The following is a 57,569-nucleotide window of genomic DNA, read 5'->3' on the forward strand; positions in this document are numbered from 1 at the left end:
ACCAGCTGCGATTTGGCGAACACCGTGCCGACGGCCTTGCCCACCGGAAAGTTGTCCGGGTGCACGTCATAGCTGGTGGACTTCATCAAGACCTGACGCACCTTTGGCCCGGTCAGTTCAAGGATCGACTGGCCGCCGCTGACGTTGACGATTGCGATGTGCAAACCGGCCAGGGCTTCACGCAGTTTCTGCTCGGCGGCAAGCTCTTCGCCGGTCGGCACGATCAGCAGCCACTCATCCGGCCCCATCCACTGCAGCGAGCTTTCACCTGCGTTGACCAGCATCAGTGCGGCGGGCAATTCCATACCAAGCGCCTTGTGCACACCAGCGGCAAACGCTGGATCGTGGGCATCACCCCGAAGGGTCAGATGGCCCAGCAATTTCTTCTCGCGCAAAAACACACCCGGATTGGCGCGGCCTTTGCCGACAAGGCTTTCCAGACTCGCATGGAACAACGGCGACTCGGCTTTGACGTCGGTGGCCGGGCGTTGTGGGTAAACATTGACTGTGGTCATGGATCACCTGCTTTGAATTCTGTTGTACAGCCCAGCGTGCGGGAACGATCATTTATTCGACGTTCTGATGATCGCCCTTCGGATCGAAGAACACCGACGAAACGATCTCGGCTTCAATCACGCTGCCATCGGCCAGCGGTGCGAACACCCGCTCGCCCATGCGGTTCAGGCCACCCTTGACCACGCCCAGCGCGAACGAATAGCCCAGCGAGTTGTGCGCATAGCTGGAGGTCACGTGACCGACCATGCTCATCGGGATTGTCTGCTTGGTGTCGAACACCAGTTGCGCGCCTTCCGGCAGCCACCGGGTCGGGTCGACAGGCTTGAGCCCGACCAGCTGCTTGCGCTGTTCGCGCACGCAGTCTTCCCGGTTCATGCCGCGCCAGCCGATCCATGAGAACGGCTTGGTACGACCGACACACCAGCCCATGTTCAGGTCGTCCGGCGTCATCGAGCCATCGGTATCCTGACCAACGATGATGAAACCCTTCTCGGCCCGCAGCACGTGCATGGTTTCAGTGCCATACGGCGTCAGGTTGTACTGCTTGCCCGCCTCGATGATCTTTTCCAGTACGCCCATCGCGTAGTCGGCCTGAACGTTGACCTCGTAGGACAGCTCGCCGGTAAAGGAGATGCGGAACACCCGCGCCGGTACGCCTGCGACCAGACCTTCTTTCCAGGTCATGAACGGGAACGCTTCGCGCCCCAGGTCGATATCGGTGACTTCACTGAGCAGCTTGCGGCTGTTGGGGCCGGACAGCGTCAGGGTCGCCCAGTGGTCGGTCACTGAAGTGAAGTACACCTTCAGGTCCGGCCATTCGGTCTGCTGATAGATTTCCAGCCATTGCAGAACGCGTGCAGCGCCACCGGTGGTGGTGGTCATCAGGAAGTGATTGTCGGCGATGCAGGCCGTCACGCCGTCATCGAAGACCATGCCGTCTTCCTTGCACATCAGGCCGTAACGCGCCTTGCCCACGTCCAGTTTGGTCCAGGCGTTGGTGTAAATGCGGTTCAGAAACTCACGGGCATCTGGCCCTTGAATATCGATTTTGCCCAGTGTCGAGGCGTCCAGCAGACCTACACTGGCACGCACGGCCTTGCATTCGCGGGCAACGGCGGCGTGCATGTCTTCGCCATTTTTCGGGAAGTACCAAGGGCGCTTCCACTGACCGACGTCCTCGAACTCGGCACCGTTTCGCACATGCCACGCATGCAGCGCAGTGAAACGCACCGGCTCGAAAACATGCCCACAATGCCGACCGGCAATCGCGCCGAAGGTCACCGGCGTGTAGTTGGGGCGGAACATGGTGGTGCCCATTTCCGGAATCGATACGTTCAGCGAGCGGGCTGCAATGGCCAGACCGTTGACGTTACCCAGCTTGCCCTGATCCGTGCCGAAGCCCAGCGCGGTGTAGCGCTTGACGTGTTCGACGGACTCGAAGCCTTCACGGGTCGCCAGCTCGATAGCGGCAGCGGTCACATCGTTCTGCAGATCGACAAATTGTTTCGGCGCACGGGCGGTGCCTTTTTCGTGCGGTACCTGGAACAGCGCCAGGGTCGGCTCTTCAGTGCGGCTGAGGGCTTTGGGCATGACGCCTTCGACCACCTTGAAGCCCGCTTCGCTGGCAGCGCGCACGCCACCTTCGAAACCATCGGCCAGACTGTCCGCCAGGCTGTAGACACCGTTCACGCCACCGACACAAACGCGTTTCTGTGGCGCTTCGCCCGGCACGAACCCGAGAATGTCTTCACGCCAGACCGGTTTGCCGCCCAGGTGCGATGCCAGGTGAACGATCGGGCTGTAACCGCCAGAGCTGGCCACCAGGTCGCACTCCAGCCATTCACCGGGACTGGTCACGTTATGTGATTTGACGTCGATGGCGGCAACACGTGCAGCCGTCACGCGCTTGGTGCCCCGGGCTTCGATCACTGCGCTGCCGGTCAGGATGCGAATCCCTTTGGCACGCGCCTCTTCCACCAGCGGACCACGCGGGTTGTGACGTGCATCGGCAATCGCCACCACGGGCAGGCTGGCGTCGAGCCAGTCCAGCGCAACGCGATAGGCATGGTCGTTGTTGGTGGACAGCACCAGCTTTTTGCCCGGCGCCACGCCATAGCGGCGCACGTACGTGGAGACCGCCCCGGCCAGCATGTTGCCGGGCACATCGTTGTTGCCGTAGACCAGTGGACGTTCGTGGGTGCCGGTCGCCAGCACCACGCGCCTGGCACGGACGCGGTGCATGCGCTGACGCACCATGCCGATCGGCGCGCGGTCGCCGAGGTGATCGGTCAGACGCTCGTGAATCGTCAGGAAGTTGTGATCGTGATAGCCGTTGACCGTAGCGCGAGGCAGCAGGGTCACGTTACGCAGGGCTTTCAGCTCGGCAACCACAGTGGCGACCCATTCAACCGCCGGTTTGCCATCCAGACTCTCACGGCTGTCGAGCAGGCTGCCGCCGAACTCTTCCTGCTCGTCGGCCAGAATCACACGAGCGCCACTGCGCGCTGCAGCCAATGCTGCGGCGAGGCCGGCAGGGCCTGCGCCGACAATCAGCACGTCGCAGTGCTGGTTCATCGCATCGTAGCTGTCGGGGTCGTTCTCGGTCGGCGAGCGGCCCAGGCCTGCGGCCTTGCGGATGTACTTCTCGTACGTCATCCAGAACGACTGCGGGTACATGAACGTCTTGTAATAGAAGCCCGGCGGCATCAGCTTGCCGCCGACCTTGCCGAGAATGCCCATCACATCGTTGTTCACACTCGGCCAGCCATTGGTGCTGGTCGCGACCAGGCCCGAATAGAGCGCTTGCTGAGTGGCTCGCACGTTGGGGATCTGCGTGGCTTCAGTCGCGCCGATCTGCAACACGGCGTTCGGCTCTTCGGAACCTGCCGCGAAAATGCCGCGTGGTCGCGAATACTTGAAGCTGCGACCGATGATATCAACGCCATTGGCCAGCAACGCGGACGCCAGGGAATCACCCTCAAAGCCCTGATAGGTCTGACCGTTGAAGGTGAAATTCAGCACCTTGCTACGGTTGATACGGCCGCCGTTGGGCAGTCGGTTGTTCTGGCTCATACCTTGTCTCCCTTGTCCGTGAACTGCGGCTTGGCGCCAATCGGATAGGTTTCGAGAATCTCGTAGGTCACGGTGTTTCGCGTGGCGTTGAAGTACTGACGGCATCCGGCTGCGTGAATCCACAGCTCGTGGTGCAGGCCACGCGGGTTATCGCGGAAGAACATGTAATCGCCCCACTGCTCGTCAGTGCAGGCACCCGGATCGAGCGGGCGCGGAATGTGCGCCTGGCCCGATGCGTGAAATTCCTCTTCGGAGCGCAGTTCGCCACAGTGAGGACAGAAGATATGCAACATGGGTATTTCTCCTGTTAGTGGGCGACCGCGGCTGCGCCGTGCTCGTCGATCAAGGCACCGTTGTGGAAACGGTCGATGGAAAAAGGCTTGGCCAGCGGATGCATTTCGCCTTTGGCCAGACTGGCGGCAAATACGTTGCCCGAGCCGGGTGTGGCCTTGAAGCCGCCCGTGCCCCAGCCGCAGTTGAAGAACATGTTCGGGACCGGCGTCTTGGAAATGATCGGGCAGGCATCCGGCGTGGTATCGACGATGCCACCCCACTGACGGTTCATGCGCACGCGCGACAGCACCGGGAACATCTCGACGATGGCCTGGATGGTGTGCTCAATCACAGGGTACGAGCCGCGCTGCCCATAGCCGACCCAGCTGTCGATACCGGCACCGATCACCAGGTCGCCCTTGTCGGACTGGCTAATGTAGCCGTGTACGGCATTGGACATGATGACGCTGTCGATGATGGGTTTGATCGGCTCGGACACCAACGCCTGCAGCGGATGCGACTCGATCGGCAGACGGAAGCCGGCCAGTTTGGCCATGTGGCCCGAGTTGCCGGCGGTCACAACGCCGACGCGCTTGGCCCCGATGAAACCCTTATTGGTTTCGACACCGATGCACACGCCGTTTTCCTTGCGAAAACCAATCACTTCGGTCTGCTGGATCAGGTCCACGCCCAGTGCATCGGCGGCACGGGCAAAGCCCCAGGCCACGGCATCGTGACGGGCGACGCCGCCGCGGCGCTGAACGGTCGCGCCGATGATCGGGTAACGGGTGTTCTTCGAGCAGTCCAGATACGGAATTTCTTCGGCAACCTGCTTGCCGTTGAGCAACTCGCCATCCACGCCGTTGAGGCGGTTGGCGCTGACACGGCGCTCGGAATCACGCATGTCCTGCAGGGTGTGGCAGAGGTTGTACACGCCACGCTGGGAGAACATGACGTTGTAGTTCAGGTCCTGTGACAGGCCTTCCCACAACTTCATCGCGTGCTCATACAAGTGAGCCGATTCGTCCCACAGGTAGTTGGAGCGCACGATGGTGGTGTTGCGCGCAGTGTTGCCACCGCCCAGCCAGCCTTTCTCGACCACAGCAACGTTGGTGATGCCATGCTCCTTGGCCAGATAGTAGGCAGTGGCCAGACCGTGCCCGCCGCCGCCGACGATGACGACGTCGTACACCTTCTTCGGGGTCGGCGTGCGCCACATGCGCTGCCAGTTCTCGTGGTGGCTGAGGGAGTGCTTGAGAAGGCCGAAGCCTGAGTAATGCTGCATGTAGGGCTACTCCTGACTCAGCGATAAACCGGGAAATCGGTACACAGTGCGGCGACCTGACTTGCAACGTTGGCCTCGACGTCGGCATCGCCGAGGTTGTCGAGGATGTCGCAGATCCAGCCCGCCAGTTCGACGCACTGAGTCACCTTGAAACCGCGAGTGGTCACGGCCGGGGTGCCGATGCGCAGACCGGACGTCACGAACGGCGATTGCGGATCGTTGGGCACCGAGTTCTTGTTGACGGTGATGTGGGCACGACCCAGTGCAGCGTCGGCGTCCTTGCCGGTCAGGCCCTGACGGATCAGGCTGACCAGAAACAGGTGGTTGTCGGTGCCGCCGGAAACGACATCGAAGCCGCGATCAATAAAGACCTGTGCCATGGCCTGGGCGTTATCGATCACTTGTTGTTGATAGGCTTTGAAACCTGGCTCCATGGCTTCCTTGAAGCACACCGCCTTGGCGGCAATGACGTGCATCAGCGGTCCGCCCTGACCGCCGGGGAACACAGCGGAGTTGAATTTCTTTTCCAGCTCTTCGTTGGCCCTGGCCAGAATAAGGCCGCCACGCGGACCGCGCAGGGTCTTGTGGGTGGTGGTGGTGACGACGTCGGCATAAGGCAGCGGGTTCGGGTACAGACCCGCGGCCACGAGACCTGCCACGTGAGCCATGTCGACGAACAGGTAGGCACCGACCTTGTCGGCGATTTCACGGAAGCGCGGGAAATCCAGTGTCTTGGAGTAGGCCGAGAAACCGGCAATGATCATCTTCGGTTTGCTTTCCAGCGCGATACGCTCGACTTCGTCGTAGTCGATCAGGCCGGTGTGGGTGTCGATGCCGTATTGCACAGCGTTGTACAGCTTGCCGGAGAAGCTGACTTTTGCGCCGTGCGTCAGGTGACCGCCGTGGGCCAGGCTCATGCCCAGCACGGTGTCGCCGGCCTGCAGCAGCGCCAGATAGACAGCAGCGTTAGCCTGACTGCCGGAGTGCGGCTGGACGTTGGCGTAATCTGCGCCGAACAGTTGTTTGGCGCGCTCGATGGCCAGTTGCTCGACCTTGTCAACATGCTCGCAACCGCCGTAATAGCGCTTGCCGGGATAGCCTTCGGCGTACTTGTTGGTCAGGCCGCTGCCCTGGGCCTGCATGACGCGCTTGCTGGTGTAGTTCTCCGAGGCGATCAGCTCGATATGGTCTTCCTGACGCTGCTCCTCGGCATTCATCGCCGCCAACAGTGCGTCGTCATAACCCTGGATCTGGTCTTGCTTGCTGAACATCGCGGTTCTCCCAGCGGCGGCGCTGCGCCTGTCTTATCGGTGGGGCGTGTGAATGGCCCCTTGGAAGCGATGGTATGGCCGACGCCGCCCGCCCAGATGCCTACGGACGCCACACAAAGGTGCGTTTACGACATTGCCCGAATCGGCCCCACTGGTCGTACCTCATGCTGCGCGCTTCAGCGCGCGCATGATTCGAGACCGAGGGAGCGGACTGGTCCGCAAAAAGCCCCGTGCACACGACGAAAACGTAGCGCATGAGCGCAATCAAGGCAGAGAACCTGCCAGTTCTGACAGTAGACGGGGGCAAACGCAGAAACCTAATCTGGCGGCGTAAAGAGGTCGATGGCGCTGGACCAACAGGGTCTGTAACAACGCGAACACATCACTCTTTTTATTCAACGGACTGGATTTCGCCGACGCCAGGAAGGAGACCATGATGAGCCTGATCGCAAGAACGCATACCTTGACGCCAGCATTATGGAGAGCGCTGAGCGTTCAAAAAAACCACCAGGCACCCGCTCTCGAGCCGCTGCTCCTGCTCTCTCAGGGCGTGCTTCATGATTCGAATCTGCTAGGCCAGGTCAAGCTGAGAACCATCCAGGAACTGCCTACTCTCGAGGCGCTGATAACGGTCTACATCGAGGGCATGGAGCCGACGCTTACCACTACAACGTCGATAACCGACGCCAGGCTTTACGCGACCACTCAAGACATCATTCATCAGAACGATGCCTTTAACTCCGTTATCTTCAAGGTCATTTCCTATTCAGATGGCACCGTCATATCCGACATCTATCTGTGGGAAATACCCGCACCGGTCGCACCCGACGCCATCGAATCGGACCTGCCTCTTTATCTGCCGAAAGGTTCGACGTTTTACGTGAGTGGCGCTGAGCAAGATATTGTGATGGACCGAACCATCAGAATGTCTGAAGACCATCGGGCCTCGGTCAATATCCGTACCGTTGAAGGAAGAAGCTACTCAACAACCGTAACGGAGGCTGAAGCGGTCCGATGTGCAGTGCCGGGCGACTATTACGTGGGGAACGGTCCGGATGAACTGTCGGTCGTGTAGGGCGTTACCACCCGCTCTGAAATTCCGTTCACGCCGGTCATCAAGCACACGCCGTTGCCAGCAGGACCGGCTCCGACCCCGAACTCACCGGCGCAAGCGTGAGAGACGCCAAGGTGTCGCCGCAACCCTGGCGTATACGTGATGGTGGTCAGCTTTTCGGCGCAACCAACGCATCCGCCCGGAACATGCCGCGAATCCCGCGCACGGCCTGACGAATCCGGTCCTGATTCTCGATCAGCGCGAAACGCACGTGATCGTCGCCGTACTCACCAAAACCGACGCCCGGCGAGACGCATACCTTGGCTTCGAGCAGCAGCTTCTTGGCGAACTCCAGCGAGCCCAGATGTGCGTAGGCTTCAGGGATCTTTGCCCAGACGTACATCGACGCCTTGGGGTTTTCGACCATCCAGCCCAGCTCATGCAGGCCCTTGACGAGCACATTGCGACGCTGGCGATACTGCTCGGCGATGTCGAGCACGCACTGCTGATCCCCTTCCAGCGCGGCAATGGCGGCCACCTGCAGCGGCGTGAAGGTGCCGTAGTCGTGATAGCTCTTGATCCGCGCCAGCGCATTGACCAGTTCCGGATTGCCGACCATGAAGCCGATCCGCCAGCCCGCCATGTTGTAGCTCTTGGACAGGGTGAAGAACTCCACGGCAATGTCCTTGGCACCGGGAACCTGCATGATGGACGGTGCTTTCCAGCCGTCGTAGACGATGTCGGCGTAGGCCAGGTCATGAACCACCAGCACGTCGTACTGCTTGGCCAGCGCCACGACGCGCTCGAAGAAGTCCAGTTCTACGCACTGCGCGGTCGGGTTGGAGGGAAAGCCCAGAATCATCATCTTCGGCTTGGGAATCGAGCCACGAATGGCTTTCTCCAGCTCGGCGAAGAAATCCACGCCTGGCACCAACGGCACAGAGCGCACCTGGGCGCCGGCAATCACCGCACCGTAGATGTGGATCGGATAGCTAGGGTTTGGCACCAGCACCGTGTCGCCCTGATCCAGCGTGGCCAGCATCAGATGCGCCAGGCCTTCTTTGGAGCCGATCGTGACAATGGCTTCGCTTTCGGGGTCGATATCGACCTCGTAACGCTTCTTGTACCAGTTGGAAATCGCCCGACGCAGACGCGGAATGCCACGCGAAGTCGAGTAGCCGTGAGTGTCTTCACGTTGGGCAACGGTCACCAGTTTTTCGACAATGTGCGGCGGCGTGGCCCCATCGGGGTTACCCATGCTCAGGTCGATAATGTCCTCACCACGTCGACGGGCAGCCATTTTCAGCTCGGCGGTGATGTTGAACACATAAGGGGGAAGTCGATCAATGCGCGCAAAGCGGCGCGGCGAACCTTGGTCAGCCATGAGAATCTCGCAGACGTAAGCGCCCGGAACCGTCCGAGCGACGTTGGCCACATGAGGCGGCCTGCTGCGGAAGATAAATGCAGTAATGGCGTTTTGTCTATAGCGATACGCTGATCGTACCTACACTCCGTGCTCATTGGACGATCCACGTCCAGACGTCACCACAGCAACACCTCACGCAACCCCAGCAACGCCAGAAAATGCAGCGGGTAGATCGCATACGCCCAGCGCCGCATCGGCAGGACCCTGAAGCGCGGTTTGCTGCGCAACAACGCCAGGCCCAGCACCGGCGCAAGCAGACAGGCGATCAGCGATCCGATGGAAATCGGATCACCCCACGCTGCCCCGGCAAACATCTCGGGCCAGGCATTGCCCGCCACGCAGAACACTGCCGGAAAAATCGCATAACCGAGCGATCTATCAAGCACCAAAAGAAACACCACGGGCAGCAACACGCCAGCCACCCCGAACATCAGGTATTGCTGAAACATCACCCCCAGCAGCAGCGCGACAATCGCCATCACCCGCGTCACGGCCGTGCGGTGCTGCCAACCCTGTGCAATCAGCAAGCCGAGCAGCAGCGTCGGCATGACGTTGAGCACCGTTGCATCGGCCATGAACAGGCGATAGGGAATCTCTGACAACGCAGCAAACGCCAGCAACCACGCGAGATATCGCCATTGCACACGCGGCTCGACCGCTGCCGCGCTGCGCCGTGAAAGATTGACCGCAATGGCCAGACAGAAAAAGGGAAAGGCAAAACGCCCTGGCACATACAGCTCGTTGACCAACCAGCCCACGTAGCGCAGATGATCAAGCACCATGCTCAGCATCGCTAGCCACTTGAGCAGGTCCAGCGCCTTGTTGCGTCCCGGCAGAAAAGGCGGGTTGGAAAGATCCATAGCACTCCTGACGTTATCAGCGCGTCATGTCGTCGAGACATGACCGCAACCCTCATTATTCGGTACAGTGCGCACCATAAGCCCACAAGGAATCGGCCATGACAGACCAAAGCCAACAGTTCGCCAGCGACAACTATTCCGGTATCTGCCCCGAAGCCTGGGCAGCCATGGAACAGGCGAACAAGGGTCATCAACGTGCCTACGGCGACGATCAATGGACTGCACGGGCGTCGGATGATTTCCGCCGCTTGTTCGAAACCGACTGCGAGGTGTTCTTTGCCTTCAACGGTACGGCGGCCAACTCACTGGCGCTGTCGTCGCTGTGCCAGAGTTACCACAGTGTCATCTGTTCGGAAACGGCCCACGTCGAAACCGACGAATGCGGCGCGCCGGAATTTTTCTCCAACGGCTCCAAGCTCCTGACCGCCCGCAGTGCAGGCGGCAAGCTGACCCCGGAATCGATCCGCGAAGTGGCGCTCAAGCGTCAGGACATTCACTACCCCAAACCCCGGGTCGTGACCATCACTCAGGCCACCGAGGTGGGCGGCGTCTATCAGCCGGACGAACTCAAGGCGATCAGCGCCACCTGCAAAGAGCTGGGCCTGCATCTGCATATGGACGGCGCACGTTTCTCCAACGCCTGTGCGTTTCTGGACTGCTCCCCGGCTGAACTGACCTGGAAATCGGGCGTGGATGTGCTGTGTTTTGGCGGCACCAAAAACGGCATGGCAGTGGGCGAGGCGATTCTGTTCTTCAACCATGACCTGGCCGAAGACTTCGACTATCGCTGCAAACAGGCCGGGCAACTGGCCTCGAAGATGCGTTTTCTGTCAGCGCCGTGGGTCGGTCTGCTGGAAAACGACGCGTGGCTCAAGCATGCCCGCCACGCCAACCATTGCGCGCAGTTGCTGGCGGATCTGGTCAAGGATATTCCCGGCGTGGAGCTGATGTTCCCCGTGCAGGCCAACGGTGTGTTTCTGCAACTGTCGGAAGCGGCGATTGCTGCCCTGACGGCCAGAGGCTGGCGTTTCTACACCTTCATCGGCAACGGCGGCGCACGCTTCATGTGCTCGTGGGACACCGAGGAAGATCGCGTCCGGGAGCTGGCAGCCGACATTCGCCGGGTGATGCAGGGCTGACCTGCATCACCCGGGCCGGGCCTCAGTACTCGATACGCACGTCACCTTTGGGCACGCTGCAGCAGGACAGGATGTAGCCTTCTGCAACGTCCTCATCGGTGATGCCGCCGTTGTGCTCCATCTCCACTTCACCGCTGACTTTCATCACCTTGCAGGTCCCGCAGATCCCCATGCCACAGGCTTTGGGGATCATCAGGCCCAGCTTGGCGGCAGCCGCGTGGACGGTTTCGCCCGGGCCCACGCGAATGCTCTTGCCGGTGTCGGTGAACTCGACCTGATGCAGATCGGCAACATCGACATCGGGTGCATCGGCGGCGATTTCGGCTTGCTCCACAGCGTCGGCGCGGGCTTCGGGCGGCGTGGCACCGAAGGATTCCTCATGGTACTGCGCCATGTTGAAGCCGTTTTCCTGCAACAGGCGTTTCACGGCCGCCATGTACGGCGTAGGCCCGCAGCAGAACACCTCACGGTCCATGAAGTCCGGGGCCATGAGTTCGAGCATTTTCTGGTTCAGGTAGCCGCGATACCCCGCCCAGGGCTCGCCGAGGCCGTGTTTTTCACAGACCAGGTGCAGGCTGAAGTTGTCGATTCGCGACGCCATGTGTTCCAGCTCGCGGTGGTAGATGATGTCCTTGGGCGAGCGGGCGCTGTGCACGAACACCATGTCGACATTGGCGTTGGTGTCATAGAACCAGCGCGCCATGGACATCACTGGCGTGATACCGACGCCTCCGCTGAGGTAAAGAATCCTGGGGTTCGGGAAGTCGATGGCGTTGAACAGGCCGACCGGCCCGTGCACCGCCAGTTCCTGGCCTTCGTGCAGCGTGTCATGGAGGTAGTTGGAGACCTTGCCGCCAGGCACGCGCTTGACGGTGATCGAGAAGCTGTAGGGCACGGAAGGCGAACTGGAGATGGTGTAGGAGCGCATGATCGGCACGCCGTCGATTTCCAGCTCCAGGGTCACGAACTGCCCGGGTTTGAAAAAGAACAGGATCGGCTGGTCGGCCATGAAGCAGAACGTGCGTACATCCCAGGTTTCCTGAATGACTTTGACGACTCGTACCAGGTGACGCCCGTTGGCCCATGTCTGGGTGGTGACCGGGCTTAGGAAACTTTGGGACATACATGATCTCCACGGCCGACTGTCGGCCTCTTATGGTGCGGATTCTGCTTAACAGAAGACACCGTCACTTATCCATCAACGACATTCACGTACTTACGGCGACCAGCCCCCAAAGACAAGGTGTTTCGCGTCGGGAACGGATTCGGCCATGTCGCCCATGGATAAGGTTCGCCACGCGCTCGCCGCCACACTCGCCACAAAGGGTAGCCACACATGGACGACCCATCCGGTGCCCTGCGTGCAACGCGACAACAACCGTATCAGCCACATTCGCAGGCCGCCTTCAGACGCGGTCATGAGGGATTTTAACGATGGACGTCACCGCAACCCTGAGCCTGGGCGACCTGCTGGACCCTGCACGCAAGGCCACTGCCGAGATGCTGCAAAATCGCGAACGCACGTATTCGCTGCCGCAGCCTTTCTACAGTGATGATCGGCTGTTTGAAATCGACATGCAGGAGATTTTCCAGAAGGAGTGGCTGATTGCGGGGATGACCTGCGAAATCCCGGCCAAGGGCAACTACCTGACACTGCAGATCGGCAAGAACCCGATCCTGGTAGTGCGAGGGCCGGACGGTGTCGTGAATGCCTTCCACAACGTGTGCCGTCACCGTGGCTCGCGCCTGTGCACCGCCGAGAAAGGCAAAGTGGCCAAGCTGGTCTGCCATTACCACCAGTGGACTTACGAGCTGGATGGCCGCCTGCTCTACGCGGGCAGCGAGATGGGCGAAGACTTCGACATGAAGCAGTTCGGCCTCAAGCCTGTGAATGTAAAAACCGCCGGCGGTTACATTTTCATCAGCCTGGCGGAAAACCCGCCGGCCATCGACGAGTTCCTGGCGACCCTGCGCCATTACATGGAACCCTATGACATGGAGAACACCAAGGTGGCGGTGCAGACCACCTTGATGGAAAAGGCCAACTGGAAGCTGGTGCTCGAAAACAATCGCGAGTGCTACCACTGCAACGCATCGCACCCGGAACTGCTCAAGACCCTGCTGGAATGGGATGACGTGACGGATCCGCGTGCCGATCAGGCGTTCAAGGACCACGTGGCCGCCTCCGCCGCGGCCTGGGATGCGGAGAAGATTCCTTACGCACACGCCAGCTTCGGCTTGCGTAACCGCATCGTGCGCATGCCGCTGCTCAAAGGCACCGTGTCCATGACCATGGACGGCAAGGTCGGCTGCAAGAAGCTGATGGGGCGCATTCAGAACCCGGATCTGGGTTCGATGCGCATCCTGCACCTGCCGCACTCCTGGAACCACTGCATGGGCGATCACATCATCGTGTTCACCGTCTGGCCGATCAGCGCGCAAGAGACCATGGTCACCACCAAATGGATCGTCCACAAGGACGCCGTGGAAGGCGTGGATTACGACGTGGAGCGCATGCGCCAGGTCTGGGACGCCACCAACGATCAGGACCGTCGTCTGGCCGAAGAGAATCAGCGTGGCATCAACTCCACCGCTTATCAGCCCGGACCGTACTCGAAGACCTACGAGTTCGGCGTGGTCAACTTCGTCGACTGGTACAGCTCGCGCATGCTGGAAAATCTCGGAGCGGAGCCTGCGCCTTATCTGAAGGGTGTGGCGGTCAATCACGAGTAAGCCTGAACGTTTCTCCCACCCTGACTCACGCGCACAGCCGAGTCAGGGAAGGGTGCAGCCAATGAAAACAGGGTGTCGGCGCTCAACGTGCCCCTTGAAACGTGGATCGCTCCAGCACTCATCAGTTGATTCAGGCCAGGCCCCTCGCCCGCATGGCATCATCACAAGCGGTATTACAGCCGCCTTGCATGTCCCCCTCCAGGCATCACGTGCTTAAAACGTTTTAGTTCGCCGTCCTGGCACTGTTTCAACGACGTCCACCGCCTGTCGCAAAACGTGCTGAACATCGCGCGAAAAAACGCCCTTTCTTTAAATGAATCTTTTTCTGACTACGCTTGTTGTCAGGACGCCATGGAATGGCTCGCACACGGCACGCACGGCCAGGTGCAGATCAAACGAAGGGACGCTCGAATCATGCTAAAAGCCAAAGTACTAAGACGTTACAAAAACCACGTTGTCGATGCAGCATCGGCCATGCCTGACATGAAGGGCAAAAACATTCTTATGGGATTCTGGCATAACTGGGGCCCTGAACCCGGCCAGGGTTATCAGCAGGGAATGTTCACGGAGATGGACCTGACCGATATCCCGGAAGCTTACAATGTCATCGCCGTCGCCTTCATGAAAGGCAGCGGTATTCCAACGTTCAAGCCCTACACCATCAGCGACGCCGATTTTCGTGCTCAAGTGGGGGATCTCAACGCACAGGGCCGTGCAGTGCTGATCTCTCTCGGTGGCGCGGGAGCGGAAATCCTCCTCCACCAGGGGCAGGAAGAAGCACTGGCGTATGAAATCATTCGTCTGGTTGAAACCTATGGGTTTGACGGGCTGGATATAGACCTGGAGCAAAGTGCAATCTCCGACGGAGACAATAAGACAGTACTGCCTTCGGCGCTGAGGATGGTACGCAATCATTACGCCAGCGAAGGTAAGCACTTTATCATCAGCATGGCGCCCGAATTCCCTTACCTTGTGGCGAATGGTGAGTACCTTGCTTATACCAAAGCGCTGGAAGACTTATATGACTTCATTGCGCCGCAGTATTACAACCAAGGGGGCGATGGCGTCTGGGTCGAAGAACTGCAGCAGTGGATTCCTCAAAACGATGACAGTTACAAGAAAGAGTTTCTTTATTACCTGACCGACAGCCTGGTTCATGGCACACGTGGTTATACGGAAATTCCGGCTGACCGATTTGCTATCGGATTACCCACTAACAATGACGCCGCCGCGACCGGCTATGTCATCGACCCACAGAGCGTGAAGTACGCATTAGATCGCCTGGCAGACGACGGTAATCCGATTCGCGGTCTCATGACATGGTCAGTCAACTGGGATAACGGAAACGATAAAAACGGCGTGCCTTACGATTGGGAGTTTGTGTCGCGTTATGGCTACCTCACCGAAAGCGAGCCGCCTGCCGACAAGCCATCTGTGCCTGCAGGTTTTGCTTCAAGTGATCAAACCACCACGTCAATCACACTGACCTGGCAACTGTCTACAGGGCCGCGTCCAGTCCTTGAATACCGGCTGAGCAGAGGTGACACCTCTATCAAGGTAACCGCCCCTCCCTACACGGACGAAGGGCTTGAGCCTGGCACCCTCTACACCTATCGAATCACCGCCATCGATACGGATGGTGTCAGCTCCGAGCCTTCTAGCGAACTCAGTGTAAGCACGAAGACCGAAAGCGGCGAAGATCAACGGCCAACAGCGCCCAGTGATTTGCACACGACAGAGATCACAACGACCAGCATTTCGATCATGTGGAACGCGTCCTCTCCCGGTACGCACCCGATCGTGGAGTACGCAATCGTTCGCAATAATGGCCAGATCGCAGCGGTGAAGGCGCCTGCGACCACCTTCACCGATACAGGGCTGACTGCCAACACGCCCTATCAATACGCCGTCTTTACGCGCGACAGCGCCAATATGTTCTCCTCTCCCAGCAACATATTGACTACATCAACCAAACCTGAGGGCGGCGGAGGCGAAGCATCAGACTGGGTCGTGGACCACAGCTACAAAATTGACGAGTTGGCCAAGTACGACGGCTTAATTTATATCTGCATCCAGGCTCACATTTCAAATCCGGCCTGGACCCCACCCGAAGCATTCGCCCTGTGGTCCCCTTACGCCCTCAGGACGGATCGCAGCAAGTCTCAGAGACGCTAGCTGAAACGAAATAGCTGACCCGTTAGCGGACGGGCAGCAGGATAGAAACGACTTATCCACAGAGCTGTGTTCTGAGCACTGCGGGCAGGTCGTTTCGCTAACCACAAAAAAGCACGATAAAACCGGCACTTAACCAGCACCCCATTTCGAACCCTGCCTGTACGTTTTTTAACCAGAAGGCCAGATACCACGGTTTTGAAGGGCTGTAGGAGATCGCAAACACGTTATCCACAGAAGCGCCAACAGAGTTTGGGTACAACTTTATCGGCTACGCAACGGGCCTGTGGAAAACTCTCTTTTCCTTGAATTTACGGCGCTGAGAGACTCTGGTTCGCCTGACTGGCTATTTTTTGTACAAAACCACGAAAGGCTTTAGCCTAAAGGCTTGCAGAGGATCACGAACAACTTGTCCACAGAGCCGCTCACAGAGATTGTGGGCAGTTATCACATCAATGACAGACCCGTGGCTTATTTATCCACAAAAGAATGCCTGATAAATCCGGCACTTAGCCTGATCATTAATTGATCAGGCGCTTGCAGGGCACGGTTTTAAAGGGATGTGGCAAGGCGCGAACACCTTATCCACAGGCGCACGCACAGGGAATGTGTGTAAGTCTTGCCGCGGGACTTAGCGGACGACGCCCTCTTCTATCAACAATTTGAGAATCGCGGCTGCGCCTTCTTCAGGGCTCACACCTTTGAGCACCTGCCCACCACCGCCGCTGGCCTTGGCCGTCGCGGCCTTCATGCGATCAGCACCACTTTTGGCCTTGATCACTTTCAAACGTTTGGGCCGAGGCTTGGCCGCTTGCAGCGCCTGACCTGTGAGTAACTCATCGACGACCACGTCGACGTCTTCCACGCCCAACGCGCCGCGCTGTGCAGGTCCATAAGCGCTTTGACGCGGCTTAGGTGCCGCGTTATCCACAGTGGCAAGAAACGGCAGGCGTACTTTCAGACGACGACGCTGCCCGCGTGGCAGCGCCTGCAGGACCAGGGCCGTACCATTGGCCAGCGATTCGACCTCGGCAAGCCCGGTCACCAGCGGCCAGCCGAGCCGCTCGGCAAGCAGGAACGGCAGCATGCCCGAACCTTCACCGGTTTCAGCCTGGCTGCCCGCGAGCACGACCTGAGCCGAGGAATCACGGATGTAATCCGTCAGGCCGATCAGCGCATCCGCACCCTGTGGCTGCTCCAGCACATGCAGTTCGCTCAGCCCCATGCCCAGGTAAGCACGCAATGCTGGCTCCTGCGCATCACCTGCATGCAGCACCTGCAGCTGATTCCCAACCAGTTGCAGTCCCAGTTCAACTGCTCGTGCATCCTGTTCAGCGCGACGTGCCCGACCTGACGTCGGGTGTGCGCCCACAGACACCAGACTGATGATCTGCACGCCCGGGTTATCCACCGCTTGTCTGGCTTGATCAGGCTGCATCACGTTTCTCCCTGTTGCGCCAGGCCTCGACGGCTGCAATCAGCGCATCGAGAATGGCGGCGCTCTCACCAATAACCGACAGATCGGCCCGTTTGACCATGTCACAGCCTGCATCGAGGTTGATCGCCACGACCTTGTCGCAAGCCCCGATCCCTTGAAGATGCTGAATGGCGCCGGAGATCCCCACCGCCACGTAGACACGCGCCGTCACCCAGGTGCCGCTGGCACCCACCTGACGCTCGCGGCCCATGAAACCGTCGTCCACGGCCACGCGCGATGCGCCTTCGGTTGCGCCCAGGGCCGAGGCTGTGCGATGGAACAGCGCCCAGTCCTTGACCCCGTTGCCACCGGATAGAATGAATTCGGCTTCGGCCATGGGGATAACTGCCGGGTCGACCGTCACAGCACCCATGTCTTCAATACGCGACAGACTGCGTGCCACCGTTGTGGATAACTCCACTGCGGACGCTTCATGCCGGGTTTCGCTGACAGGCTCTGCACATTCGGCAGCCGCCAGAATCAATCTGGCGATAGGCCGCACCAGATCTTCACGCCCCGCCCCTGCGCGTCCAATACACTGTTCATCCTTGACCTGCCAGACACGCGTCGCCGGACGTTCACCGATGCTGGCCGCAAACCGGCGGCCCAACTCTCCTCCACCGGTGCGGCTGTCGGGCAGCAACCAGTGGCGTGGACTGAACTGGTTATCCACAGCCCGCAACCCCTGCACGCGCTGTTCAGGGGCATAGCCGCTGAACTGCGAGCCATCCAGAACCAACAGACGATCCACGCCTGCCGTCTCGAACGTGGTTTCCTTGTGCTCGCCGAATACGATGGCCAATACCGCGCCTTCAGCCCCTGACAACTGACGCGCCAGCCCCAGCAGGTCGCGGTCATGACTGCTCAGGCGGCCGCCGACCATGTCCGGCACCACAGCGATGTAGAACACCGGATCAACGACCTGATGCAACGGCAACTGCACCTCGGCTGCAGCCGAACGCCTGGCTGCGCCGCCCTGCTGCGCGCCGCTGCGGTCAATGCGTTTGATGCCGTTGGGACCGATGAAACCCAGGCCATGCACATTCTTGCGAATCAGGCCGTTAGGCCCCATCCAGCGGGTCTGCGCAGGTTGCATCGCCGCATGCAGCGGGTGCAGGCGGTTACGGGCAATCCATTCAGCACGCGGGTCGCGGCGGATAATGTCGCTCATCAGTGCACCTCCGCAGGTTCACGTTTCGCCGGGATGACCTGGCTGGGGATAACGTCATCCTCCAGCAGCGCATCAGCCACCAGTTCGGCAATATCCTTGATCAGCGGTCGTGGTTCGACAACGCCTTCGAGCATCGCTGTGCACTGCGGACACCCTACTGCCACCAGTTCGGCGCCGGTTTCACGTATGTCTTCCATGCGCATGTCGGGAATGCGCTGCTTGCCCGGAATGTCAGTAATCGGCGCGCCACCGCCACCGCCGCAACAACGCGAGCGGAAACCTGAACGCTGCATTTCCTTGATGTCGATACCCAGCGCACGCAGTACTTCGCGTGGCGCTTCGTACTCGCCGTTGTAGCGGCCCAGATAACACGGATCGTGATACGTCACGCGGGTGCCTTTGTGCTGACCCAACCGGATGGATCCGCCCTGGATCAGCTCGGCCATGTACGTGCTGTGATGTTGCACGAGATAGTCACCGCCGAACGCGCCGTATTCGTTTTTCAGCACATGGAAGCTGTGCGGGTCACAGGTCACGATGCGCTTGAAGCTGTACTTGGCCAGGGTCTGGATGTTGCGCCGGGCCAGCATCTGGAACGTGGCTTCATCACCCAGACGACGCGCCACGTCACCGCTGTCGCGCTCCTCCAGACCCAGCACGGCGAAGTCAACGCCAGCCGCTTTCAGGACTTTGACGAACGCCCGCAAGGTCCGCTGGTTGCGCATGTCGAATGCGCCATCGCCGACCCAGAACAGCACGTCTGCGGTCTTTTTCTCGCTGAGTAGATTCAGGTTCAGATCTGCCGCCCAGTTCATCCGCCCGCCCGGTGCAAAACCACCCGGGTTGTCGGTGGCGATGAGGTTATCCAGCACTTCGGCACCCTTGTTCGGCGTTGCGCCTTTCTCCAGGGTCAGGTGACGACGCATGTCGACGATGGCATCGACGTGCTCGATCATCATCGGGCATTCCTCGACACAGGCCCGGCAGGTGGTGCACGACCACAGTGTCTCGGCATCCACCAGACCGTTGACGATTGGCTGATGCGGATGGCCGCCATGCTCGCCGATCGGCTTGCCCTTGCCGTCCAGTGACGGATACGGGCTGCCCGCAAAGTTCGCATCGGTGCCGCCCGCCAAGCCAACGACCATGTCCTGAATCAGCTTCTTGGGATTGAGTGGCTGACCTGCAGCGAACGCCGGACACGCAGCCTCACACTTGCCGCACTGCACGCAGGCATCGAAGCCCAGCAGCTGGTTCCAGGTAAAATCCTTCGGTTTTTCCACGCCCAGCGGTGCGGTCGGGTCAGTCAGATCCAGTGGCTTGAGGCCGGTGGAGCGACCACCCCCGAAGCGCTCGGCGCGGCGGTGCCAGGCCAGGTGCAGCGCACCGGCAAAGGCGTGCTTCATCGGCCCGCCCCAGGTCATGCCGAAGAACAGCTCGCTAACGCCCCACAGCACGCCAACGCCCAGAATCACGACCAGCACCCAGCCGCCGAAATGCTCGGGAAGAATGCCGGCCACCGGCAGCGTGACGATGAAGAAGCTGGCGGAGAACGCCATCAGACTCTTCGGCAGGCGCATCCACGGACCTTTGGACAGGCGCGCAGGCGGGTTCAGGCGACGGCGGTAAACAAAGATTGCGCCGACAAACATGACCGCTGTCATCAACAGCAACGCATAGCCGAGCAGGCGGTTATGCAGCCCGAAACCGTGCACCAGAATCGCCAGAATGATCGATGCCACCGCACCGCCTGCCGTGGCGACGTGGGTGTTGGCGATGTACTTGTCGCGGGCGACCACATGGTGCAGATCGACCATGTAGCGCTTGGGCATCGCCAGTAACCCGCCCAGCCAGTCGACTTTCGAGGCCCGGCCGTTGCGCCACAGGCTGACCCGCCGCAGCGCGCCCAGCACCGCAAGGGCCAGCGCGCTGAACAGCAGGATGGGAAGAATAGTGCTTAGCATGATGGCTCTGCTCCGGTCCGCTTATCAAACAACCTGTAACCCACTCAAGAAACTCAATTCGTGGGAGCGGACTTGTCCGCGAAAAGGCCGGTACATCCGACGCAGGTGCAGTGGCCGAAACTCTGCATTCGCGGACAAGTCCGCTCCCACGGAATTTACTGCGCGACAGCACCATGTCGAAGACGCAGTGGGATCTCCCACTGAAAAGGAGCTCTTAAAAGTCCTTACAAAGGCGCAAGCCGTCGTAGATCGCCGCATGGGTGTTGCGCTGTGCCACACAGTCGCCGATCCGGAACAGCAGGTAGCCGTCGCCCGGTTCGCTCAACGAAGGCTGCGGTTGAATGGCGAACAGGGCGTCGATGTCGATCTGGCCCTTGTTGCGTGAGCCTTCCTTGAGCGCGTAGTAGATCGCCTCGTCCGGACGCACGCCGTTCTCCACCACCACCTGATCGACCACACGCTCTTCCTTGGCTCCGGTGTATTCGTTCTCCAGCACCGCCACCAGCTTGTCGCCCTCGCGATAGACCTTTTCCAGCATCATGTCGCCGGTCATGATTACTTCCTTGGGGTACATGCTGCGGTAGTAAGTCGGGAACGACGTACCGCCAATCGCCACGCCGGGCTTGATGTCGTCGGTGACGATTTCAACCTGGCAGCCTTTGTCAGCCAGGAAGTCGGCGACGGACATGCCGGTGAACTCACAGATGGTGTCGTAGACCAGCACGTTCTTGCCCGGCGCAACCTTGCCGTCGAGCACGTCCCAACTGCTCACAACCAGCCCTTCGGCGGCGCCCCAGTGCTCGTTCTGCTCCACAAACGGATGGCCGCCCACCGCCAGCACCACGATGTCGGGCCGCAGGTCGAGGATGGTGGCCGCGTCGGCTGCCGTCCCCAGACGCAGGTCGACTTTCAGGCGCGCCAGTTCCAGCTGGAACCAGCGGGTGATCCCGGCAATCTGGTCACGCTGTGGTGCTTTCGAGGCCGTCGTGATCTGGCCGCCAATGAATTCCTTTTTCTCGAACAGCGTCACGTCATGCCCGCGCTCGGCAGACACCCGCGCCGCTTCCATGCCCGCAGGCCCGGCGCCCACGACCACGACCTTGCGTTTCGGTCCGGTGGATTTCTCGATGATGTGCGGCACGCCCATGTATTCGCGTGACGTTGCCGCATTCTGGATACACAGCACGTCCAGCCCTTGATACTGGCGGTCGATGCAGTAGTTGGCGCCCACGCACTGCTTGATCTGGTCGATCTGCCCCATCTTGATCTTGGCGATCAGGTGCGGGTCGGCGATGTGCGCGCGGGTCATGCCGACCATGTCGACATAGCCGCCTTCCAGAATCCGCGTGGCCTGGTTCGGGTCCTTGATGTTCTGCGCATGCAGCACAGGGGCCTTGACCACTTCCTTGATCCCGGCCGCCAGATGCAGGAACGGTTCCGGTGGATAACTCATGTTGGGAATCACGTTGGCCAGGGTGTTGTGTGTGTCGCACCCCGAACCCACGACACCGATGAAGTCGATCATGCCGGTGTCGTCGTAATACCTGGCGATCTGTTTCATGTCCTCGTGGCTCAGGCCATCGGGGTGGAACTCGTCGCCGCAGATCCGCAGGCCCACGCAGAAGTCGGGACCGACTTCCTTGCGCACGGCCTTGATCACTTCAAGACCGAAGCGCATGCGGTTCTCGAAGCTGCCGCCCCACTCGTCGGTACGCTTGTTGACCCGCGGGCTCCAGAACTGATCGATCATGTGCTGGTGTACGGCCGACAATTCCACGCCGTCCAGGCCACCGGCCTTGGCACGCGCCGCGGCGCTGGCGTAGTTGCCGATCACGCGCCAGATCTCCTCGGGCTCGATGGTCTTGCAGGTGGCGCGGTGCACGGGCTCACGAATGCCCGACGGCGACAGCAACGTCGGCCAGTGGTCGCCATCCCAACGCGAGCGTCGACCCATGTGGGTAATCTGGATCATGATCTTGGCGCCGTGCTTGTGCATGGCGTCGGCCAGATTCTGGAAGTGTGGAATGATCCGGTCGGTCGCCAGGTTGACCGATTTCCACCAGCCTTGCGGGCTGTCAATCGCGACACTGGACGAGCCGCCGCAGATAGCCAGACCGATACCGCCCTTGGCTTTCTCTTCGTAATACTTCACATAGCGGTCGGTGGTCATGCCGCCATCGGTGGCGTAAACCTCCGCATGCGCGGTGCTGAGCACGCGATTGCGGATGGTGAGCTTGCCGATCTGGATCGGCTGGAACATCGCTTCGAAAGCCATAACGCGATCCTCGATTTACAGCGGCTTGACGACAAAGAGTCCGTCATCATGACCTTCTTCGGAGCCACCGTAGACCTGCTCGGCAACCGTGCGGACCGAGCTGCCGCTGGCAGCCAGAATCTGGTCCATGGCACCCGCGAACCAGCCGGTGAACATGTAATCGACCTTGCGACCGACCTTGCCGTAGACGTACACGAAGCAGGAGTGTTCGAGCTTGACGCTGGCGGTGCCTTTTTCGAGGTCGATGTCCTGAATCTTGAACAGCCCCCAGCCGCGCTGCGACAGACGCTTCATGTAGTGCTCGAATACTGCGACGCCTTCGATACCGTGGCACTCGGCTTCTTTTTCACACCAGTGCCAGGCGGATTTATAGCCGGCCTTGTAGAGGATCTCGGCATAGGCATCAGCCCCCAGGACCTCCTCGATACCCATGTGGTTGTTGACGAAGAAATGGCGAGGCACGTAGAGCATCGGCAATGCGTCGGACGTCCAGATACCGGTTTCGCTGTCGACTTCGATAGGCAGTTGCGGGGCGATTTTGGCCATGGGGAACAAACTCCGGATGATTCGGGTTACACCCACGGCAACAAGGGCCGTGGGCGTGTAATGGGTTCGGGTGTAACGGGCGGCTTATTCGCCCCAGACGTCGGCCAGGACATTGACCCAGTTCTCGCCCATGATCTTGCGCACCACGCGCTCGGGATGGCCGCGCTTGAGCAGGGTTTCGGTCAGGTTGGGGAATTCGCCCACGGTGCGGATGCCCAGCGGGTTGATGATCTTGCCGAAGTTGGTCAGACGCCGGGCATAACCCTTGTCGTGGGTCAGGTATTCGAAGAAATCCTGGCCATGGCCCTGGGTGAAATCGGTGCCGATACCGATCGCGTCTTCGCCGACGATGTTCATCACGTATTCGATGGCTTCGGCGTAGTCGTCGATGGTCGATTCAATACCCTTGGCCAGAAACGGCGCAAACATGGTCACGCCCACGAAGCCGCCATGATCGGCAATGAACTTGAGCTCCGCGTCGGACTTGTTGCGAGGATGCTCTTTCAGGCCGGACGGCAGGCAATGGGAGTAGCAGACGGGCTTTTTCGATTCGAGAATGACTTCTTCGGACGTCTTTGAGCCCACATGGGACAGGTCGCACATGACGCCCACACGGTTCATTTCGGCCACGATCTCGCGACCGAAGCCTGACAGGCCGCCGTCACGCTCATAGCAGCCGGTGCCTACCAGATTCTGGGTGTTGTAGCACATCTGCACGATGCCAACGCCCAGCTTCTTGAAGATCTCGACGTAGCCGATCTGATCCTCGTAGGCGTGGGCGTTCTGGAAGCCGAACAGAATGCCGGTCTTGCCCAGTTCCTTGGCTTTGCGGATGTCGGCCGTGGTATGGACCGGCATGACCAGATCGCTGTTTTCGCGCATCAGTTTCTGGCTGGTGCAAATGCTGTTGATGGTGGCCTGAAAGCCTTCCCATACCGACACCGTGCAGTTGGCCATGGTCAGGCCGCCCTTGCGCATGTCTTCAAACAATTCACGGTTCCACTTGGCGATGATCAGCCCGTCAATAACGATGCTGTCGGCGTGCAGTTCGGCTGGGCTCATCAGGCTGTCCCCTTTTAGGTTCTTGCGCACCGAATCGGCTGTCGGCGCTAATGGGGTCAGCATATGCCGGAGGGTCAGGCGAGCCGGGTGCAAAAACGACAGGGGGTTTGCCGAAAGCGTCAAGAAACGACAAAGGGTGATGGCACGTCGTCACACCCTGTCGTAAACCTGTTCTTTGTCACGCGGTTGAGACAGAATTCATCGAATCAATGGATCGGAGCGACTCGATGAAAACGATTTTCCTGACCCTGGCCCTGATGGCCACGGCCGTGACGGGCGCGCAAGCCGCACAAGACCAGGACAGCACGCCATGCGATGGCGTGGACAGCGACAAACAGACCCTGGAGTGTTCGGTTTACAGCCGGCGTACAGCTGAAGAACTGCTCAAGGAAAATTTCCAGAACCTGCTGCAGCGGGTTCAGTCGCAGTTTGTCGCCAACAAGACGCAATTCAACGACTTCACCAGCAAGCTCAAGACTGCCCAGCAGGCCTGGGAAAAGCTGCGTGATGCCGACTGTGCGGTCGAAGTGTTCCCGTCAGCGGCAGGCAGCAAGACCTTTACCATCAGTGAAAACGACTGCGTGGCACGCATGAGCGATGAACGTTCGGAGTATCTGGAATCGATTGCACAGGAATAATGCCAGCGATGAGATAACCTGTTTCTTTTATGAATCATTTCATCAGGTTTTCTCATGATTATTTGCGGTGTAGAAATCAAAGGCAGTGAAGCCATCTTTGCTCTCGCCACGCGTCAGCAAAACGGCGTTGCTCACCTGCCCCTGGCAACCAAAAAGATTGCGCTGGAGGATGACGACGAGTCTGCCAACGTCAAGGCATTCGCGACCCAGATCGCCAGCTTCGTTCGTGAAAACGGCATCAGCCATGTTGCGATCAAGAAACGCAGCAAGAAAGGCGAATTCGCCGGCGGCCCGACCACGTTCAAGATCGAGACGGTGTTTCAGTTATTGTCCGATTGCGACGTGGTGCTCATCTCGCCGCAGACCATCAACGCCCAGAACAAGAAACACGCGTTTGCTCTGCACGACACACTGAACAAATATCAGCATGAGGCGTACAAGGCCGCGTGTGCGGGGTTGATGAAGTCGGCGTAAAACACCGTCTTCCACGTCGATCATGCGCCTGCTCCGCAATACCAGGTGGGAGCGAGCTTACTCGCGAAGAGGCCCGTACAGCCGCTGACTATCGGGCAACTGAGCCATAGCCTTCGCGAGCAAGCTCGCTCCCACGGGGTTTTGGGTTGCGCCCGATAGTTTGAGCAGGGCATTCATTGTCTTGGTGGGAGCGGACCGGGCGGCGCTCCGCTTGTCCGCGAATACGGTGGTTCAGTCGCTGAATAGTCGTCGGATGGACTGGCCTTTCCGCAGAAGTCCGCTCCTACGGGTTTTGCTCGTGCCCATGTTTCACATTGAAGCACGCATAAAAAAACCCGCATCGCTGCGGGTTTCTTCAAGGCTAAATCAACTCAGTTGATCTTGGCATCCAGCTCGCCACGGGCGTAGCGTTCGAACATGGCGTCCAGGGAGATCGGTTTGATCTTCGAGGCGTTGCCAGCGGTGCCGAAGGCTTCGTAGCGGGCGATGCACACGTCGCGCATGGCAACGACGGTCTTGGCCAGGTACTTGCGCGGGTCAAACTCGCTGCGGTTCTTGGCCATGAATTCGCGGATGGCACCGGTGGAGGCCAGACGCAGGTCGGTGTCGATGTTGACCTTGCGCACGCCGTGCTTGATGCCTTCAACGATTTCCTCGACCGGCACACCGTAAGTCTCTTTGATGTCGCCGCCGTATTCGTTGATGATTTTCAGCCATTCCTGTGGAACGGACGACGAACCGTGCATCACCAGGTGGGTGTTCGGAATACGCTTGTGGATCTCTTTGATGCGCTCGATCGCCAGAATGTCGCCAGTAGGCGGCTTGGTGAACTTGTACGCGCCATGGCTGGTGCCGATGGCGATCGCCAGGGCATCGACCTGAGTCTTCTTCACGAAGTCAGCGGCTTCTTCCGGATCGGTCAGCATCTGGCTGTGGTCCAGAATGCCTTCAGCACCCACGCCGTCTTCTTCACCGGCCATGCCGGTTTCCAGAGAACCCAGAACGCCCAGCTCGCCTTCCACGGAAACGCCACAGGCGTGAGCAAAGGCGACCACGCGACGGGTCACGTCAACGTTGTATTCGTAATCAGCGGGCGACTTGCCGTCTTCTTTCAGCGAGCCGTCCATCATGACCGAGCTGAAGCCCAGCTGGATGGAGCGCTGGCAGATGTCGGGGCTGGTGCCGTGGTCCTGGTGCATGACCACCGGGATGTGCGGGAACTCTTCGATTGCCGCAAGAATAAGGTGACGCAGGAACGGGGCACCGGCGTATTTGCGGGCACCGGCCGAAGCCTGAACGATCACCGGGGAGTCGGTCTTGTCGGCCGCTTCCATAATGGCGCGCATTTGTTCCAGGTTGTTTACGTTGAAAGCAGGAACGCCGTAGCCGAACTCGGCTGCGTGGTCCAACATCTGGCGCATGCTGATAAGTGCCATTGTCTGTGTCTCTCCCGGTAGGGTCGTTAATCGTGCAAGCCTGCCGTAGTGGCGGCTGCTATTCAAGTTATACGCATGGGCCACAAGCCCTGCGGGTGGTGCATCGGCTACGGCTTATCTGGCCTTGCAGCCGCGACCGATCAAGTCGTTGGTAGCGTCCCAGTAGACAAGGCCTTCGCTGCCCTTGTTGTCGAACGCCAGCACATTATTGCTATAAAGCGTGCCACTGGAAGCGCCCGGTTCGGCCTTGAGGCGGAAAACCTGCTCGCTCTGATTCAGGCGCGCATCCACCTCTTTTTTAGCTGAATCGATATAGCGCCAATGAATCTCGGCCTTGCTGTCGCAGACCCAATGGTTCCAAGGGTCATTCTGTTGCGGCGTGCTCATGCTCGAGCAGCCACCAAGCACCGCCAATATTCCGAGGGCAATCAAGCCTTTCATGACTTCTCCTGGCCTGCCCCGCGAAACCCGGCGTGTGCCTGGGGTTTCAATACGTCAGGGGCAGTTCTGTTCCTGTTTACGGTCGTCGGCCGGCTCACCCGTAACCCGCGCCTCGACCCGTTGAGTGTTCTCGGTCGTCGGCACATCCACAGAGGCCGGGCTGAGTACCTTGCAGGCTCCGGCATGGGAACCGGAACCGGCGCAGCCGGCTAATACCACGCAACTTACAAGCGCCAGGGCAGCGATCTTCATGGCAAAACTCCTTCTTGATAAAAAGATGTCCACCCATTAGTGACCGCGCGAGCCCGTCGATGTTGCCGAAACGGGCTCAACCTGACTCAAGGACAGCCTGTCAGCCCTGCCTTGGGCATGAATTCGTACCGATCCCAGACTTCCTGACCGCCGCGTTTGTAGATCACCGGCACAGTCTCTGCCTGCCAGCCCGCCTGGTAACAACTCAAATGAAGCACATCGGTCCGGGAAGCGCTCTCGGCCTCTTCGGCTTCAGGCTTGCCTGCACAACCGCCCAGCAACCCTGCGATGAGGAACCACGGTAACGCCCTGACCATGTACGACTCCTTGTCCAAAAGACTGGATTCAGGCCTTGGCGCGTTGTTCAAGCATTTCAACCGCGGGCAGAACCTTGCCTTCCACGAACTCGAGGAACGCACCACCGCCTGTGGAAATGTAGGAAATCTGTTTGGCCACATCGTACTTGTCGATGGCCGCCAGCGTGTCGCCGCCACCCGCGATGGAAAACGCCGTGCTTTCGGCAATCGCCTTGGCCAGCGTCTTGGTGCCTTCGCCGAACTGATCGAATTCGAACACACCCACCGGACCGTTCCACAGAATAGTCCTGGAAGATTTCAACAAGTCGGCGAAGTGCGCAGCCGTCTGCGGGCCGATATCCAGAATCATGTCGTCATCAGCGACGTCGGCAATCAGCTTGACGGTAGCCGTGGCGCTCTCGGCGAACTCTTTGGCGACCACCACATCGGTCGGCAACGGCACACTGACCTTGGCGGCGATTGCGCGTGCGGTGTCCAGCAGGTCCGGTTCGTACAACGACTTGCCCACCTTGTGACCGGCTGCGGCCAGGAAGGTATTGGCAATGCCGCCGCCGACGATCAACTGGTTGCAGATTGCGCTCAGGCTATTGAGCACGTCCAGTTTGGTGGACACCTTGGAGCCCGCCACGATGGCTGCCATCGGCTGGGCCGGTGCGCCAAGCGCCTTGCCCAGTGCGTCCAGCTCTGCAGCCAGCAGCGGGCCTGCAGCGGCGACCTTGGCGAACTTGGCCACGCCGTGGGTCGAGCCTTCGGCGCGGTGTGCGGTGCCGAAAGCATCCATCACGTACACGTCACACAGGGCAGCGTATTTCTGCGCCAGTTCGTCGGCGTTCTTTTTCTCGCCCTTGTTGAAGCGCACGTTCTCGAACAACACGATATCGCCCGGCTTGACGTCAACGCCATCCAGGTAATCGGCAACCAGCGGAACGTCACGACCCAGCGCCTTGCTCAGGTAGTCGGCAACCGGCTTGAGGCTGTTCTCGGCAGAAAACTCGCCCTCGGTCGGACGGCCCAGGTGCGAGCAGACCATCACGGCCGCCCCCTTTTCCAGCGCCAGCTTGATGGTCGGCAGCGAAGCAAGGATGCGTGCATCGCTGCTGACGACGCCGTCCTTCACAGGAACGTTGAGGTCTTCACGAATCAGTACACGTTTACCTTGCAGATCGAGGTCGGTCATCTTCAACACGGTCATGAGGCGTTCCTGTTTTTTACTGTTGTTGGTCAGCGACGCGCAGAAAGTGCTCTGCGACGTCGAGCATTCGATTGGCAAAGCCCCACTCGTTATCGAACCAGGCCAGCAGATTCACCAGCCGGGGTCCCGAAACGCGGGTCTGACTCGCATCGACAATCGCCGAATGCGGGTCATGATTGAAATCGCAGCTGGCGTGCGGCAACTCAGTGTAGGCCAGCAGCCCCTTCAGCGGGCCGCTGGTGGCGGCCTCGCGCAGGATTCGATTGATGTCCCGGGCGTCCGTATCGCGTGCCGTCTGCACGGTGATGTCCAGACAGGACACATTGACGGTCGGTACGCGAACAGCTTTGGCCTGAATTCGGCCGGCAAGTTCCGGAAGCAGTCTTTCGATCCCGCGCGCCAGACCGGTGGACACCGGGATGATCGACTGAAACGCCGAGCGCGTACGGCGCAAATCCTCGTGGTGATAGGCGTCGATCACTGGCTGGTCGTTCATCGCCGAGTGGATGGTGGTGATGGTGACGTATTCAAGCCCCACCGCCTGATCCAGCAAGCGCAGCAATGGCACGCTGCAGTTAGTGGTGCAGGACGCAGCCGACACCAGCAGCTCATGGCCCGTCAGCTTTTGCTGGTTGATGCCAAACACCACCGTAGCATCGACATCGCCTTCACTGGCCATCGGTTGCGAGAACAGCACGCGTGGTGCGCCAGCGTCGAGAAACCGCTGGCCGTCTTCACGGGTGTTGTAGACACCGGAGCATTCGAGCACCAGATCGACGTCCAGGGCCGCCCAGTCGATCTCTTCCGGGGTAGAACTGCGCAGCACCTTGATCGTGTGATCATTGATGTGCAGGTATTGCCCTTCGACCCTGACCTGACCGGGAAACCGGCCGTGGGTGGAATCGAAGCGCGTGAGGTATTCGAGACTGGCCATATCGGCCAGATCATTGATCGCAACCACTTCAAACCCGGCTTTCGTCCCTCGCTCACACAGCGCGCGCACGACGCAACGACCGATGCGGCCGTAACCGTTCAGAGCAACTTTGTAAGCACGGGGCTGAGGCATGAGGTTCTCTCGGATTTAAGCTGAACCCGCAAAAACACGCCTGCCGGCTATTACAACGGTCCAGACAACGAGCTGTCGTCTGAACCATTCATTCGCGGGCAAGCGCGCTCCTGCGAGGAGACACACGTCTTGCTTAGTCTTCGAGCAGCTCTTCAGCTGTGCTCAGGACATTTTCCAGCGTGAAGCCGAACTCTTCGAACAGCGCAGGCGCAGGCGCCGACTCGCCGAAGGTGGTCATGCCAATCACGCGGCCTTCCAGACCGACGTACTTGTACCAGTAGTCGGCATGCGCGGCTTCGATGGCGATACGTGCGCTGACTTGCAGAGGCAGAACGCTCTGCTTGTACCCGGCGTCCTGAGCTTCGAACACGCTGGTGCATGGCATGGAAACCACGCGCACCTTACGGCCCTGCTCAATCAGTTTGTCGTAGGCCTGCACGGCCAGACCGATTTCCGAACCGGTCGCGATCAGGATCAGCTCAGGCTCGCCCGCGCAGTCGCGCAGCACGTAGCCGCCGCGAGTGATGTCGGCCAACTGGGCTTCGTCGCGCGCCTGGTGAGGCAGATTCTGACGCGAGAAAATCAGTGCCGAAGGACCGTCGTTACGCTCGATGGCGTATTTCCAGGCCACTGCCGATTCAACGGCATCGGCTGGACGCCAGGTGTCCAGGTTCGGCGTGGTGCGCAGGCTGGTCAGTTGCTCGATTGGCTGGTGAGTCGGGCCGTCTTCACCCAGACCGATGGAGTCGTGAGTGAACACGTAGATCACACGCTTCTTCATCAGCGAAGACATGCGCACGGCATTACGGGCGTATTCCATGAAGATCAGGAAGGTGGCGCCGTACGGCACGAAACCGCCGTGCAGGGCGATACCGTTCATCATGGCGCCCATGCCGAACTCACGCACACCGTAGTGCAGGTAGTTACCGTTCGGGTCTTCGCCCGTGATGCTCTTGCAACCTTTCCAGATGGTCAGGTTGGAACCGGCCAGGTCAGCCGAACCGCCAAGAATCTCGGGCAGCAGCGGGCCCAGGGCGCTCAGTGCGTTCTGGCTGGCTTTACGGCTGGCGATGGTCTCGCCCTTGGCGTTCACTTCAGCCACATAGGCAGCCGATTTTTCGGCGAAGTCAGCGGGCAGCTCGCCGCTCATGCGACGGATGAAATCATTGGCCAGTTCAGGGTGCGCAGCGGAGTAGGCCGCGAAACGCTGATCCCATTCGGCTTCGGCAGCCAGGCCTTTTTCTTTCGCATTCCACTCGGCGTAGATATCAGCCGGAATTTCGAAAGGACCGTGGTTCCATTTAAGGGCGGCACGGGTCAGGGCGATTTCGTCAGCGCCCAGCGGAGCACCGTGGGATTCTTCCTTGCCCTGCTTGTTCGGCGAGCCGAAACCAATGGTGGTCTTGCAGCAGATCAGGGTCGGCTGATCGCTCTTGCGAGCGGTATCGATAGCGGTCTTGATCTCGTCGGCGTCATGACCGTCGACATTGCGGATGACCTGCCAGCCGTACGACTCGAAGCGCTTCGGCGTGTCGTCGGTGAACCAGCCTTCGACTTCGCCGTCGATGGAGATGCCGTTGTCGTCGTAGAACGCGATCAGCTTGCCCAGTTGCAGCGTGCCGGCCAGCGAGGCGACTTCGTGCGAGATGCCTTCCATCATGCAGCCGTCACCCATGAACACATAGGTGTGGTGATCGACGATGGAGTGACCCGGACGGTTGAACTGCGCCGCCAGCGTCTTCTCGGCAGCAGCGAAACCCACGGCGTTGGCGAAACCCTGACCCAGCGGGCCGGTGGTGGTTTCGACACCCGGGGTGTAGCCGTATTCCGGGTGGCCCGGCGTGCGGCTGTGCAGCTGGCGGAAGTTCTTCAGGTCATCGATGGACAGGTCGTAGCCGGTCAGGTGCAGCAGCGAATAGACCAGCATCGAGCCATGCCCGTTGGACATGATGAAACGGTCACGGTCGGCGAACGAAGGGTTGGCCGGGTTGTGCTTCAGATAATCGCGCCAAAGAACCTCGGCGATATCCGCCATGCCCATGGGGGCACCCGGATGGCCGCTGTTGGCTTTTTGCACGGCATCCATGCTGAGGGCACGAATAGCGTTGGCACGCTCACGACGGCTTGGCATCGCTGATCTCCTGGGAGTAAAGGATTGGGATCTGAAAAAGGCGGCCATTTTCCCTCAGGGACAGGCCGGGGGCAATCACAGATAGTGGACCTTAGGCTTTTTTCCTCTGTCATGGACATTAATTAGCCTGTTAATACTGGATAACAGGCGCTGGTGACAAGTTCAGCAGGATCGACAGACGCCACCCATCGAGCAATATCAAAACTTTTTGATATTGCCCTTGCGGCATCAGGAATCGCTCACTAGACTGCGGACCCATGAACCTGCGCGTGCCTGCAATTCGCCATGATGCATGCGACGACCTTTCTGCATTGTGCAAGGCCGGCGGCGATCCGCTGCGGCTGAACGTTCTGCGCGCGCTGACCAACGACTCGTTCGGCGTTCTGGAACTGGCGCAGATTTTCGCCATTGGCCAGTCGGGCATGAGCCATCACCTGAAGGTACTGGCGCAGGCTGACCTGGTGGCGACACGGCGTGAAGGCAACGCGATTTTCTACCGTCGCGCCCTGCCCCACACCGAGTTGCCGGGCGGCAGGCTGCACGCCGCGCTGCTCGATGAAGTGGACACCCTGGCATTGCCGGATGAGGTTCAAGGGCGTATTGGCCTGGTGCATCGTCAACGGGCGCTGGCCAGCCAGGACTTCTTTGCTCGTACGGCGGAAAAGTTTCGCGCCCAGCAGGACCTGATTGCGGGCCTTGCCCAATACAGCGAAAGCCTGCTGACGCTGCTCGACAAGCTCAGCTTCGGCAGCGAGGCAACGGCACTGGAAGTAGGCCCCGGCGACGGCGGCTTTCTGCCTGAACTGGCGCGGCGTTTCAAGCATGTGATCGCGATGGACAACAGCCCGGCAATGCTGGAGCTGGCCCGCGAAGTCTGCGAGCGCAAGGCGCTGGTTAATGTCGAGCTCACGCTGGCCGATGCACTGACAGACCGTAAAGTGAGCGCCGACTGCGTCGTCTTGAACATGGTGCTCCACCATTTCGCCGCACCGGCCGAAGCGCTGGCGCAACTGGCCGAATGCGTACAACCCGGCGGTAGCTTGCTGGTAACAGAATTGTGTAGTCATGACCAGAGCTGGGCCAGGGAGGCCTGTGGCGATCTCTGGTTAGGTTTCGAGCAGGAAGACCTGGCCCGTTGGGCCATCGCTGCGGGGCTAGTTCCCGGGGAAAGCCTCTATGTAGGCTTACGTAATGGTTTCCAGATCCAGGTTCGCCATTTTCAGCGACCGGCTGGCGACACTCACCATCGGTAAAATGAAGGAAACCCGTAGAGATGAGCGAATACTCACTTTTCACCTCCGAGTCCGTGTCCGAAGGGCACCCGGACAAGATCGCCGACCAGATTTCCGACGCGGTTCTGGACGCCATCATCGCTGAAGACAAATACGCCCGTGTGGCTTGCGAAACACTGGTCAAGACCGGTGTGGCAATCATTGCTGGCGAAGTGACCACTTCGGCCTGGGTCGATCTGGAAGACATCGTGCGTAACGTCATCCTCGACATCGGCTACAACAGCTCCGACGTCGGCTTCGACGGCGCGACCTGCGGCGTGATGAACATCATCGGCAAGCAGTCGGTGGACATCGCCCAGGGCGTTGACCGCAGCAAGCCTGAAGATCAGGGCGCGGGCGACCAGGGCCTGATGTTCGGCTACGCCAGCAACGAAACCGACGTGCTGATGCCTGCACCGATCACCTTCTCGCACCAACTGGTCGAGCGTCAGGCACAAGCCCGTAAATCAGGCCTGCTGCCATGGCTGCGCCCGGATGCGAAATCCCAGGTCACCTGCCGTTACGAAAACGGCAAGGTCGTGGGCGTCGACGCGATCGTGCTGTCGACCCAGCACAACCCGGACGTTTCCTACGCCGACCTGCGTGAAGGCGTGATGGAACTGATCGTCAAGCACGTCATTCCAGCGCACCTGCTGCACAAGGACACCCAGTTCCACATCAACCCGACCGGCAACTTCATCATCGGTGGCCCGGTGGGTGACTGTGGCCTGACCGGCCGCAAGATCATCGTCGACACCTACGGCGGCATGGCCCGTCACGGTGGTGGCGCGTTCTCCGGCAAGGATCCATCGAAGGTTGACCGTTCGGCTGCCTACGCAGGTCGTTACGTGGCCAAGAACATCGTTGCTGCGGGCCTGGCCGAGCGTTGCGAAATTCAGGTGTCCTACGCCATCGGCGTTGCCCAACCGACCTCGATCTCGCTGAACACCTTCGGCACCGGCAAGCTGTCCGACGACAAGATCATCGGCCTGGTTCGCGAGCACTTCGACCTGCGTCCGTACGCGATCACCACCATGCTGGATCTGCTGCACCCGATGTACAAGGCCACTGCGGCCTACGGCCACTTCGGCCGCACCCCGGTCGAAATGACCGTTGGCGATGACACCTTCACCGCCTTCACCTGGGAAAAAACCGACCGCGCCGACGCCCTGCGCGCTGCTGCCGGTCTGTAAATTTTCCTGCGGTCATCAAAAAGCCCCCGGCGACGCGAGTCTCCGGGGGCTTTTGTTTTGGGGTATCGCTCTCACTCAGTCAGTATTTTTTACTCGAATAGGGCCTGTACTCGGGCAAGAACATCGTTGATCACGACATCAGGAGCGGCCTCGATACACTTTGCCCCGCGAGCCTCCAGGTCAACCGTGCGAATCTGGTTACACAGAACTACACCCTGCGTCTCGGTGCCTGAACCGCTCAGCGGGACTGCGAATCCGGCATAGCGGGCGTAGTCACCACCTTGCGTTATCGGCGCGACGATTGCCAGGCCCGAGACGTTATACGCTGCGGGAGTAAGAACAAGCGCAGGGCGAAAATCTCCCTGCTGCTCCCGGCCAGCGGTCGGATTCAAATTAATGCGGACGATATCCGCGCGATTGAATCTGGGCCGCTTCACACTTCGCGCCCTGTCGGCTGCATGGCGTTCCAATCAGACAATTCTTCAGGCTCGGCTGCATCCAAATCGCACTGCGCCATCAGGTCGGCCAGCCGATAATGCAGCTTGGACCTGGCAGGCTTGAGCGTCATCACGTCGGTAGAAACATCGAGCACCAAGACGTCGCCGCTGACAAGGCTCATCTGCTTGAGAACATTGGCTGGCAATCGTATCGCTGCGCTATTGCCCCATTGCTGAATTTTGACTTCCATACACCACCCCGCCAAATAGTAGATACATTGTAGAAACATCACAGCCTCTGCGCAAACCGTTATTTACACGAACATCGGCGCTCATCATCGACCCTTTTTGTAACAGCGAACGAACCTTACCGACTGGATACGAACGCCATTACCTGCAATGCACCAGGGTCGAAAAACCTGGTAACCATCCCGATCAGCCACGCAGCACAGCAACAGCTAGCCTTCCCGAGCCAACCCCAAGCAAGGATGCTTCGATGCTGTCTGTTAACCGCCTGATGAGCTTCGCCCTTCTGATCGCCCTTTCCCCGTTCACAAGCGCCAGCCAATGCCCGGACTGGGCTGCCAGCAAGGCACGGACTGAAATCCTGTCGCTTCAACAACAGATCGCCGCATGGAACGACAGCTATCATCGCCTGGGCATCTCGCAGATTCCGGATGAGCTTTACGATCAGTCCCGCCAGAAACTGCAGACCTGGCGTGGATGCTTTGCGGTCTCGACGCCAAGTGACAACCCACTGAAGACTGCAGGCGGCTCGGTGACGCACCCGGTTGCGCACACGGGCGTGAACAAGCTGGCTGACGAGGCCGATGTCGGCAACTGGCTGCAAGGCCGGACCGACCTGTGGATTCAACCCAAGGTCGACGGTGTGGCCGTCACGCTGGTTTACGCCAAAGGCAGACTGACCCAGGCCATCAGTCGGGGGGATGGCGTGAAAGGGCAGGACTGGACGCCCCAGGCGCTGCTGATCAAGGCCATTCCTCACCAATTGCCGTGGCCGGATGACGTCATCCTGCAAGGCGAGCTGTACGAGCGTTTGCCTGACCATGTTCAAGCAGCATCGGGCAGCGTCAATGCGCGCAGCAAGGTCGCAGGCCTGCTGGCACGCAAGACGCTGAGCCCCACACAGGCTGACACCATCGGGCTGTTCGTCTGGGACTGGCCCAACGGGCCGAGCACCATGAGCGAGCGTCTGGCCGGACTCAAAGCCCTGGGGTTTGCCGACAGCGCCGCTTACACGCTGCCGCTGACACATCACGCTCAGGCTGCACACTGGCGCGAACACTGGTTTCGCAACCCGCTGCCGTTTGCCACGGATGGCGTGATCATGCGCCAGGGCGAACGTCCCTCTGCCGAACGCTGGCAGGCAAAAGCGCCTTACTGGATCGCGGCGTGGAAACACCCGCTTGCACAGGCGCTGGCCGAGGTGCGCAAGGTCAGTTTCACCATTGGTCGCAGTGGCAGGATCACGCCCATTCTTGAGCTGATGCCCATCCGGCTGGACGACCGCACCATCACTCGCATCAGCGCAGGTTCACTCAAGCGCTGGCAGACCCTGGACATCCGTCCCGGAGACCAGATAGCAGTCAGTCTGGCAGGGCTGACGATTCCTCGACTCGATGGCGTGATTACACGCAGTGTGGAGCGCGCCCCACTCAGCATTCCCCAGGCCAGCGACTTTCATGAACTCAGCTGCTGGCAACCCACGCCGGGCTGCGACAGTCAGTTTCGCGCACGACTGACCTGGCTCAGCGGCAAAAAAGGCCTGGCCTTGAGTGGCGTGGGGCCAGGAACCTGGGACAAGCTCATTGAAAGCGGGAAAATCAACGGCCTGGTCGATTGGATGACCCTCGATCAGGCTGAGCTTGCTAACATTCCCGGCCTCGCCGAGCGCAGCAGCGCTAAACTGTTCGCCAGCCTGCAAACGGCCCGTGACCGCCCCTTCCAGACATGGCTCAAGGCCATTGGTTTGCCGCCTGCCGGGAGCGCTGATCTGAGCGCTGGCTGGGAAGCACTGGCTGCGCGCAGTGTCGAACAATGGCAGGTCGAACCGGGGATAGGTCCGGGGCGAGCTGCAAAACTCAGTGCATTTTTCAAGGACCCACAGGTACAGGCATTGAGCCAGCAATTGCGTGTTCAAGGTATTTCAGGTTTTTAGAGTCCGGGTTTCATTCTTTACGCCCGGACGTTGTCGCTTTCAAAAGGAGTTCATATGAAGTTTTTATCACCGCTGGTTCTTTTCACCAGCTGCACATTATTGGCTACACCGTTGTTGGCCGCCGAACAGGCGCCCCCTTCCGAATGCCTGCTCAAGAGCCAGGAAATCAGCAGCAAGATTCAGGACGCCAAGACCGAAGGCAACAAGGCCGAACAGGCAGGCCTGGAAAAGGCACTGGCCGAGGTCAACGCCAACTGCACCGAGACGTCACTGCTCAAACAGCGTGAGCAGAAGGTGCTGGATGCCAAACGGGAAGTCAGCCGGCGTCAGACTGACCTGAACAAGGCGATGGACAAAGGAGATCCGGAGAAGATCAACAAGCGCAAGGACAAGCTCGCCGAATCCCGCAAGGAATTGCAGGATGCGCAGGCGGAGCTCGAGAAAGTACAGTCGGACGATTGAGCGACTGACCACTTGCGCTTATTCACATCACCTCATGAGCATACGCTGAAGTCTGCTTCTGCCCGAAGGGCGTGGGAGCTCTCGGAGGTTACGACGCCCCATGTTTCGGCTGATGCACCGAGTCTGCGGGTTGTACTGCCGATTCCCGGCAGATCGCCAGCAAGCCGCGCTTTATCAAACAACCTGTAATTTACTGAAGAAACGCGATTCGGTGGGAGCGGAACGGGGGGCGTTCCGTTTGTCCGCGAAGAGGCCTGTACATCCGACGATATGAAGTGACCGAAATACTTCATTCGCGGACAAGTCCGCTCCCACTAACTTTGCTGCGAAACTGCGCTCTCTCACGGATGCGGGGTGGAATCCGTCGCAAAGCCTGATCCAGGCACAGCCGGCAGTCGACAGTGTTTCAGCCAGTCACGCCGCAGCCGGGAATGCCGAAACCCCGAACAGCGCAACGATCAACCCCATCCCGACCAGCCAGATAATGGAGCGCATCGCTGCCAGATCGGCCAGGTAGAAGATGATGTAAAGCAGGCGGCTGGTGATGAACAGCACCGCCAGTACATCGATAGTGACCAACTGCGCATTGCCCGCGATGTGAGCAATGATCACCGCAGCTGCAAACGCAGGCGTCACTTCATAACTGTTCAGTTGCGCTGCGTGCGCGCGCTTCGGAAACCCTTCCAGCTTGTCGAGAAAGGCACGAGGGTCGTGATTGTTACCCATCTTGAACTTGCCGCTGCCGACCTTGGCGATGCCTGCGCAGGCGATCGGCAACAGGATCGCGACCAGCACGCACCAGAAAGCTACTGTCATACATCCATCCTTATCATTTTTGGCTTCACGTCGAAGCATGCCAGGCCGGACAGCCTACAACCTCAGAGCCGGAAGCGGGCGAAAGGTTCTTGCCCTTATGTCAGCCGGGGAAAAATCAGACTGAACGTCGTGAACTGCCCTGGCTCGCTTTCGACCTTAACCTGCCCTTCGTGCAGGCTCATGATCGAGCGAACGATGGCCAGCCCCAGTCCCGTGCCGCCCTGCTGGCGGGCGCGACTGACGTGGACCCGGTAGAACCGGTCGAACAGACGCGGCAGGTGCTCGGCATCAATGCCCTCGCCGGCATTGCGTACCGCCAGCGAGATGTCTTCGGCATGGGTGGCGATCCTGATGGTGATGGTGCTGCCACTCGCGCCATGCCGAATGGCGTTGGACAGCAGGTTGGAGATGGCCCGCTGAATCATCAGCCGATCACCCATGGCCCGCCCGGTGCCCTCGACCTGCAAGGTGATGTCACGGTCCTCGGCCGACGCCGAAAACAGCTCGGCCACTTTCTCCGATTCCTCGCGCAGGTCGATGGCTTCGAGCGCCAACGGTGCCGAGGGCTGGCTGACGCTGGCCAGGAACAGCATCTGGGCAATCATGCGCGACATGCGCTCCAGCTCTTCAGTGCAGGACTCCAGCGCCTGCCTGTACTCCTCTGGAGGGCGTGGTCGCGACAGGGTGACTTGCGCCTTACCCATCAGGTTGTTCATCGGCGAGCGCATCTCATGCGCCAGATCGTCCGAAAACTGCGACAACTGCTGAACATCGCCGTCCAGCCGGTGCAGCATGAAATTCACGGCGTGAGCCAGATCGCGCAGCTCATCGGGAAGGCCGTTCACTTTCATGCGGTGAGACAGGTCTCGGGCCGAGATCAGCGCCGTCACCTTTCTGAACGCACGTAACGGCCTCAGGCCACGACGCACGATCCACCACGCCCCGAAACCTACCAGTAACAGGATCACCGGCAGGATCAGGAAGGTCGACCTCACGTAGGCATGCAACAGTGTGGCGTCGCTTTCCCTGTCCATCGACAGCACGACCAGAATGCTCTCGTCGGTCTTGAGGCGAATCTCCCGATAGCCCACCAGCAAATGGTTGCCCGCGCTGGACATCACCTCCTGGAAATCTTGAGGCAGACGGCCAGACGTCGGGATCGGCAACTCCCGGCCTTGCTGATTGCCGATGCTCATCAACGTCTGCCGGGGCGTGCGCGAATCCAGAACAGTCAGGGCAAAGCTGTCATGACCGACAATCTGATCACGCAAGGTGTGCGGGTACTGAACGATGTCCCCGATCGACAGAAACCCCTCGCTCAGGCTGTGCTCGATCTGCCCGAACTTCTCGTTCAGGCTGTCTTCGGCACGCAGGTCCAACTGGTGGGAAATGGACGCGTAAGCGAAAACCTCCATGATCACCACCAGAAACGCGCTCAACGCAGTGACTGTCAGGCCCAGCCGCGTCGAGAGGCGCGTGGGTTTCATTCGCGCACTTCCAGCACATAACCGACACCGCGCAGGGTGTGGATGAGTTTGGTCTCGAACGGGTCGTCGATCTTGGCGCGCAAGCGGCGGATCGATACCTCGACCACATTGGTGTCGCAATCGAAGTTCATGTCCCACACCAGCGAGATGATCTGAGTGCGCGACATGACCTCCCCGGTGTGGCGCATCAACAGGTGCAGCAGCGCGAACTCCTTGGTGGTCAGGTCGATGCGCTGTTTGCCGCGAAATGCCCGATGACGGCCCTGATCCAGCTCCAGATCGCCGACCTGCAGCACCTGAGGCGCCGTCGGCTGCTCGCAGCGACGCATCAACGTGCGCACCCGAGCCAGCAGCTCGGGGAACTCGAACGGTTTGACCAGATAATCGTCGGCGCCCATTTCCAGGCCCTTGACCCTCTCTTCGAGGCGGCCGCGTGCGGTGACCATCATGATCCGGGTATTGACGGTATTCCTGAGTCGGGTCAGGACTTCCCAACCGTCCATTTCAGGCAGGTTCACATCCAGAATCACGACGTCGTACGCCTGATGCTGCGCAAGGTACAGCCCATCGAGCCCGGTGGCAGCGATGTCCACCACATAGCCGCTCTCGGTCAGCCCCTGATGCATGTACTCGGCAGTTTTCGGCTCGTCCTCTACTACCAGGATTCGCATGGATAGGTGTGTCCTGTCTGATGGGCAAATCCCTGCCGATGGTTATGGCTCTGGAGCCGTGCGACCCGCAGTGTACGGGCAAAGAACCGCCCTCCACAGTAGATAACGGAATTGTAATTTTCCGGCAATCCCTCTGATAACTGCCATTGCATAAAGTCCCCGCATCCAGATTCAACAGCCCCTGTGGCGCAGTTGTTCTTTCTATTTGATGGGGGTGATGTATGCGACGGGAGAGCCACGAACGTGCTCGGGTCTAGACTGGCATTGGCCATGCCGCCGATAAGAACCGGCACGCTGTGCGTGCTGCTAATGATGATGCCCATGGTGAGCTTCGCACAGGGTTTGAGTCTGCCACAGGCGCTCGAAGCAGCCTTCGAGAAAAACCCTGATCTGGCTGCCGCCCAATGGGAAATCGGTGTGGCCGAGGGCGAGCGCCAGCAGGCGGGCCTGATCCCCAACCCTGTAGCCTCCTGGGAAGCGGAGGACACCCGCAGCGAGACCCGCACCACCACGGTGATGCTCAGCCAGGCGCTGGAACTGGGCGGCAAGCGCGGCGCGCGAATCGAAGCCGCCAGCCGTGGGCAGGACGCAGCCCGGATAGAGCTCGAACGGCGCGGCAACGAGCTGCGTGCCGAAGTCGTCCAGGCGTTCTATGCGGCAGCCCGTGCGCAGGCCGGTCTGGATCTGGCGCGTCAGTCCAGATCCCTGGCCGAGCGCGGCCTGCAAGTGGCGGACGGTCGAGTGCAGGCGGGCAAGACCTCGCCGGTGGAAGCGACACGCGCTCAAGTGCAACTGGCTGAAACCGATTTGCTGGTGCGCCGCGCCGAGACCCTGAAAATCAACAGCTACCGCGAATTGGCCCGGGCCACAGGGTCGCCGGCGGCCTCGTTCAGTCGGCTGGAGTACACCGACCTCTCGCCCGGCAATGCGCCGCCCTCGGCCAGAATCCTCACGGCCATCAACCAGACCGCCGAACTACGCCTCGCTCAGGCCCAGATCGACCAGCGCGATGCCGCGCTGGGTTCGGAGCGTGCCAAGCGCGTGCCGGACCTGACCGTCAGTATTGGCAGCCAGTACAGCCGCGAAGACCGCGAGCGCATCAATGTGGTCGGCCTGTCGATGCCGATTCCGCTGTTTGATCGCAATCAGGGCAATGTCCTGTCTGCGGCCAGACGCTCGGACCAGGCACGCGACCTGCGCAATGCCGTAGAGCTGAAACTGCGCACGCAGGTCCAGTCGGCACTTGATCAATGGGCCAACGCCGCGCGGGAAGTGGAGTCGTTCAATCAGGTCATCCTGCCCGCCGCGCAGCGCGCCGTCGATACGGCGACACGCGGTTTCGAGATGGGCAAGTTCGGGTTCCTCGACGTACTGGACGCCCAGCGAACCCTGATTTCAGCCCGCAGCCAATACCTGGAATCGCTGGCCATGGCCACCGACGCCAGCGTCACCGTTGAACGCATCTACGGCGACCTCGACCGCTTCAGCCGCACACCCTGACACCCCTTTTTCTGCCTCTACCGAGCGCACCCCTGTGTGCGCTGCACCTACATGATTGCCGGGAGCACCCATGGACAACAAACGAAGCATTGGCATCGCCCTGGCGGTGGTGGTCATCATTGGCCTGGGCAGCCTGACCCTCAACCCTGGAATGCTGCCCTTCAGCGCCCAGGCCGGAACCGACCCACACGCCAACGAATCAGCCGACGCCCACGCCAAAGAAGAAGCCCACGCTGACGAAGAGCATGGCGAGAAAGGCCACGGCAGCGAACCCGAGAAGCATGGCGCCGCCGCGCCGCAAGCCGCGCACGAGGAAGAGGAAGGCCATCTCGAACTCAGCGCCGAGCAGATCAAGGCGGCGGGAATAGAGCTGGTCGCCGCCGAACCCCGGCCGATGAGCACGTCAGTCACCTTCCCCGGCGAAATCCGCTTCGATGAAGACCGCACCGCACATGTCGTGCCTCGGGTCGGCGGCGTCGTCGAAGCGGTCAAGGTCGAGTTGGGCCAGAGCGTCAAGAAAGGCCAGGTGCTGGCGATCATCGCCAGCCAGCAGATTTCCGATCAACGCAGTGAATTGAGCGCCGCTCAGCGCCGCCAGGAACTGGCGCGGCTGACCCTGCAACGTGAGAAGAAACTCTGGGAAGACCGCATCTCGGCCGAGCAGGACTATCAACAGGCCCGTCAGGCCTTTCAGGAAGCGGACATCAGCCTGTCCAACGCCCGGCAGAAGCTCAGCGCCATCGGTGCCAGCGTCAGCCCCACGGCAGGCAACCGTTACGAGCTGATCGCCCCGTTCGACGCCATGGTCGTGGAAAAACACCTGGCCATCGGCGAAGTCGTCAGTGACGCAAGCAACGCGTTCACGCTGTCGGACCTGTCCCGCGTCTGGGCCACTTTCGGCGTCGCGCCCAAGGATCTGGACAAGGTGATCGTGGGTCGCCCCGTCACCGTCAGCGCGCCTGACCTGAACGCTCGCGTTGAAGGCCGCATCGGTTATGTCGGCAGCCTGCTGGGTGAGCAGACCCGCGCGGCCACCGTTCGCGTGACCCTCGCCAACCCAAATGGCGCGTGGCGTCCGGGGCTGTTCGTCTCGGTCGACGTGGCGGCGCAACAGAGCCAGGTTGCGGTCAGCCTGCCCGATTCGGCCATCCAGACCGTCGAAGACAAACCGTCGGTGTTCGTGCGCAATGACGAAGGCTTTCAGTTGACTCCGGTCACGCTCGGTCGCAGCGATGGCGGCTACGTGGAAATCGTCAAAGGCCTGGCAGCAGGCACTCAAGTGGCCGCCGCTGGCAGCTTCATCCTCAAGTCGGAGCTGGGCAAAGGCTCCGCCGAGCACGCCCATTGACCTGCGTCGTACGAGTATTCCTCCATGTTTGAACGGTTGATCAAATTCGCGATTGAACAGCGCATCGTCGTGATGCTCGCGGTCCTGCTGATGGCAGGGCTGGGCATCGCCAGCTATCAGAAACTGCCCATCGATGCCGTACCCGACATCACCAACGTGCAGGTGCAGATCAATACCTCGGCCCCAGGCTTTTCGCCACTGGAGACCGAGCAACGCATCACCTTTGCCATCGAGACCAACATGGCCGGCCTGCCCGGCCTGCAACAGACGCGCTCACTGTCACGCTCGGGACTGTCGCAGGTCACGGTGATTTTCGAAGACGGCACTGACCTGTTCTTCGCCCGTCAGCAGGTGAACGAACGGCTGCAGATTGCCAAGGACCAATTGCCCGAAGGTGTCGAGACGATGATGGGGCCGGTCTCCACAGGGCTCGGCGAGATTTTCCTGTGGACCGTCGAAGCCCGTGAAGGCGCATTGAAGGAAGACGGCACGCCGTACACGCCGACCGACTTGCGGGTGATTCAGGACTGGATCATCAAACCGCAGTTGCGCAACGTGCCGGGCGTGGCCGAAATCAATACCATCGGCGGGTTTGCAAAACAGTATGAAATCGCACCGGACCCCAAGAAGCTGGCAGCCTACAAGCTGACCCTGAACGATCTGGTGGCTGCGCTGGAGCGCAACAACGCCAACGTGGGCGCAGGTTACATCGAACGCGGCGGCGAGCAATTGCTGATCCGTGCGCCGGGCCAGCTCGGAACCGTGGACGATATCGCCAACATTGTCATCGCCAACGTACAGGGCACGCCCATCCGGGTCAGCAGCGTGGCCGACGTCGGCATCGGCAAGGAAATGCGCTCCGGTGCTGCCACTGAAAACGGCCGGGAGGTGGTGCTCGGCACGGTGTTCATGCTGATTGGCGAAAACAGCCGCACCGTTTCCCAGGCCGTGGCCGCCAAACTCGCCGACATCAACCGCACGTTGCCCGAGGGCATCGAAGCGGTGACGGTGTATGACCGCACCAATCTGGTCGAAAAAGCCATCGCCACGGTCAAGAAAAACCTGATCGAAGGCGCGATTCTGGTCATCGCGATCCTGTTTCTGTTCCTGGGCAACATCCGTGCTGCGCTCATCACCGCCATGGTTATCCCGCTGGCGATGCTGTTCACCTTCACCGGCATGTTCGCCAACAAGGTCAGCGCCAACCTGATGAGCCTCGGCGCGCTGGACTTCGGCATTATCGTCGATGGTGCGGTGGTGATCGTCGAAAACTCGATTCGCAGGCTCGCCCACGCTCAGCAGAAACACGGCCGGATGCTGACGCGCATGGAGCGTTTCCATGAAGTGTTTGCCGCAGCCCGAGAAGCACGCCGCCCGTTGATCTTCGGCCAGTTGATCATCATGGTCGTGTACTTGCCGATCTTCGCCCTCACCGGCGTTGAAGGCAAAATGTTCCACCCGATGGCGTTTACGGTGGTCATCGCCCTGCTCGGCGCCATGATCCTCTCGGTCACCTTCGTACCTGCGGCCATCGCGATGTTCGTGACCGGCAAGGTCAAGGAAGAAGAAGGCGTGGTGATGCGCACGGCTCGCCAGCGTTATGCACCGGTGCTCGGCTGGGTCTTGGGGCATCGCTGGATTGCCTTCACCCTGGCGTTCGTGGTGATGGTGCTGTCCGGTTTTACCGCCAGCCGCATGGGCAGCGAGTTCATTCCGAGCCTGAGCGAAGGCGACTTTGCGCTGCAGGCCCTGCGCGTGCCGGGCACCAGCCTGACGCAATCGGTGGACATGCAGCAGCGCCTCGAAAAGGCCGTAATCGAAAAAATGCCGGAAGTGGAGCGTATGTTCGCCCGCACCGGCACCGCAGAAATCGCCGCCGACCCGATGCCACCGAACATTTCCGACAGCTATGTGATGCTCAAGCCGAAAAGCGAATGGCCTGACCCCGGCAAGTCGCGGGAAACCCTGATCGCCGAGCTGCAACAGGCCGCCGCGAGCGTGCCGGGCAGCAATTACGAGTTGTCCCAGCCGATCCAACTGCGTTTCAACGAGCTGGTGTCGGGCGTGCGCAGCGACGTGGCGGTCAAAGTGTTCGGCGATGACATGGACGTGCTCAACCAGACCGCCGCCAAAATCGCTGCCGCGATGCAGAAGGTGCCAGGCGCGTCCGAAGTGAAGGTCGAACAGACCACCGGCCTGCCGGTGCTGACCATCAACATCGACCGCGACAAGGCGGCACGCTATGGCCTCAACGTCGCCGACGTACAGGACGCCATCGCCATTGCACTGGGTGGGCGTCAGGCCGGAACGCTGTACGAAGGTGATCGCCGCTTCGACATGGTGGTGCGCCTGTCCGAGCGACTGCGCACCGATGTAGCCGGGCTGTCCAGCCTGCTCATTCCGGTGCCAGCCAGTGCGGGCAGCAGCAACCAGCAGATCAGCTTTATCTCGCTGGCTCAGGTCGCCAGCCTGGATCTGGTGTTAGGTCCGAACCAGATCAGCCGCGAAAACGGCAAACGTCTGGTGATCGTCAGCGCCAACGTACGCGGCCGCGACCTGGGCTCGTTCGTCGAGGAGGCGGGCCAGACCCTCGACAGCAGCGTGCAGATTCCGGCGGGCTACTGGACCAACTGGGGCGGTCAGTTCGAACAGCTGCAATCGGCCGCCAAACGTCTGCAGATCGTTGTGCCCGTTGCGCTGCTGCTGGTGCTCGCGCTGCTGTTCCTGATGTTCAACAACCTCAAGGACGGCCTGTTGGTCTTCACCGGCATCCCGTTCGCCCTCACCGGCGGCGTCATGGCCCTGTGGCTGCGCGACATTCCCCTGTCGATCTCCGCAGGCGTGGGCTTCATCGCCCTGTCAGGCGTGGCGGTGCTCAACGGGCTGGTGATGATCGCCTTCATCCGTAACCTGCGCGAAGAAGGTCGCTCGCTGCACGACGCCATTACCGAAGGCGCCCTCACCCGACTGCGTCCGGTGCTGATGACTGCCCTGGTGGCCTCGTTGGGCTTCATCCCGATGGCGCTGGCCACAGGGACGGGGGCCGAAGTGCAACGGCCGCTGGCGACGGTGGTGATTGGCGGGATTCTCTCGTCTACAGCGCTGACCTTGCTGGTGCTGCCTGCGCTGTATCAATGGGCACATCGGCGGGAGGAGGAAGACACCGGGACGCTTGAGACGACGAAGTAAGGCGTCAAGAGGATCAACCGCGCAGCCAGAGCCTGAAAGGGGGCATGGCTGCGCTTGATCAAACATCAACGCAGACAACGGTCAAGGCAAACTCTGTGTTTGAATAATTCCAGGGTTCGTGGTGTGATCGCGGCTTCGCAATCCCGGTGTCGCGCGTCCCGTTTGCCAAGCCAGGCGAGCAGACAGCCCCGGTCTTAGAGACACTCAGACATGGATAGCCAGGAAGCGACAGCTCCAGCGGCAAGGCCGCCTTGCGGCGAGGGTATGGACAGAAGGCTGCTCGACGTTGCGGCCCGTACGGCGCTGGTGCTGGAAACCAACAACCTGCGCGGAGGCAACGATGCCGTGCAGGCGCTGGACAGCCTCAAACGGTTGATCGCCAGATTGACCCTGCAAAGCCTTTCACCCCGGCATCTTGCACAATGGGTCATTACCCACGATGGCCTCGACCTGCAAGCGCGCGACGCGATGTGTACACTGGCAGGGCGAGCGCTGGATTTCGTCGAGATCGATGCCCAGACCGGCTATTACGATGCGAAGAATCTCGGCTTTGATCGCGTCGATCAGACGCGCAGCCATTATGTGGTATTTGCCGATGCCGATTGCCTGCCCGGCGCCGACTGGCTGGAACAATTGCTTGTGCCGTTCATACAGGCCGATGCGCCGGTCGCAGTGGCCGGGCGCACCAGCTATGCACCTGGCATCGCCGGTAGTGCGCTGACGGCCATCGACTTCATGTACTTCCCCAGCCCGTTGCGCAACGGTGCCACCCGTAACTTCTACGCCAACAATGTGGCCTTTCGCTGCGATGCCTTTGAACAGCATCGCTACGAACCGCTTGGCGGTATCTACCGTGCTCATTGTCAAGTGATGGGCCTGCGCCTGCAGGCAGCGGGCGTGGCAGTGGTCTATGCGCCCCGTGCGCACACCGAACATCGTCTGCCCGACAGCCAGGGCGAACTGGTCAAGCTGCGCTGGTTGCGCGGCGGCGACAGCGTCGGCCTGACCCCGTATCTGGTGCGCGCCTACATGCCCGCCTGGCTGCAATGGCTCGCACGCAGCGGACCCGTCGGACCGCTTTGCGTCATGGCCGGACGTCTTGGTTACAGCCTGAAAGCGCTCAACCATCAAGACCTTGAACCGTTGCGCGGAATGCAGCGCCTGGCCGCGACCCTGGTCGTGATCGGCATGTCGCTGCTGGACACCGCCGGGGCAGTGGTCCGTGGTTGCGGCCTCGCCGTCGGGCGAGCCGGTGCCCGCCACAGCGAAGCGCTGTCCTACCACCGCAATCGAGATTGACCCCGTCGTACCACGTTGTTGCGCGCCTTGCGTGCTTACAGGAAGTCAGCATGAAACCCTTTTCGACCGCTTCACTTGGCTACTCCATGGTGTGCCTTGCTGCACTGACACTGAGCGGGATCGCTCACGCTGCGCCCGCTGAATTCAAAGGCCGTGGCGTGTATCACTTCGCATCGGACAGCGGCTGCGCAACGGCCGTCAGTGACCCGGAGAAAAACTGCAACCGCGTGGCGCTGGATGTGGCCGACGGCTACGCGAGCGTCGATGCCGAAAAACACACCATCCTGCTGGCGTCCGACGCCAGCCACGACAGCAAGACGGTGATCGGCGATGTGCTGCTGCATGGCAGCGGGCTTTCCGAGCAGGGCCAACGTGTACCGCTCAGCCTGCACGTACTGCTGCGTCGCTCGAAAACCAAGTGGAACGCCGACACTTATGTTCACGCGCCGGTGCGCGGCACGTTCAGCAAGATCGAACTTGATCCGTACCAGATCGCCGTGCGCGAGGGCTCCAGCGAGCGGGTGCTGTTCACCGCCGCACAGGCGCACGATGTGCTGGCGCAACCGTCGATTGCCGCACGCGTGGCCAGCTATTTCATTGCAGTGCGCCCCAGCGACGAGAAGAACCCGGCGGCCGACGACATCACCATTGCGCTGGGCGTGGGCAAGGTCTCCAAGTCATTGCTGCGCGCCAGCTTCGCCTCGGATCAACCCGGGACTGCCGACCTGAAACCGTTGCTGAGCACAGGCACGTGGACGCTCAAATTGCAGGCCCTGAGCAGCCAGATTCCGACCTGGGCGGTTCAGCGTCAGCTGTTCATCTTCGGCCTGGAAGACAGCCCACTGCTCTCGGACGTGCGCAAGCGTGGTTTCAACAAGCGCGATACGCTGGAACTGGGTGCGGTCGACGGCAAGGGTTATCTGCGTTACAACGGCGCGGAAGAAAGCTTTCCAGCGGCCGCGACTTCAGGCGCAGCGTTCATGCGTGACAGCTTTATCGGTTTGATTCTTGCCTGGCATCGCAGTCCGCAGCTCACGCCATGAACGTGATCGAACACAGCGTCAGCCCGCCTGACTTCAGTTGCCTGACCGCGCCCAAAGCTCACGGCTTTGGCGGGTTGCAGGCCCGTCTGGTGGACCGTCTCAAACGCGCTGCATTGCTGCGCCTGCACCGCAGCCGGCGTGGCGAACGCCTGCTGCTGCGCATGTACCTGGCCGGTGAAGACGCCACAGAGCGTGCGCTGCTGGACGAACTGATGCCGCAATCGCCCCCGTGGCTCGAACGTCAGGTCGAACAGCACCTGGCCGACGAACGCCGACACGTGACGCTGTTCACCGAGGCCTTGCATGCCGCGGGCGATGACGGCACCACGCGAATGGAACCGGACTGGCTCAGCCGACGCAAGATACAGCGCTGGCAGCGCCTGGCGCATCAGTATGCGGGGCATTTCGAACACGGCCTGCTGGTACCGGCCTATGCCACCGGGCTGTGTGCCGAACAGATGGCCGAGCGTGTATTGAGCCGCCACTGCGCAGTCATTGGCCGCGAGCATCCATTCCATCCCTTGCTGTCAAAGGTCCTGGCCGACGAGAAAGCGCATGTGCGCCTGTGTGAAAACACCTTGCGCCGCATCGTCGCTCCCCATGAGCTGACTGACCTGGCGCGCTTGCTCAAGGACATCCGCGTGGTGGATGCCAGCTTTGGCGTCACCGGAGCGCTGGCGATGTACGCCGCAGGCTGGGCGTTGGGCGGCTTGCGCGGCGGCTATCGATGAGTTCACGCATTCTGTACCTGGCGACGGCCGATGCCCGCGGCCACCTGATGCGCGCGCAGTTGCTGGTACACGCGCTGCGCAACGCAGGGTTTGAGGTCGACGTGCTGACCACCTCGGAACAAGGGCAGCGCTTTCTGCAACGCTTCGACATTACGGCCGGGATGCTGTCGCCACACTACGCGGTGCAGTTCGACCGCGAGCAGAACATGCTGCGCAAGGCCACCAACCGCAATGTCGCGCAGTACCTGTTCCGCCCCGGTCGCATGCTGCGCGACATCCTGCGGCTGCGCCGCTTGCTGCGCGATAAGGATCTGGTGATCAACGACTCCTTCCACCCGGCGCTGCTGTACATGGGCATGCTGCCCGGCTGGCGGCGCAAGGTGGTGCATGTCTATGGCGCGAGCCTCAAGGTCGCGTTGATCAACAATTTCGAGGGCATGTGGCCGCCTCAATTCGGGCGCCTGTTCGGCTGGATTGTCGACAAACAGATCAACGCGGCACGCGCCTGCATCGAGCATGATTTTGCCTACTCCCTGGATGAGCCCGGCGCTGGCGCGCTGTATCGCTTACCAACGCCCGTCGCGCTGGCGTGCCCTCTGGCGGACTCACCACGCAACCTCGCAACGGTCTACCTCAACCCGCATTTCAGCGAGCCAGCACTGGCCGACGCCTTGAGTGCGGGGCTGACCGAAGCAGGTTTGTGCGCGCACCTGGTGGGTGAGGGTTACGCCGGACGCACTGGCTGGCTGGCGATTGACTCCGACTGGGCAAGCCGCTCGGCGCAGGCGCAACTGATGGTCTCGGCACCGGGCATGGCCGCGCTGTCCATCGCGCTCGTCTACCAGCGGCCGATTATCCTGGTGGTCAGCGATCAGCCTGAGCAGACCAGCAATGCCCAGCGTGCTGCCCGGCTGGGCTTGTCGCACCGGGTGGTCACCTGGCGCGGCGACGCGGCCGACTTTCAGTATCAAGTGGCCGAAGCGGCCCGACAGCTGTGCGCCGAGCACTCGCCCGATCACTCCAGCGCGGCCGGCAGTGCGCGCGCCCAGGCCCGGATCGACGCCTGGGTCAGTTGCCTGTCCAGCCTGTGAAGCCCTCATTCTGGCCATCCCGGCGCCGGCCCCAAGGCCCGGACTACCGTCAGGCGCTGCTTGCCCTGGTGGGACTGCTGTCGGGCCTGAGCGTTTTCATTGCCCTGGAGCGTTTCATCACACCGCGCTATTACTGGGTCACCTCGGCGGATCAATGGATTCCGTTCATTGCACATTCCTGGTGGGTCTACGTGCTGTTCTTCCCGTTCGTGATGCTGGCCGCCACCTACGCCAGCGCCGAGCGATTCAAAGCCTTCGGCACCGCAACGGCAATAGCCTTTGGTGTCGCCCTGCTGTGTTTCTGGCTGTTCCCGGAAATCGTGCCCCGGCCCGATATCGAACTCGTCGAAAACGCCTTTCTGAAGCAGCGTCTCAGCCGACTCTGGCAACTGGACCAGGCCTCCAATGGCTGCCCCAGTCTGCATGTCGCGTTGACCTGCCTGGCCTGCCGAGCGCTCTGGGACAGACCTTACAAAGGGCTGATCGCAATCACCGGGCTGTTGATCTGTGCATCCACCCTGACCCTCAAGCAACACACGGTGATCGATGTGGCTGGCGGTGTACTGCTGGCCGTGGCCTGTACCCTGCTGACTCAACGACAAGGAAGCAACGCCTGTGCCTCTGCCTGAATCACGTGCTGGCGACAATCTGGCACTGAAAGCCTTTGCGCCTGCCGTCGAATGGTTCACCCTCAAACCCTGGATTGCCCTGCGCGCGCTGCTGGGCGACTGGTTGCTGATCACGGCGTCGTTCATCTGTGCGGCGCTATGGCCACACCCCGTGACGTATCTGCTGGCAGCGGTGGTGATCGCACGCAGCCAACTGGCGCTGGCGGTGATCATGCATGAGAGCGCCCACGGCGTGCTGTTGCCCCGACAGGCCCTCAATGACTTCGTCGGGCAAATGTGCGCCGCAGGCCCTCTTTTTCTTTCGCTGCATACCTACCGTGCGGGGCATTTGAAGCATCACTTGCGGCCCATGCAGCATGACGATCCGGTGGTGGCGGTATTCGGTCTGGGGGATTACCCGCTGCCACGGGACAAACTGGTCAGGCGATTGCTGGCAGACCTGTGCGCCGTGGGTTATTTCATCAGCGCGTTCAGGTTTGCTCGCGGCGACTATCGCGCAATCATGCCCAAGGTCGCCAAGTCACGTCGCCAGGTTGCTCTGGAAATACTGTCGATGCTGGTCAGCAACGGGCTGTTGTTCAGCCTGCTGGCCTGGTCGGGGCATGGGATTCTGTACCTGAGTCTGTGGTTGCTGCCCGCGATCACCTTGCTGCCGTTGATGGGCCGCATACGAGCAATCATGGAGCACGCAGGTCTGCCGGCCTGCGATGACCAGAGCCAGAACGCGCGCAGCATCGTGCGCGCGAACTGGCAGACCTTTATCTTCGGTCCGCATGCCATTCATTACCACATCGAGCATCACCTCTATGTGCGCATGCCCTTCTATCATTTGCGCCGCGTGCATCAAGCACTGGCTGCCCGGCAATTGCTGCCGGGAAACAACCTCTATAACGGTTATGGCGGGGTGCTGCGTGATGTCAGCTACCCCGCACAACACTCGCCTGCAGACTGAGACCGGCTGGCGTCAAAGCACGCTCAACGGATATTCCACGATCACCCTCACCTCATCCAGATCCGACTCGAACGCCGTCGCCCGGGTGGTAGCCTGACGAACACGTACAGACAGGTCCTTCATGGTGCCGGTCTGAACGATGTACCTGGCTTCGATGTTACGCTCCCAACGCTTCTGATCGGTCAGCGGGTTGCCCTGGGCGTCGCGGCGCATGTAGGTGCTGTTGGCGTTGGCGTAGTCTGCATCCGTGCCTTTGCCGTAGCGGGTCATGAATGTCAGGCCGGGCACGCCGTAGGTCGCCATGTTCAGGTTGTAGGTGACCATCCACGAGCGTTCGTTGGGTGAGTTGAAGTCGCTGTACTGGATGGAGTTGGCCAGGTAGATCGAGTCGGACTGCCTCAGGTAGTCGAAGTCGTCATCGCCCTGGTTGCGCTGGTGAGAAAGCGACACGGTGTGTGCGCCGTATTGCAGGGCGAGCTTCGCGCTCCAGATGTCGTTGTCGAACTCGCCGAGTAGCCGTTTGCCTTCGTCGGTCGCGTTGTAATAGTTCAGGCTGCTGGTCAGGGACAGGTCGTTGGTGATCGGCAATACGTAGGACGCCGATCCGTACTTCTGATCCCAGGCATCCTTCAACCGGCTGGTGTACAGCGAGAGACTCAGCCTGTCGGTGGCCTCGTAATCGCCGCCGAAATAGGCGAGCCAGGGCGAATCGACCGCACCACCGTAAAAAGTAACGAAGCCGTCGCGCATGTTGCTGGACACCGGCTGGCTCATCGAATGCAGGCGCCCGCCTTGCAAGGTCAGGCCGCTGATGCTGGTGTTGAGGGCGGTAACGCCGCGAAAGCTTTCCGGCAGCAGGCGAGCATCGCCATACGCGACAACGGGCGTCACCGGAAACACATCGCCCACGTGGACCACGGTGTCGAACGCACGGGCTTTCAGCGCGCCGCCGACCTTGGTGTATTCGTCGCGAGCATTGCCTTGCCCATCCACAGGCAACACATCGAACGCACTGCGACCGCCGTTTCTTCCGTCGCCGGTGTCGAGCTTGATGCCCATCATGGCGAATGCATCCACGCCAACGCCGAACGTACCTTGGGTAAAGCCCGACTGAAACCGGCCAATGATTCCCTGTGCCCAGGCTTCGGAGTAGCCGTTGCCCGTCGGGCTCGACTCGCCGTTGCGATGGTCGCGGTTCATGTAGAAGTTGCGGTTGAGGATTGTCAGCGTGCTGCCTTCGACAAAGCCTTCTTTCTGCTCTTCGGCAACGGTGGCCAGCGGCGTAATACCCGCGAGCGTTGAACATAAGGCGAAGGAAAAACGTTTACGTGGTGTCATGTGCGCTCCGTTGATTGGGCAGATCGTTAAACCTGTCGGCCTGGCCTGTTTTTATAGGTGTTCTATTGATCAATAGAGGGCTGCCAGTGAGGCACAATCTTGAAGAGGCGAACATAACGTGAAGATGACAGCGAGATTACAAATATGAAAGAAAGCCGGAATAACTTAACGGCAAATTGCAGATTCACAAAAAAAGAACAGACTCAATATGCCAACTGGCCCGTCTACGTATTCGCCCATAAAAAAAGCGTCCCGAAGGACGCTTGAAGATTCGCCTCAACCAAAGGAGCCGGAAAGCTACTAAAGGCGAACAGGGTGCTGCTCGTTACGGGCCGACTGTTGTTAGCCCTCGGATTTGGTGGACTTCCCGGACGTGGATTTCTCGTCCGAGTTGACATACTGCTCGTTCTGGCTAGCACGCTGCTGCTCGTTGAAGCGCTGCTCCTGAGCCGCGCGCATCTTGTCGGCAGCAATACTTGCGAATTCATTGCCGTCGTCAGCAAATGCACTTGTAAAGGACAAGGCCGCCACGGCGAAGACCATCGATTTAACCAGTTTCATCGTCATTTCCTCTTCTCTCGTTAATGTCTGGGTCCTGTGTTGCGCTGGACGCTTGTCAGGAATGAGGCCAGCTTACGGTGCGGTAGCTAACAGGAAGGTGAGCAGAGAATGACAATCTTGTTAGAAACCTGACATCTTGAAGATTACCAACTTGTAATGTTATCGCCACGTTCCGGTTAGCCAGCAACCGTTAACCTTGGCTCACATTCAAAAACGGAGACAAAGAACATGCGTACTGCCAAATCGTTGTTGCTGGCCCTGGCCATCCTTTCACCGCTAAGTGCCTTTGCTTACACCAGCGATGAAATAAAAGCAGAGACCCTGATCAAGGATCACCAGGCCAGCGTGCAGAAGTATGCAACCACCCATAACAAGCCCATGCCGGAAATCCAGGAATACAAGTACGGCATGAAGCTGGACGTTGCCAAGGTGATCCGCAAATCACCGGATCTGAAAACCTGCAGCGTCATGCCCAAACTCATGACCTACCAGGATTCCAAGGGTAATTTGAAGACCGTTCAGTACCAGATCCTCAGCGGGTGCAGAAACAGCCAATGATTCCAGACCCGCCAGGAGGCCACCCCGAAACGCTGAACCCAACGCTCCACCCACCGTCAGCCCGGACAATCGTCCGGGCTGACTTTTTTGCGTCTGCCCGTTGTGCCTGCCCTCTTGTTCCCAGCCTGCTCGGCCCTTGAACGAGGTGTTTTTTTGCAACACCTGCGCATTTACGTGGTCAACGCATGCCCTCGTGCGTGTTCGACGCAATGTGCCTGAACGGCTGTCCGGGCCATCAGAGTCTGCCTGGGCATGACTCGGCCGGGATACTCGTTGCCGACCACGCTGGAATTGAAACTGGATTCACGGATTTTGGAATGACGGATGCTTGAACTTGTTGCTGCTTTTATCTGCCTCACTTCGCTGCTGACCTATGTGAACTTTCGCTTTATCGGTCTGCCTCCTACCATCGGTGTGATGGTCACGGCGCTGATGTTCTCACTGATTCTGCAAGGCCTGAGCCTGATGGGCTTTCCCGGCCTTGAAAACCGCGTGCAGGAACTGATCGGCCAGATCGACTTCGGCGACCTGCTGATGAACTGGATGCTGTCCTTTTTGCTGTTCGCAGGCGCTCTACACGTCAACCTGGCGGACCTGCGCAGCTATCGCTGGCCCATCGGCCTGCTGGCAACCTTCGGCGTGCTGATCGCAACCACCGTGATCGGTGCCCTGGCGTACTGGATCTTCGCCCTGTTTGGCTGGCACGTCAGCCCGCTCTATTGCCTGCTGTTCGGCGCACTGATTTCGCCGACCGACCCCATTGCGGTACTCGGTGTACTGCGCACGGCCAACGCGTCGAAACCGCTCAAGACCACTATTGTTGGCGAGTCGCTGTTCAACGACGGCACAGCGGTGGTGGTGTTCACCGTGCTGCTGGGCATTGCGCAACTCGGTGAAACCCCGACCGTGGGCGAAACCGCCATGCTGTTCGTGCACGAGGCAGTGGGCGGCGTGCTGTTCGGCGGCCTGATCGGCTATGCCGTGTACCTGATGATCAAGAGCATCGAGCAGTACCAGATTGAGGTCATGCTGACGCTCGCGCTGGTCATCGGCGGCTCGGCGATGGCGTCGGAGCTGCATGTTTCAGGTCCCATCGCGATGGTCGTGGCCGGACTGATCATCGGCAATCTGGGTCGCAACCTGGCCATGAACGACATGACCCGTCGCTACCTGGACGGCTTCTGGGAGCTGCTGGATGACATGCTCAACGCCCTGCTGTTCGCGCTGATCGGCATGGAGCTGTTGCTGCTGCCGTTCTCGTGGCAGCACCTGATTGCCGCCAGCCTGTTGGCCGTGGCGATCCTGCTGTCGCGTTTCGTCACCGTGGCACCTGCCATTTTGCTGTTGCGTCGCTGGCGGACTGTGCCACAGGGCACTGTGCGCATCCTGACATGGGGTGGGTTGCGCGGCGGCGTATCGGTGGCACTGGCGCTGGCCCTGCCGACCGGTCCGGAGCGCGATCTGCTGCTGAGCATCACCTACATCGTGGTACTGCTCTCGATCCTGCTGCAGGGCCTGACCATCGGCAAACTGGTCAAGGCCGTCACGCGCGAGCCGCAGGTCAAGGACTCCGCCCACTGAGTGAGTGAACAAAAGCCGGTCGCCACTTCCATTGGCGAGGCGATTGGCTAAGATGCCCGAACCGCAGATTGTGATCTGCGGCATCACCGAGGCACAGGAGCTGCAATGTCCACCGAAGAGGAGCTCGCCATTTCCGGCGGCACACCGATGATTCCCGATCAGCGCCGGGAGTTGATGCTGCGGCAGTTGCGCAAGCATCAGGTCCTGAGCGTGCATCAGCTGATGGAAATGTTCGAGTGTTCGCACATGACCATCCGCCGTGACATCGCGTTGCTGGAGCAGGAAGGCCGTGCCTATTCGGTCACCGGCGGCGTGCGCATCGCCAGCCAGGTGCACAGCGAACCCAGCCATCAATCGAAGGCCGTGGTCGAGTTGCCACAGAAACAGGGCATGGCGCGGCTGGCAGCCGGCCTGTTGCACCCGGACATGACGATTTATCTGGATGCGGGCACCAGCACACTGGAAATCGTGCCGCACATCGTGGCGTTGTCGGGCATGACCGTGGTCACCAATGACTTCGGTGTGGTGAATGCGCTGGCCGATGCGGGGCATGTGGATGTGATTCACACTGGCGGCCTGCTCGACCATCCCAACCTGTCTAGCGTGGGCGGACTGGCGGCGGCGACCTTGCGGCAACTGGCGACAGACGTGGCCTTCATGTCCACCAGTTCGTGGGATCTGCAGCGCGGCACTACGACGCCCTCGGCCTTGAAAGTCGAGGTCAAGCAGGCGGCCATGCAATCCGCCTCACAAACCGTGCTGGTCGCAACCAGCTCCAAATACGGCACGTTTGGCATGTACAAGGTCGCCGGGCTTGATCAGTTCGACACCATCATCACCGACGCCGCCCTGGCCGAAGCCGCCGCCGACGGCATCCGCAAACAGCGCATTGAACTGTTGCTGGCTCCAGTGGGCGGCAAGCGCCAGGTTCGTGACTGAACAGATGCAGACCTGTGGAGAGTGAGCTTGCTCACGAAGGCTGCTTTCCAG

50 protein-coding genes (1 of these 50 cut by a window edge) are annotated in these 57,569 nt (G+C 60.3%); 22 read left to right on the forward strand and 28 right to left on the reverse strand.

All coding sequences use genetic code 11. The features are described from left to right. The 5 genes in view from BUB69_RS12980 to glyA are tightly spaced (at most 52 nt apart) and all read right to left on the reverse strand, a layout consistent with a single transcriptional unit that may run on beyond the window. On the reverse strand, nt 1-515 hold the 5' portion of the coding sequence (locus BUB69_RS12980; protein ID WP_073167165.1) for a sarcosine oxidase subunit gamma. The gene continues 118 nt to the left of window position 1, outside the view; only the first 515 of its 633 coding nucleotides appear in the window; it begins with the start codon at nt 513-515; its stop codon lies off the left edge, out of view. A 52-nt stretch (nt 516-567) separates the two neighbouring features. Next, nucleotides 568-3,588: a sarcosine oxidase subunit alpha gene (locus BUB69_RS12985; RefSeq protein WP_073167167.1), complete on the reverse strand. Its 3,021-nt coding sequence runs from the start codon at nt 3,586-3,588 to the stop codon at nt 568-570. Continuing rightward, nucleotides 3,585-3,881, reverse strand: coding sequence for a sarcosine oxidase subunit delta (locus tag BUB69_RS12990; protein WP_024685489.1), 297 nt, complete (start codon nt 3,879-3,881; stop codon nt 3,585-3,587). Before BUB69_RS12990 ends, BUB69_RS12985 begins: the two co-directional genes overlap by 4 nt. 14 nt (nt 3,882-3,895) lie before the next feature. Further along, nucleotides 3,896-5,146, reverse strand: coding sequence for a sarcosine oxidase subunit beta family protein (locus BUB69_RS12995; RefSeq protein WP_002555602.1), 1,251 nt, complete (start codon nt 5,144-5,146; stop codon nt 3,896-3,898). Between the two features lie 17 nt (nt 5,147-5,163). Then, nucleotides 5,164-6,417 (reverse strand): serine hydroxymethyltransferase, encoded by a 1,254-nt coding sequence (glyA, locus tag BUB69_RS13000; RefSeq protein WP_073167171.1) that lies wholly within the window; start codon nt 6,415-6,417, stop codon nt 5,164-5,166. Nucleotides 6,418-6,850: 433 nt separating this feature from the next. Between glyA and BUB69_RS13005 the strand changes: the two genes are divergently transcribed. Continuing rightward, nucleotides 6,851-7,492: a hypothetical protein gene (locus tag BUB69_RS13005; protein ID WP_073167174.1), complete on the forward strand. Its 642-nt coding sequence runs from the start codon at nt 6,851-6,853 to the stop codon at nt 7,490-7,492. Nucleotides 7,493-7,640: 148 nt separating this feature from the next. Here BUB69_RS13005 and alaC read toward each other — a convergent pair whose 3' ends face one another. Together alaC and BUB69_RS13015 are read right to left on the reverse strand one after the other, a co-directional pair. Then, nucleotides 7,641-8,855, reverse strand: a complete 1,215-nt coding sequence (alaC, locus tag BUB69_RS13010) for an alanine transaminase (RefSeq protein ID WP_029244127.1) — start codon at nt 8,853-8,855, stop codon at nt 7,641-7,643. A gap of 158 nt (nt 8,856-9,013) precedes the next feature. Next, nucleotides 9,014-9,757, reverse strand: coding sequence for a TraX family protein (locus tag BUB69_RS13015; protein ID WP_073167177.1), 744 nt, complete (start codon nt 9,755-9,757; stop codon nt 9,014-9,016). Nucleotides 9,758-9,855: 98 nt separating this feature from the next. Between BUB69_RS13015 and BUB69_RS13020 the strand changes: the two genes are divergently transcribed. After that, nucleotides 9,856-10,896 carry a threonine aldolase family protein gene (locus BUB69_RS13020; RefSeq protein ID WP_073167180.1) on the forward strand — a complete coding sequence of 347 codons (1,041 nt, stop codon included), beginning with the start codon at nt 9,856-9,858 and terminating at the stop codon, nt 10,894-10,896. 22 nt (nt 10,897-10,918) lie between these two features. On the opposite strand, the gene gbcB is transcribed toward BUB69_RS13020, so the two are convergent. Continuing rightward, a complete protein-coding gene (gene gbcB, locus BUB69_RS13025; RefSeq protein WP_073167184.1) occupies nt 10,919-12,019 on the reverse strand; it encodes a glycine-betaine demethylase subunit GbcB in 1,101 nt (366 codons plus the stop codon). Nucleotides 12,020-12,330: 311 nt separating this feature from the next. Here gbcB and gbcA point away from each other — a divergent pair, with 311 nt between their 5' ends. Both gbcA and BUB69_RS13035 read left to right on the forward strand, forming a co-directional pair. Then, nucleotides 12,331-13,629 (forward strand): glycine-betaine demethylase subunit GbcA, encoded by a 1,299-nt coding sequence (gene gbcA, locus BUB69_RS13030; protein ID WP_073167187.1) that lies wholly within the window; start codon nt 12,331-12,333, stop codon nt 13,627-13,629. A 414-nt stretch (nt 13,630-14,043) separates the two neighbouring features. After that, nucleotides 14,044-15,804 (forward strand): fibronectin type III domain-containing protein, encoded by a 1,761-nt coding sequence (locus tag BUB69_RS13035; protein ID WP_073167660.1) that lies wholly within the window; start codon nt 14,044-14,046, stop codon nt 15,802-15,804. A gap of 628 nt (nt 15,805-16,432) precedes the next feature. On the opposite strand, the gene etfB is transcribed toward BUB69_RS13035, so the two are convergent. From etfB to BUB69_RS13065, 6 genes are all read right to left on the reverse strand, one after another. Beyond that, nucleotides 16,433-17,239: an electron transfer flavoprotein subunit beta gene (gene etfB, locus BUB69_RS13040; RefSeq protein ID WP_073167191.1), complete on the reverse strand. Its 807-nt coding sequence runs from the start codon at nt 17,237-17,239 to the stop codon at nt 16,433-16,435. Further along, nucleotides 17,229-18,449 (reverse strand): electron transfer flavoprotein subunit alpha, encoded by a 1,221-nt coding sequence (gene etfA / locus BUB69_RS13045; RefSeq protein WP_073167194.1) that lies wholly within the window; start codon nt 18,447-18,449, stop codon nt 17,229-17,231. The genes etfB and etfA overlap by 11 nt, the downstream gene beginning before the upstream one ends. Continuing rightward, the gene (dgcB, locus tag BUB69_RS13050) at nt 18,449-20,413 is read right to left on the reverse strand and encodes a dimethylglycine demethylation protein DgcB (RefSeq protein WP_122696362.1); all 1,965 of its coding nucleotides are present in this window, start codon (nt 20,411-20,413) and stop codon (nt 18,449-18,451) included. Before dgcB ends, etfA begins: the two co-directional genes overlap by 1 nt. A gap of 214 nt (nt 20,414-20,627) precedes the next feature. Next, nucleotides 20,628-22,688, reverse strand: coding sequence for a dimethylglycine demethylation protein DgcA (dgcA, locus tag BUB69_RS13055; RefSeq protein WP_073167200.1), 2,061 nt, complete (start codon nt 22,686-22,688; stop codon nt 20,628-20,630). A gap of 15 nt (nt 22,689-22,703) precedes the next feature. Beyond that, nucleotides 22,704-23,234 carry a DUF5943 domain-containing protein gene (locus BUB69_RS13060; protein ID WP_073167203.1) on the reverse strand — a complete coding sequence of 177 codons (531 nt, stop codon included), beginning with the start codon at nt 23,232-23,234 and terminating at the stop codon, nt 22,704-22,706. Between the two features lie 84 nt (nt 23,235-23,318). Beyond that, nucleotides 23,319-24,296, reverse strand: coding sequence for a dipeptidase (locus tag BUB69_RS13065; RefSeq protein WP_004880223.1), 978 nt, complete (start codon nt 24,294-24,296; stop codon nt 23,319-23,321). 227 nt (nt 24,297-24,523) lie between these two features. On the opposite strand from BUB69_RS13065, the gene BUB69_RS13070 reads away from it, so the two are divergent. Together BUB69_RS13070 and BUB69_RS13075 are read left to right on the forward strand one after the other, a co-directional pair. Then, nucleotides 24,524-24,934: a lysozyme inhibitor LprI family protein gene (locus tag BUB69_RS13070; protein WP_073167206.1), complete on the forward strand. Its 411-nt coding sequence runs from the start codon at nt 24,524-24,526 to the stop codon at nt 24,932-24,934. Between the two features lie 54 nt (nt 24,935-24,988). Continuing rightward, nucleotides 24,989-25,408, forward strand: a complete 420-nt coding sequence (locus BUB69_RS13075; RefSeq protein ID WP_073167209.1) for a DUF3010 family protein — start codon at nt 24,989-24,991, stop codon at nt 25,406-25,408. A 371-nt stretch (nt 25,409-25,779) separates the two neighbouring features. Here BUB69_RS13075 and fba read toward each other — a convergent pair whose 3' ends face one another. From fba to tkt, 7 genes are all read right to left on the reverse strand, one after another. Next, complete coding sequence (fba, locus tag BUB69_RS13080; RefSeq protein ID WP_004880227.1) at nt 25,780-26,844, reverse strand: class II fructose-bisphosphate aldolase; 1,065 nt, start codon at nt 26,842-26,844, stop codon at nt 25,780-25,782. Between the two features lie 114 nt (nt 26,845-26,958). Beyond that, nucleotides 26,959-27,285 carry an MliC family protein gene (locus BUB69_RS13085; RefSeq protein ID WP_073167211.1) on the reverse strand — a complete coding sequence of 109 codons (327 nt, stop codon included), beginning with the start codon at nt 27,283-27,285 and terminating at the stop codon, nt 26,959-26,961. Nucleotides 27,286-27,339: 54 nt separating this feature from the next. Beyond that, nucleotides 27,340-27,537 carry a hypothetical protein gene (locus BUB69_RS13090; RefSeq protein ID WP_073167213.1) on the reverse strand — a complete coding sequence of 66 codons (198 nt, stop codon included), beginning with the start codon at nt 27,535-27,537 and terminating at the stop codon, nt 27,340-27,342. An 86-nt stretch (nt 27,538-27,623) separates the two neighbouring features. After that, nucleotides 27,624-27,854, reverse strand: coding sequence for a hypothetical protein (locus BUB69_RS13095; RefSeq protein WP_073167216.1), 231 nt, complete (start codon nt 27,852-27,854; stop codon nt 27,624-27,626). Between the two features lie 28 nt (nt 27,855-27,882). Continuing rightward, entirely contained in the window at nt 27,883-29,046 is a 1,164-nt protein-coding gene (locus tag BUB69_RS13100; RefSeq protein WP_073167219.1) for a phosphoglycerate kinase, read from the reverse strand. Between the two features lie 16 nt (nt 29,047-29,062). Beyond that, nucleotides 29,063-30,112 carry an erythrose-4-phosphate dehydrogenase gene (gene epd, locus BUB69_RS13105; RefSeq protein ID WP_073167223.1) on the reverse strand — a complete coding sequence of 350 codons (1,050 nt, stop codon included), beginning with the start codon at nt 30,110-30,112 and terminating at the stop codon, nt 29,063-29,065. A 133-nt stretch (nt 30,113-30,245) separates the two neighbouring features. Further along, complete coding sequence (tkt, locus tag BUB69_RS13110; protein WP_073167225.1) at nt 30,246-32,243, reverse strand: transketolase; 1,998 nt, start codon at nt 32,241-32,243, stop codon at nt 30,246-30,248. 257 nt (nt 32,244-32,500) lie between these two features. On the opposite strand from tkt, the gene BUB69_RS13115 reads away from it, so the two are divergent. Both BUB69_RS13115 and metK read left to right on the forward strand, forming a co-directional pair. Beyond that, the gene (locus tag BUB69_RS13115; RefSeq protein ID WP_073167228.1) at nt 32,501-33,496 is read left to right on the forward strand and encodes an ArsR/SmtB family transcription factor; all 996 of its coding nucleotides are present in this window, start codon (nt 32,501-32,503) and stop codon (nt 33,494-33,496) included. Nucleotides 33,497-33,516: 20 nt separating this feature from the next. Beyond that, nucleotides 33,517-34,707 (forward strand): methionine adenosyltransferase, encoded by a 1,191-nt coding sequence (gene metK, locus BUB69_RS13120; RefSeq protein ID WP_024687829.1) that lies wholly within the window; start codon nt 33,517-33,519, stop codon nt 34,705-34,707. Nucleotides 34,708-34,796: 89 nt separating this feature from the next. Here the strand turns inward: metK and BUB69_RS13125 are convergent, their stop codons facing one another. Beyond that, nucleotides 34,797-35,144: a type II toxin-antitoxin system ChpB family toxin gene (locus BUB69_RS13125; protein ID WP_073167231.1), complete on the reverse strand. Its 348-nt coding sequence runs from the start codon at nt 35,142-35,144 to the stop codon at nt 34,797-34,799. Next, complete coding sequence (locus BUB69_RS13130; protein ID WP_073167234.1) at nt 35,141-35,395, reverse strand: AbrB/MazE/SpoVT family DNA-binding domain-containing protein; 255 nt, start codon at nt 35,393-35,395, stop codon at nt 35,141-35,143. Before BUB69_RS13130 ends, BUB69_RS13125 begins: the two co-directional genes overlap by 4 nt. Before the next feature lie 245 nt (nt 35,396-35,640). Between BUB69_RS13130 and ligB the strand changes: the two genes are divergently transcribed. Then, on the forward strand, nt 35,641-37,323 hold the full coding sequence (ligB, locus tag BUB69_RS13135; protein WP_073167238.1) for an NAD-dependent DNA ligase LigB: 1,683 nt from the start codon (nt 35,641-35,643) through the stop codon (nt 37,321-37,323). A gap of 54 nt (nt 37,324-37,377) precedes the next feature. After that, a complete protein-coding gene (locus BUB69_RS13140; RefSeq protein WP_073167242.1) occupies nt 37,378-37,785 on the forward strand; it encodes a DUF1090 domain-containing protein in 408 nt (135 codons plus the stop codon). A gap of 414 nt (nt 37,786-38,199) precedes the next feature. On the opposite strand, the gene BUB69_RS13145 is transcribed toward BUB69_RS13140, so the two are convergent. The 3 genes from BUB69_RS13145 to BUB69_RS13155 all read right to left on the reverse strand — a co-directional run bounded on the left by BUB69_RS13145 (nt 38,200) and on the right by BUB69_RS13155 (nt 40,759). Further along, complete coding sequence (locus BUB69_RS13145; RefSeq protein WP_073167245.1) at nt 38,200-38,601, reverse strand: MAPEG family protein; 402 nt, start codon at nt 38,599-38,601, stop codon at nt 38,200-38,202. A gap of 95 nt (nt 38,602-38,696) precedes the next feature. Continuing rightward, nucleotides 38,697-40,088, reverse strand: coding sequence for a heavy metal sensor histidine kinase (locus BUB69_RS13150; protein ID WP_073167249.1), 1,392 nt, complete (start codon nt 40,086-40,088; stop codon nt 38,697-38,699). After that, on the reverse strand, nt 40,085-40,759 hold the full coding sequence (locus BUB69_RS13155; protein WP_073167251.1) for a heavy metal response regulator transcription factor: 675 nt from the start codon (nt 40,757-40,759) through the stop codon (nt 40,085-40,087). Before BUB69_RS13155 ends, BUB69_RS13150 begins: the two co-directional genes overlap by 4 nt. A 279-nt stretch (nt 40,760-41,038) precedes the next feature. On the opposite strand from BUB69_RS13155, the gene BUB69_RS13160 reads away from it, so the two are divergent. The 9 genes from BUB69_RS13160 (at nt 41,039) to BUB69_RS13200 (ending at nt 52,541) form a co-directional block, all read left to right on the forward strand. Further along, complete coding sequence (locus BUB69_RS13160; RefSeq protein WP_073167663.1) at nt 41,039-42,259, forward strand: TolC family protein; 1,221 nt, start codon at nt 41,039-41,041, stop codon at nt 42,257-42,259. A 70-nt stretch (nt 42,260-42,329) separates the two neighbouring features. Continuing rightward, on the forward strand, nt 42,330-43,607 hold the full coding sequence (locus BUB69_RS13165; protein WP_073167253.1) for an efflux RND transporter periplasmic adaptor subunit: 1,278 nt from the start codon (nt 42,330-42,332) through the stop codon (nt 43,605-43,607). Nucleotides 43,608-43,631: 24 nt separating this feature from the next. Then, nucleotides 43,632-46,796 (forward strand): CusA/CzcA family heavy metal efflux RND transporter, encoded by a 3,165-nt coding sequence (locus BUB69_RS13170; protein WP_073167256.1) that lies wholly within the window; start codon nt 43,632-43,634, stop codon nt 46,794-46,796. A gap of 264 nt (nt 46,797-47,060) precedes the next feature. After that, complete coding sequence (locus BUB69_RS13175; RefSeq protein WP_245825282.1) at nt 47,061-48,095, forward strand: glycosyltransferase family 2 protein; 1,035 nt, start codon at nt 47,061-47,063, stop codon at nt 48,093-48,095. Between the two features lie 50 nt (nt 48,096-48,145). Then, complete coding sequence (locus BUB69_RS13180) at nt 48,146-49,138, forward strand: hypothetical protein (RefSeq protein WP_073167262.1); 993 nt, start codon at nt 48,146-48,148, stop codon at nt 49,136-49,138. Continuing rightward, a complete protein-coding gene (locus BUB69_RS13185; protein WP_073167265.1) occupies nt 49,135-49,869 on the forward strand; it encodes a hypothetical protein in 735 nt (244 codons plus the stop codon). The genes BUB69_RS13180 and BUB69_RS13185 overlap by 4 nt, the downstream gene beginning before the upstream one ends. Next, nucleotides 49,866-50,960: a hypothetical protein gene (locus BUB69_RS13190; protein ID WP_073167267.1), complete on the forward strand. Its 1,095-nt coding sequence runs from the start codon at nt 49,866-49,868 to the stop codon at nt 50,958-50,960. The genes BUB69_RS13185 and BUB69_RS13190 overlap by 4 nt, the downstream gene beginning before the upstream one ends. Further along, nucleotides 50,957-51,589, forward strand: a complete 633-nt coding sequence (locus tag BUB69_RS13195; RefSeq protein ID WP_073167271.1) for a phosphatase PAP2 family protein — start codon at nt 50,957-50,959, stop codon at nt 51,587-51,589. Before BUB69_RS13190 ends, BUB69_RS13195 begins: the two co-directional genes overlap by 4 nt. Continuing rightward, complete coding sequence (locus BUB69_RS13200; protein ID WP_084537093.1) at nt 51,576-52,541, forward strand: fatty acid desaturase family protein; 966 nt, start codon at nt 51,576-51,578, stop codon at nt 52,539-52,541. Before BUB69_RS13195 ends, BUB69_RS13200 begins: the two co-directional genes overlap by 14 nt. Before the next feature lie 12 nt (nt 52,542-52,553). Here the strand turns inward: BUB69_RS13200 and BUB69_RS13205 are convergent, their stop codons facing one another. Both BUB69_RS13205 and BUB69_RS28235 read right to left on the reverse strand, forming a co-directional pair. Further along, nucleotides 52,554-53,879: an OprD family porin gene (locus BUB69_RS13205; protein WP_073167274.1), complete on the reverse strand. Its 1,326-nt coding sequence runs from the start codon at nt 53,877-53,879 to the stop codon at nt 52,554-52,556. 342 nt (nt 53,880-54,221) lie between these two features. After that, a complete protein-coding gene (locus BUB69_RS28235) occupies nt 54,222-54,446 on the reverse strand; it encodes a hypothetical protein (RefSeq protein ID WP_163032090.1) in 225 nt (74 codons plus the stop codon). Nucleotides 54,447-54,668: 222 nt separating this feature from the next. Between BUB69_RS28235 and BUB69_RS13215 the strand changes: the two genes are divergently transcribed. From BUB69_RS13215 to BUB69_RS13225, 3 genes are all read left to right on the forward strand, one after another. Then, the gene (locus tag BUB69_RS13215) at nt 54,669-54,998 is read left to right on the forward strand and encodes a DUF2790 domain-containing protein (RefSeq protein WP_073167278.1); all 330 of its coding nucleotides are present in this window, start codon (nt 54,669-54,671) and stop codon (nt 54,996-54,998) included. Between the two features lie 324 nt (nt 54,999-55,322). Further along, the gene (locus BUB69_RS13220) at nt 55,323-56,579 is read left to right on the forward strand and encodes a cation:proton antiporter (RefSeq protein ID WP_073167281.1); all 1,257 of its coding nucleotides are present in this window, start codon (nt 55,323-55,325) and stop codon (nt 56,577-56,579) included. A gap of 105 nt (nt 56,580-56,684) precedes the next feature. Continuing rightward, nucleotides 56,685-57,518, forward strand: a complete 834-nt coding sequence (locus tag BUB69_RS13225) for a DeoR/GlpR family DNA-binding transcription regulator (protein ID WP_073167285.1) — start codon at nt 56,685-56,687, stop codon at nt 57,516-57,518. Nucleotides 57,519-57,569 lie beyond the last annotated feature (51 nt).

Origin of the sequence: Pseudomonas asturiensis, assembly GCF_900143095.1 — a bacterium.
In the GTDB taxonomy this organism is placed as follows: Bacteria; Pseudomonadota; Gammaproteobacteria; order Pseudomonadales; family Pseudomonadaceae; genus Aquipseudomonas; species Aquipseudomonas asturiensis.

Excerpts from the sequence above, each read along its gene's own strand:
- BUB69_RS12985 (WP_073167167.1), bottom strand. The coding sequence starts at position 3,588 with ATGAGCCAGAACAACCGACTGCCCAACGGCGGCCGTATCAACCGTAGC.
- BUB69_RS12990 (WP_024685489.1), bottom strand. The coding sequence starts at position 3,881 with ATGTTGCATATCTTCTGTCCTCACTGTGGCGAACTGCGCTCCGAAGAG.
- BUB69_RS12995 (WP_002555602.1), bottom strand. The coding sequence starts at position 5,146 with ATGCAGCATTACTCAGGCTTCGGCCTTCTCAAGCACTCCCTCAGCCAC.
- glyA (WP_073167171.1), bottom strand. The coding sequence starts at position 6,417 with ATGTTCAGCAAGCAAGACCAGATCCAGGGTTATGACGACGCACTGTTG.
- BUB69_RS13005 (WP_073167174.1), top strand. The coding sequence starts at position 6,851 with ATGATGAGCCTGATCGCAAGAACGCATACCTTGACGCCAGCATTATGG.
- alaC (WP_029244127.1), bottom strand. The coding sequence starts at position 8,855 with ATGGCTGACCAAGGTTCGCCGCGCCGCTTTGCGCGCATTGATCGACTT.
- BUB69_RS13015 (WP_073167177.1), bottom strand. The coding sequence starts at position 9,757 with ATGGATCTTTCCAACCCGCCTTTTCTGCCGGGACGCAACAAGGCGCTG.
- BUB69_RS13020 (WP_073167180.1), top strand. The coding sequence starts at position 9,856 with ATGACAGACCAAAGCCAACAGTTCGCCAGCGACAACTATTCCGGTATC.
- gbcB (WP_073167184.1), bottom strand. The coding sequence starts at position 12,019 with ATGTCCCAAAGTTTCCTAAGCCCGGTCACCACCCAGACATGGGCCAAC.
- gbcA (WP_073167187.1), top strand. The coding sequence starts at position 12,331 with ATGGACGTCACCGCAACCCTGAGCCTGGGCGACCTGCTGGACCCTGCA.
- BUB69_RS13035 (WP_073167660.1), top strand. The coding sequence starts at position 14,044 with ATGCTAAAAGCCAAAGTACTAAGACGTTACAAAAACCACGTTGTCGAT.
- etfB (WP_073167191.1), bottom strand. The coding sequence starts at position 17,239 with ATGCAGCCTGATCAAGCCAGACAAGCGGTGGATAACCCGGGCGTGCAG.
- etfA (WP_073167194.1), bottom strand. The coding sequence starts at position 18,449 with ATGAGCGACATTATCCGCCGCGACCCGCGTGCTGAATGGATTGCCCGT.
- dgcB (WP_122696362.1), bottom strand. The coding sequence starts at position 20,413 with ATGCTAAGCACTATTCTTCCCATCCTGCTGTTCAGCGCGCTGGCCCTT.
- dgcA (WP_073167200.1), bottom strand. The coding sequence starts at position 22,688 with ATGGCTTTCGAAGCGATGTTCCAGCCGATCCAGATCGGCAAGCTCACC.
- BUB69_RS13060 (WP_073167203.1), bottom strand. The coding sequence starts at position 23,234 with ATGGCCAAAATCGCCCCGCAACTGCCTATCGAAGTCGACAGCGAAACC.
- BUB69_RS13065 (WP_004880223.1), bottom strand. The coding sequence starts at position 24,296 with ATGAGCCCAGCCGAACTGCACGCCGACAGCATCGTTATTGACGGGCTG.
- BUB69_RS13070 (WP_073167206.1), top strand. The coding sequence starts at position 24,524 with ATGAAAACGATTTTCCTGACCCTGGCCCTGATGGCCACGGCCGTGACG.
- BUB69_RS13075 (WP_073167209.1), top strand. The coding sequence starts at position 24,989 with ATGATTATTTGCGGTGTAGAAATCAAAGGCAGTGAAGCCATCTTTGCT.
- fba (WP_004880227.1), bottom strand. The coding sequence starts at position 26,844 with ATGGCACTTATCAGCATGCGCCAGATGTTGGACCACGCAGCCGAGTTC.
- BUB69_RS13085 (WP_073167211.1), bottom strand. The coding sequence starts at position 27,285 with ATGAAAGGCTTGATTGCCCTCGGAATATTGGCGGTGCTTGGTGGCTGC.
- BUB69_RS13090 (WP_073167213.1), bottom strand. The coding sequence starts at position 27,537 with ATGAAGATCGCTGCCCTGGCGCTTGTAAGTTGCGTGGTATTAGCCGGC.
- BUB69_RS13095 (WP_073167216.1), bottom strand. The coding sequence starts at position 27,854 with ATGGTCAGGGCGTTACCGTGGTTCCTCATCGCAGGGTTGCTGGGCGGT.
- BUB69_RS13100 (WP_073167219.1), bottom strand. The coding sequence starts at position 29,046 with ATGACCGTGTTGAAGATGACCGACCTCGATCTGCAAGGTAAACGTGTA.
- epd (WP_073167223.1), bottom strand. The coding sequence starts at position 30,112 with ATGCCTCAGCCCCGTGCTTACAAAGTTGCTCTGAACGGTTACGGCCGC.
- tkt (WP_073167225.1), bottom strand. The coding sequence starts at position 32,243 with ATGCCAAGCCGTCGTGAGCGTGCCAACGCTATTCGTGCCCTCAGCATG.
- BUB69_RS13115 (WP_073167228.1), top strand. The coding sequence starts at position 32,501 with ATGAACCTGCGCGTGCCTGCAATTCGCCATGATGCATGCGACGACCTT.
- metK (WP_024687829.1), top strand. The coding sequence starts at position 33,517 with ATGAGCGAATACTCACTTTTCACCTCCGAGTCCGTGTCCGAAGGGCAC.
- BUB69_RS13130 (WP_073167234.1), bottom strand. The coding sequence starts at position 35,395 with ATGGAAGTCAAAATTCAGCAATGGGGCAATAGCGCAGCGATACGATTG.
- ligB (WP_073167238.1), top strand. The coding sequence starts at position 35,641 with ATGCTGTCTGTTAACCGCCTGATGAGCTTCGCCCTTCTGATCGCCCTT.
- BUB69_RS13140 (WP_073167242.1), top strand. The coding sequence starts at position 37,378 with ATGAAGTTTTTATCACCGCTGGTTCTTTTCACCAGCTGCACATTATTG.
- BUB69_RS13145 (WP_073167245.1), bottom strand. The coding sequence starts at position 38,601 with ATGACAGTAGCTTTCTGGTGCGTGCTGGTCGCGATCCTGTTGCCGATC.
- BUB69_RS13150 (WP_073167249.1), bottom strand. The coding sequence starts at position 40,088 with ATGAAACCCACGCGCCTCTCGACGCGGCTGGGCCTGACAGTCACTGCG.
- BUB69_RS13155 (WP_073167251.1), bottom strand. The coding sequence starts at position 40,759 with ATGCGAATCCTGGTAGTAGAGGACGAGCCGAAAACTGCCGAGTACATG.
- BUB69_RS13165 (WP_073167253.1), top strand. The coding sequence starts at position 42,330 with ATGGACAACAAACGAAGCATTGGCATCGCCCTGGCGGTGGTGGTCATC.
- BUB69_RS13170 (WP_073167256.1), top strand. The coding sequence starts at position 43,632 with ATGTTTGAACGGTTGATCAAATTCGCGATTGAACAGCGCATCGTCGTG.
- BUB69_RS13175 (WP_245825282.1), top strand. The coding sequence starts at position 47,061 with ATGGACAGAAGGCTGCTCGACGTTGCGGCCCGTACGGCGCTGGTGCTG.
- BUB69_RS13180 (WP_073167262.1), top strand. The coding sequence starts at position 48,146 with ATGAAACCCTTTTCGACCGCTTCACTTGGCTACTCCATGGTGTGCCTT.
- BUB69_RS13185 (WP_073167265.1), top strand. The coding sequence starts at position 49,135 with ATGAACGTGATCGAACACAGCGTCAGCCCGCCTGACTTCAGTTGCCTG.
- BUB69_RS13190 (WP_073167267.1), top strand. The coding sequence starts at position 49,866 with ATGAGTTCACGCATTCTGTACCTGGCGACGGCCGATGCCCGCGGCCAC.
- BUB69_RS13205 (WP_073167274.1), bottom strand. The coding sequence starts at position 53,879 with ATGACACCACGTAAACGTTTTTCCTTCGCCTTATGTTCAACGCTCGCG.
- BUB69_RS28235 (WP_163032090.1), bottom strand. The coding sequence starts at position 54,446 with ATGACGATGAAACTGGTTAAATCGATGGTCTTCGCCGTGGCGGCCTTG.
- BUB69_RS13215 (WP_073167278.1), top strand. The coding sequence starts at position 54,669 with ATGCGTACTGCCAAATCGTTGTTGCTGGCCCTGGCCATCCTTTCACCG.
- BUB69_RS13220 (WP_073167281.1), top strand. The coding sequence starts at position 55,323 with ATGCTTGAACTTGTTGCTGCTTTTATCTGCCTCACTTCGCTGCTGACC.
- BUB69_RS13225 (WP_073167285.1), top strand. The coding sequence starts at position 56,685 with ATGTCCACCGAAGAGGAGCTCGCCATTTCCGGCGGCACACCGATGATT.